The organism is Roseivirga sp. YIW32 (genome assembly GCF_057219245.1).
The window spans coordinates 1724031-1781368 of the sequence record NZ_JBXVVG010000001.1; the positions used below are offsets into that span (position 1 = coordinate 1724031).

Genomic DNA, 57338 nt, shown 5'->3' on the forward strand with positions numbered 1-57338 from the left:
CGGTATTATCGATCAACTCATTTTCTTCCCCGATTTTCAGGAAAGAAGTAGCGATAATGTGGTCTACTTTGACAACATCCCCTTCGGAAATTAAGAGGCATTGACCTTGCGTTAGCGCTACTTTTCAAGGAGCCAAAACGTTCATGGATGGTCCCTTTTAGCAGACAGTAGATCCTTATCTTTAAGCTAAATTTCTACGTTTTAGACTGATTTCGCAGCTTGTGCATGTTATGCTATTTGCTCCGGCGCTTCCTCTGCGCATCGCGAAGCGGACAGCGGAAGTAGACCATAAAAAGGGATCGCTAACTCCTTCTGTTTCAAAAGATGATCAAAAAGCGAAAGATCGATCTACTGAATGCACTGATGAAAGCCTCTGAAAATGGACGGCAAAAAGAATATCATCAATTGAATCATTTGCTAACAGAAAATTCTTATCCTGCTTAAAAGATATCGTCTATGCCAGCAAAAAACATTTTCGGAACAGACTTAGCCACTTGCAGTACAGATCCCCTCACCGGATTCACGCGCAGCGGCTGTTGTGAAACAGGTCCTGAAGACTTGGGCACCCACACGGTCTGCGCCGTGGTGACCGAAGAATTCTTGGCTTACACCAAAGCGAAGGGCAATGACCTCTCCAGCCCAAATCCGATGTATGGTTTTCCGGGACTCAAACCCGGCGATCAATGGTGTTTATGCGTCAGCAGATGGTACGAGGCCTACCAGGCCGGTTGTGCGCCCCAAATCGACCCGGTGGCATGTCATGAAAAGACCCTGGACTACGTCTCCATGGACATCCTCAAGGACTACTTCATCAAGCCAGCGGAACAAGCCCGCTAGCGATCATTTCTGGAATACGCGCACGTAGTCAATGACCATCTCAGACTCCGTAAAGTCAGGATCTACCGCCCCGGCAACGCCCCCCATGGCGATGTTCAGCAGAAGGTATTGCGGTGCCGTGAATGGCCAGGTATCGTTATTCTTGCTGGTTGGCGCATAGCTGTAATACAGCTCATCATCGTAGTAAAAATCGATCTTTTCGGCTGTCCATTCCATGGCATAGACATGGAAGGTATTGCTCACGTCCTCGCCAACAATACTGCCCTTATTTTGCGTATCGCCATGGCTTGAAGGGGTATGCAAAGCCGCTTGGATGCGATTCTGATCAAAGCCCCAATGCTCCATGATGTCGATCTCGCCACAGGCCGGCCAACTGGTGGTACCGAATTCCTCCGCCCAATAGCCGCCATTCTCGGTGATGTTTCTTCCCAAGGTCCACATGGCAGGCCAGGTGCCTAAACCTGTGGGTAATTTGGCCTTGATCTCTACTCGGCCGTAGGTAAAGGCAAATTTAGAGTTCAAGCGAGCGGAGGTATACTCCTTCTCTTGCCCCTGATCCGTAAAGCGCTCGCGCTTGGCGACAATGTGCAAAAAGCCATCCGCTACATAGCTGTTCTCTGTTCGGTTGGTGTAATGTTGCAACTCCCCATTGAACCAGCTGCTGCCATTCGGTAGCCGCGTTTGGTGAAACCAATTCTCGCCATTGATGGCACCAGCTCCGTCGAATTCATCTGACCACACCAGCTCATAATCGGCTGGTGGTACAATTTCGGGTTCTTCAGGACTTTCTGACTCTTGATCGGAACAACCAAGGACACCCAAGAGGAGAAAGGGCATCAGGAGGTAAGGAAATATCTTTTGCATGCCTCTAATATAAGCATGGAATCATCAAATGGTGCAATGCGAGCGTTTGCGAATGACAGAAATTAGCTAAGTTAGTTGACCTAAGACTAGCCCTGCGCCATGAAAAAAGAAACAACCCCATCCAAAAAAAGAACCGTATCGCTTGTCCTGGGTAGCGGAGGAGCCAGGGGCTTGGCACACATTGGGGTGATCAAGTGGTTAGAAGAACATGCCTTCGACATCAAATCCATCTCGGGCTGCTCCATTGGCTCATTGATCGGTGGTGCCTATGCGGCGGGTAAGCTCGAAGAGCTAGAACAATGGATGCTCTCCCTAAGCAAGACCGATATCGCGGCACTACTCAATTTCTCCTGGCGCAGTGGCGGTTTGTTCAAAGGCGATAAGATCATCAATACCCTGACCGAATTTTTGGGCGATCTGCAGATCGAAGCACTGGACATCCCCTTTACGGCAGTGGCCACAGATATTATCACCGAAAAAGAGGTCTGGATCAACTCCGGCTCCTTGTTCGATGCCATTCGGGCCTCGGTCTCACTCCCCTTGTTCTTCACTCCGGTGCAAAAAGACGATGCCCTCCTGATCGATGGTTGCGTGCTCAACCCGGTACCCATTGCCCCTACCTTCAATGAGAACAACGACTTGACCATTGCCGTGAACCTGGGCGGACCTTTGGCCCATGAGGAAAGCGAAACGGTAAATCAGCTAGAAGAGAACAGCACCTTTAAACACATCCAGCAGAAGATCGCCTCCTTTGTCGACTCCATCAAGGGGGAAGAAGCCGAAGAAGAAGCGGTGAAGAACTGGAGCATGTACGAGATCGCCGACCGATCCTTCGACACCATGCAAAGTACCATTGCGCGACTGAAGATCGCCCAATACACCATTTCATTGGTTTTGGGCACCACCTTGAAATTCTCGGCGCCACGCCAGAACATCACGGTCACCTTATTGTCATCTGTGGTGGTGGTCGATTGTACCGCCCCATTGATCGTTACATCATCGGGAGACCGACCAAGCCCCAAGGCCTGCACATAATAATCGACGGTGACATCCAGATCATAAGTACCGGGTTTAAAAAGCAAGGCATAGCGTTCGCTACCGAATTGATTGTGCATCTGCTGTTCGTGTAAGGCCTGAAGCGTTTGCTTGATCTCCTCCACATCCATGGTCTCGTCAAAGACCAATACATTTTTGCCGAAGATGGACGTATAAGGAGAGGTATCGAGTCCTTGTTGCGCGGTCTGGGGTTCGGAACAGGCCGTAATCCACAGGAGAACGAATGCGAGGACCTTGATCAAGGGCTTGGAAAAGGCATTCATGGGCATGGTCAAATGGATTTAGTCAAACATCAACTCAATAGTTCAATGATACGATTTATGTTCTGAGAAAACGAATGGGCAGCGCAGCAGACCCGCCGCTACCCTCCCTTTAGCACATGCCGTTGAACAACAATTCCATTACAGTTTTTATAGCGTTGGCGAAAATATATCTTTGCCATTGTAGCGGGGCAAGAGCTGCTCCGCGCAGACAAGCAACACCTATGGAACAACAGCAGATCATCCGCTTTCTTCACGATGTATTGGACCAAATGCCACAGGATTGGTTACGGCTCACCACCCATCGCCTGGACATCTACAACGAAGCAGAAGCCAAAACGGAATTTTTAACCCAATTCGACGCCCTTTTTCAAATCAATAGTGTCAATTCGAGCGCATTAGCCGCCTTACCCACGGCATTTGATTACATCCGTTTGGGTCATCCCCTTTCTTGCGTCTTAGAATGGGCCTTGGGACAGCTGCACGGGCTGGCACCGGAACAGGTGATCAGCTTTTCTTCTGCGAGCATGCCCCTTCTGGCAGTATTGCGTAAGAACTTATTGGAGCAGCGCACCACGTACCTCTTTTACAAAGATGAATTGCCTGTTCATCTTGATATGGACACCTTGCGCAGGGTCTATGGTTACTCGGTCGAGCTGCATCAGGTGGAAGGCCCGGCAGCAGTTCCGGCAGTAGACGGCAGCAGCATTTATCTTTCCAGCTCGGGCGATCTCTTCGATGCCCAGCTCACAGCCAACATCGACTTTTTCGTCAGCACGCATCCCAAATTGGGTAGTCTGATCTTAGTGAATGGAGCAGCCAATGCCGGTTATGTCGGCGAGATCCAACACGTCAGACGAAGAGAATCCATCGCCATGACACCGGCTAACTGTCATTTGGCCCTGCAGCTGCTCTGTGGTCAGATCAAAGAAGCTTGCTTTACGGATGTCTCTGAACAAAAGACGGCCGTACTCCGGTCGATCCACCAAATCACTGGCTCCGCCACCCAAGCCGTGTTAGGCTCCAGTGGTCTGTCGGTGCAATATGCCATCATGATGGGACTGGTGGACGATGCGCTGACGCACCATCCGGGCAAAGCCATCAAATTCATCGTACCGCCGAACTGCTATGGCGGCACCAACGACCAGGCCCGCCGCGTCGCCGCCTGCCTTGACCATGTAGAGATCGTTGACCTGTTGGTCGATAGCGGCCATAACATGGTCGATAGCCTGGATACCGTACTCGAGCAGATCGCTCAAGAAGATGCGGTTCCTTTGATCATTGTCGAGATCCCGACCAATCCACGGGTAGAAGTGCCCGACCTCGACCGATTGCAGCAGGTACTCAGCAAAGCAAGAACTACCAAAGCAGGACAAGCAGCTGTCGATCCGGTCTTTATCCTCGATCAAACCTTCTGTCCGAATGTGCCATTCTTAGGTGAGGAGGACATCCTCTCCGGCATTCGTACCATCTCCTATGTCAGTGGCTCGAAATTTCCCAGTGGCGGACTCTGCACGGCTGGTTATGGCTTAGCGAATCAAAAAGGCGCTGCCTTGATGGAAAGGATCGCTAGGCATATCCAACTCTGCGACAACGAGGCCACGGACTTGCAGATCGCCATCCTGGCGGAGCAGATGCCTTCCATGCTGCAGCGCATCAAAGACGCTTATGCCAACACTCGAAAATTAGTCAACTTCATTCAAGCCAGCCTGCCAGAAGCCAAGATCAATTTTGTCTCGGAGGCATTGGCCGCACAGCACTTCACCCCTTCCGTCTTTTCTTTAGACCTACCGACCAAAGGCGAGACGCCCGAAGAACGGGAGGAGTACAAACGCGCCTTGAACCTGAAATTGATCCATCAGATGATCGACCAGATCCCGGAATCGAAGTACTGCGTCAGCTATGGCCAACTGAAAGGCTGTTACTGGACCATTCCGGCCACCTCTACCCAAGGCACCACCAAAGAGGAGGACAAGGACTACATCGCCAGGGTATCCTGCGCCCCGGACATGGACCTGGCCAAGCATCAGGCCGTTTTTCAAGCCTTTGTTGAGGAGATCCATCAGGAATAACCCCAAGCGTGGAGACGAATGGCCAAGACATAGCGCACAACAGCATCAGTCACCTGGTGCCTGAACAAGCCGAACCGCAGCGTCTGGCCGATTATGCCAAAGGCGTATTTGTCCACTACCCCACCAAGACCTCGATCAAAAAGGCCATCAAAAAGCAGCAGATTTGGGTCAATGAAGCAGTAGGCAGCACGGCCACTTGGATCAAAGGTGGCGAAACCCTCCGAATCCAGCTGCCGGAGAGGCCGCAGGCCAAAGAGATGCCCACTCTCGACTTTAACATACTGCATGAAGATGAGCAGCTGGCCATCATTGAAAAACCCGCTGGCGTGCAGGTCAGCGGCAACCGCTTTGTCACCATCGCCAATGCCTTGCCCCTGCACATCAGCCCAAGCAAAGCGCCAGATGCCTGTACCCCATGGCCCGTGCATCGCTTGGATTATGGCACCACGGGTGTGCTCGTCGTCGCCAAGACAAGCAGTAGTCTGAGAAGCCTAAGCGAGCAATTTCAGCAGCACAGCATCCAAAAGGTCTATTATGCCATCAGCATCGGCAGAATGGAAAAATCCGGCAGCATCGATCTCCCCATTGATGACAAGCCCGCCTTTACGACCTTCCAAGTAGAACAGAGCGTGCCATCGAAACGCTTTGGGCAGCTCAACCTGGTCAAGCTGCAGCCTAAAACGGGTAGAAGGCATCAATTGCGCAAGCACCTGGCTGCACTCGGGCACCCGATCCTGGGCGATCAGGCCTACGGAAAAGAAGGACTTGTGCTTAACGGAAAAGGAATCTACCTGCATGCCCATGCCATCACCTGCCACCATCCGGAAAAGAAACAAGAGGTAACCTACTGCAGTCCCTTACCGAAGAAATTCCTGAAGATCTTCAATGACATTGTCCCATGCTGAAAGAACAAGCAAAATTCTACTTGGGTGCTCTGCTTGCCTTGCCCTTTATGCCCTTCCTCTACCTGCAAGCGAAATGGGTCAAGAAGCATTTCCCCAGCCTACCCGAGGCAAAAGGTGCTGAGGGTACTGTTGGTGAGGCGCAAGAAGACACCTTCCAAGTCGTGGGTTTAGGCGAGAGCACCATGGCCGGTGTGGGCATCGATCACCAACGCAATGGCTTCATCGGACAGTTTAGCAAGGCAATGGCGAACAAACTCCACAAGCAGGTCCATTGGAAGGTCTATGCAAGAAGTGGCTTTACCGCTGCCATGACCACCCAAACCTTCGTGCCTTTGATCAAGGAAAAGCAGATTGACTTGTTCCTGATCTCCTTAGGCGGCAACGACACCTTTCAACTGAACAGCCCCGCCAAGTGGACCGAAGACATCAAGGCGCTCATCCATTCCCTACGGGCGACTCATCCCAACACGCCCATTTTATTCACCACCATGCCGCCGGTGCATACCTTTCCTGCCTTTACCTGGCCCATGCGTTTGGTGCTGGGAGGCCTGGTGCGCTTGCATAGTGCTGCCTTGGAGCGGTTGATACAAACCTATGATCAGGTGTACTACGATGCCCAAAAGATCGACTTGAATGCCTGGTTGGAACGCTTGCCCGAACACCGCAAGGAAGATTTTTATAGCGATGGTGTGCACCCCTCGAAACTCACCTTCCGCATCTGGGGAAAAGAGATGGCCGAATTGATCTACACCGCTCATTTTGCCCAGGTGGCGGGATAATACTTCTGATCCATCTGCCCTGTTTGTGAAAGATTAGGTGTATCTTATTGGAAATCAACCAAAACAATGAATCTATGGTAAAACTAGTCGTCACGTATGGACACCCGGAGAGTCCGGAAGCTTTTGAGAAATATTACTTCGAAACGCATCTCCCCATTGCTGCCAAGATCAAGGCACAAAAAGTAGAACTCAGCAAGATGGTTGGTACGCCGGACGGTCAACCCGCCAGCAATTACCGCATGGCAGAACTCTACTTCAATTCACTGGAAGACCTGCAACAGCACATGGGCTCTGCCGAGGGGCAAGCGGCAGTCAATGACATTCCGAATTTTGCCACCGGCGGTGTAGATGTGAGCGTTGCGGAAGTCGCTTAAGACAATCCGAAACCTACTAATTTTGAAAGCGTCTGAAAAGACGCTTTTTTTATGCCATGACAAGACTCCAACAGCAACTTGAGTTCATCCTAGAGATTGACAAACTCAAAAAGGTCTTTCGCAAAACCTGCCTGTTCCACTCCGATCGACATGAGAACGATGCCGAGCACAGCTGGCACCTGGCCATGATGGCGATCGTCTTGGCAGAGCATGCCAATGAGCCCGTCGACATCAGCAAAGTGGTGAAGATGCTATTGATCCATGACATCGTCGAGATCGATGCTGGTGATACCTTTCTCTTCGACACCAAGAAAAGCCACGACAATACAGAAGAAGAGCTCGCCGCGGCAGAACGCATCTTCGGCCTTTTGCCCGATGAGCAGGCCCAGGAACTGATCGCCTTATGGCACGAGTTTGAGCTGGCCAAGACCGCAGAGGCCCGCTTTGCCAAAGCCATTGATCGCTTGGCACCCATGATGCAGAATGCCACCAATGGAGGCGGTACCTGGAAGGAATTTGATGTACCAAAACTCACGGTGATCGAAAAGAAAAAACGCATTGGAGATGGTTCTGATGCCCTGTGGCGCTATGCCCAAGAACTGATCGCCTCTTACTACACAGACTAATGGCCGGTTTTTACCATGCATTGACCCCGGAAGAAAAGGAACGGCTCGAGGAGCTGATTCAGCACATCCGCACTTTGGAACCTCAACTCAAGGTCAAGGAAGGAAAATACATGTCGGTTGACAATGCCTTGCTATTCGAAGAAGAGGGCTTTAGCAAGTATGCACTGTCCAAGAACAAAAACGATTTCTCCGTTCACAGCATGGTGATGTATGCCTTCCCCGAAGTGGCCGCCTTCATCCAAGCGAAGGGTGAAGGTTTGAAGATCCAAAAAGGTTGCTTCAACTATGCCTCACCCCTAACGGCCAACATGGAAGTCTTTAAGGAATTCTTCACCCTTTCTGCGGCGCAGGATTTCGTTGCTGTGATGCGTAAATACGCAAAAAAGAAATCGTGATGCCGATAGTTTTGTTAATTTCATCCGCAAGATGATCAAGAAAACGATCAAAGGACTTTGCCTGCTTCTACTGATGCTTTTGGTCATCCAAATAAAGGCTCAAGAAGATGCATCCCCTTTTCGAAAGGGGCTATGGCTCACCACATTGGATGGCAGCATCAGCTCGGCCAGTAGTACCACGAATGCCATCGCGAACCAAAACAGCTTCAACACGGCTTATGGCCTGAACATCTCCTCCAACAAACTCTTCAAGGCGCGTTGGGCGGCAGGTCTGCGCTTGAATGCCATTCGTTCATCGGCCGGTGGTATTTTGGAGCGCGAATCAGAATCCATTTTTGTTGGTCCAAGCATTAGCCACTTCTTTTCTCCGGCCACCACCGGCTCCTTGTTTCTTGAGTTTTCACCGGGCTACGTTCGTTTTTTTGAGGCGAGCAGTGTCCGCTCTGGAACTACCCAATTGAAAGAAAGTGTGGACGGCAATGGATTCGGTACTACCCTACGCTTTGGGTATGCCCATTTAGTGAGTGACAAGATCCTCTTCAATTTCGGCATGAACCTGACCAACTTTTGGATTGTCGCCGACCGCAAAGTAGAGCCGGGGCTAAACCGCAGCAATGAAAACTTGAGCCTCAGTAGCGTGGCCTTTAATTTTGGTTTTAGCCTCTTATTGGAAAAATTCTTCTTCTAGCCATGAAACGGATGCTACTGACTTTTCTGCTTTGCTCTTCCTTCTCTCTCATGGCGCAGGACAAGGCCCTTATTCGATCAGATACCTTGGGCAAAACAAAGTCGCTGCAGGCAGTGATCGTGCCCATCCTTTTCAGTACGCCGGAAACCGGATTTGGGGGCGGAGCGGGCGCGCAGTTGTTCTTTTTGCGTCAATCCAATATCTACAATGCCCGGCTGTCCAATGTATTCACCAATGTGATCTACACGGTCAATAATCAGTTCATTCTCGACATTAAACCGCAGCTCTACTTCAACAAGGGGGATTTCTTTTTGGACGGGGCCTACAAATACAAGGTATACCCTAACCTGTTCTGGGGAATAGGCAACAAGACGCTCGATAGTAGCGAGGAGGTCTATGACATGACCTCCACTGAGTTCAGGGTGGCCTTATTGAAAAGATTGCCTCCCTCCCTGAATTTTGGCTTCGAGTTCGTTTATCAGAATCACGATGTCACGGAAGTGGAAGAAGGCGGTTTATTGGCCTCTGGAAACATCGACGGGAGCAATAAAGCCATTATTTCAGGCTTGGGTGTGATCTTTAACTTGGATAGCCGCGACCAATTGGAGTCGCCCAAGAGCGGCTATTTGGTGCAGATGAACGCCCGCTTTTCGAGCGAGGTATGGGGCGCCACCTCCAGCTTCAACAAATACATCGCCGACCTACGGGCTTATTTCCCGGTATCGGATAAGGGTACCTTTGCTGCTCAGTTTTACAACGAAAGCACCTTCGGCAACATTCCTTTTCAAGGGTTGGCTTGGTATGGCGGTGGCGACAGGGCAAGAGGCTATTTCAAAGGACGTTTCATTGACAACCACATGTACGTGTTGCAGGCCGAGTATCGACATCAATTGGCCGCCCGATGGGCAGTAGCCGGTTTTGGTCTTTTGGGTGAAGTAAGCAACGAACGACGCGACTTTTTTGATGCGATCCGCCCGAGTTTCGGTGGTGGGATTCGTTTCAAGATCATCAAAAACCAAAACACCCTGGTCCGCTTAGACATGGCTTTTGGCACCAATGGAAACCGAGGCTTTTACTTTGGGGTGAACGAGGCTTTTTGAACAACCAATTGCTCAATTGTGGGATCAGGTCTTCCAAACCGAAATGCCATTGCCCCTTTCCTCAAAGTTCTTTTTAAGCAAGATTCATTCATCAGAACTACTTAGCTGGCTTAGGTTTATCGCCGCAGGCCTACCTTTCTTAAAGAACAGCCAGAGAATCACGAGTGAAGGTGCTACGTAATTCCTCTTTTAAATTCCACAACTTAGACCTAATTTCAGATGAACTTCAAACCAAAAACAATGAATAAGAGCGCATTCTTCCTATCCCTTCTTTTATCCATCTTCTTTCTCAATGACATCTTGGGGCAGAAAAAAAGGAGCAATAAAAAGGCACTAGTTCAACAAGAAAGTCCGATCACATCAGACCTTTTCAATGGACTTGAATTTAGAAACATCGGCCCTGCTTTTATGTCGGGTCGAATTGCAGATCTCGCCATACACCCGGAAAATGATAACATCCGTTATGTAGCTGTCGCTTCCGGTGGGGTATGGAAAACTTCGAATGCGGGCGTTACGTGGGAACCCATTTTTGATAACGAAGGATCTTATTCTATCGGTAGCCTAGCCATAGATCCCAATAACCCGCACGTAGTTTGGGTGGGAACGGGTGAGAATGATGGCGGTCGCCATATTGGTTTTGGTGATGGAATCTATAAAACGGAAGACGGAGGAAAGACCTGGACCAACATGGGCCTCAAAGAGTCTGAACACTTAGGGACGATTTATGTCCATCCAAAAAACTCAGATGTGGTCTATGCCGCAGCGCAAGGTCCTTTGTGGAGTAAAGGAGGTCAGCGCGGATTTTACAAAACAACCGACGGTGGTCAAACCTGGAAACGCACTTTAGGAGACAATGAATGGACCGGGGTTGCAGAATTTGCAGTAGACCCAAGAAATGCCAATAGGCTATATGCTGCCACTTGGGAGAGGCATCGTACAGTGGCTGCTTACATGGGCGGAGGACCTAATACAGGCATTTATCGTAGTGAGGATGGCGGTGAGACCTGGCAAAAACTGACAAACGGATTACCCAGCGGAAAAATGGGTAAAATTGGCTTAGCGATCTCCCATCAAGATCCTGATATCCTTTATGCGGCGATTGAGCTCAACAGAAGAACGGGCGGATTGTACAAATCTCTCGACCGCGGAGCCACGTGGACCAAACAATCTGATGCTGTATCGGGCGCAACAGGGCCACATTATTACCAGGAACTTTACACCTCTCCACACCATTTTGACTGGCTTTACCTGATGGACACCGATGTTCAGGTCTCTAAAGATGGAGGCAAGACCTTCACCCTATTGAACACAGCACATAAGCACGTGGACAATCATGCCCTGGCATTCAAGAAGGACGATCCCAATTACCTGATGATAGGCACTGATGGAGGCGTTTATGAAAGCTTCGATCTTGGCGACAACTGGCGATACTTTTCTAATATTCCAGTCACGCAATTCTATAAAGTCGCTCTGGATGATGCAGAGCCTTTTTATAACATCTATGGAGGCACACAGGATAACAGCACCCAGGGTGGCCCATCCAGAACGGATAACATTCACGGCATCCAAAATTCAGATTGGCGCATGGTACTCAATTGGGACGGGCATCAACCGGCAACAGAACCCGGAAACCCTGATATCGTCTACGCAGAGAGACAAGAAGGACAGCTCTCCAGAATCGATATGACCACGGGTGAGATCACAGACATTCAACCACAACCTGATGCTGGAGAAGACTATGAGAGGTTCAACTGGGATGCGCCTATCTTGGTAAGTCCGCACAAACCGACAAGGCTTTACTTTGCGTCGCAGCGGGTCTGGAAATCTGATAACAGAGGCGATAGCTGGACCGCCATTTCAGGAGATCTCACAAAAAACGAAGAGCGTTTAGCACTTCCGATCATGGGCGGTCAGCAGAGCTGGGATTCTCCCTGGGATGTTTTGGCCATGTCAAATTACAATACCATCACGTCATTAGCAGAATCGCCCGTTCAGGAAAATTTAATTTATGCCGGAACAGATGATGGCATCCTCCAGGTCACAGAAGATGGGGGACAAAACTGGAAAAAAATCGAGGTTGGCAGCATGCCCGGTGTTCCCGCTACTGCTTTCATCAATGATGTGAAAGCCGATCTATTCGATGCCAATACAGTCTATGTCACACTCGACAATCACAAATATGGAGATTACTCTCCCTATTTGGTGATGAGCAATGACAAAGGGAATACATGGACATCGATCAAAGGAAATTTACCGGATCGCACCTTGCTCTGGAGGTTAGTTCAAGATCATGTCAAAAAAGAATTGATGTTCTTGGCTACCGAGTGGGGTATCTATTTCACCATTGATGCAGGTTCGCATTGGACAAAACTTACAGGAGGAATGCCAACCATTTCATTCAGGGACCTTGCCATTCAGAAAAGAGAGAATGACCTGGTAGGAGCTTCCTTTGGTAGGGGATTCTTTGTTTTAGACGACTATTCTGCACTTCGGGAGGTCTCTGCTGAGCAATTGGAACAAGAAGCCACCCTCTTCACTCCTCGTAAGGCTTGGTGGTATATCCCTCGAGGACACATAGACCTCGATACTCAGAAAGGGTCTATGGGGGCTCAGCATTATGTAGCAGATAACCCGGCATTTGGCGCCACATTCACTTATTATCTAAAAGAAAGCCTCCATTCTCAAGCAGCCATTCGGCAGAAAACAGAATCAGAATCAGGAAGCGCGACATTCCCCGGATGGGATGCGGTAGAAGCAGAAGCCAATGAACAAGGCCCCAGTGTGTACTTGGCCATTACCGGATCGGATGGCAAGGTGATTAGAAGAGTGCCCGCCGCTACTGCCAAAGGATTTCATCGCGTCACTTGGGACTTAAAGTACCCAAATCCTGGAATTGTGAGCCTCCATGGAGACGGCATGGAGGGAAGTGGCTTTATGGTAGCGCCCGGAACATACATGGCCACTTTGTATAAAGAGGTTGATGGTACGGTGAGTAAATTGACTGAGCCCGTTTCATTTGATGTTGTCCAAATGAGAAAAGGTGCACTAGATGCAGCCGACCCTTCCGAAGTAGCGGCGTTCTGGAGAACGTTCGAAAACACGTCTAAAGGCATTGCAAAATTGAGTGTAGAGTTAAACAATGCCATTGCCAAAACTCATGCCATGCAGAAGGCACTCAAGGCATCCTCCGCAGTACCGGGAGAACTAGATAAGCAGATCAGTGAATTGAGAAACGAATTATTAAAGATCAATTCACAAGTGAACGGGAACCCGGCAAAGAATGAAATGGGTGCTAAAAACCACCCAATCATTAGCGACCGACTCTTTAAAGTGCAACTCGGAGTCGGCACTTCGACTTATGGACCGACAGCTACCAATCGCAGTTCGCTTGACCTTATCAACAGTGAACTTAATGAGTTGAATAACGCATTAGACAAGGCAACCACTAACATGCAGCGTCTATTAAATGAGCTGAAAGAAAGCGGAGCTCCTTGGGTTGAAGGAACAAAAAACTAAGCAAGGAAAGATTATCTTGAAATAAGCTACTCCTCCGCCCTGCGGGCACCCTGCCTTTGCCGAAACGGCTCTGTGCAGGCAGGCACCTCTTCAAGGAGAAGGACAGAATGCAGTCCCTAGGAGGGCAATGCGTTTAGAAAAGCTCCAGTGGAGCTTTTTAGCATTGAGCCAGCCTGCAGCGCGGACCCCTAGGGACAAAAAAAGCACCGCCTCGTAGAAGCGGTGCTTTTTGCAGTCCCTAGGGGAATCGAACCCCTGTTTCCAGGATGAAAACCTGGCGTCCTAACCCCTAGACGAAGGGACCGTTTCCGGTCGAATTTCTTTCTTTCCCTACCTGATGCGAAGCAATTCAGCAGGGTCGGTGATTTTCGAGCTGCAAATATGTCGGAGAGTTTCTAAATATCAAAAACTTTTGTGGATAAAAATTTCAATCGTTTCCGCTGGAACCGACATGAGCTTATCCGCATTTATATTTGAAAAGGTGTCTGGCTTTCTTAGCTTTACGCCTCATTTGAACTGAATATTAACCATTACGGATAAACTTATGACTAAAGTTGCCATCAATGGATTTGGAAGAATCGGACGATTGACTTTCAAAGCCTTATTAAAAAAAGAAAACATCGAAATCGTAGCCATCAACGACTTAACCGATACCGCTACACTAGCCCATTTACTAAAGTATGATTCTGTTCACGGTCGTTTCGACGGAACTGTATCTGCTACTGACAATGGTATTGTTGTCAATGGAAAAGAAATTAAGGTAACGGCTGAAAGAGAGCCACGTAACCTTCCTTGGGGCGACCTTGGTGTAGATGTAGTGTTGGAATCAACAGGATTCTTCCTGGATGAAGCTGGCGCTGGTCAACACCTCGAAGCAGGTGCTAAAAAAGTAGTGATCTCTGCTCCTGCAAAAGGCGGAATTCCTACCGTGGTATTGGGCGTGAACGACGACACCATGACAGGCAACGAAACCATTCTTTCTAATGCCTCTTGTACTACCAACTGCTTGGCGCCAATGGCAAAAGTATTGGACGATGCCTTTGGTATTGAAAAAGGATACATCACTACCGTACACGCGTACACTTCAGATCAGCGTCTTCAGGATGCCCCTCACAGGGACCTAAGAAGAGCTAGAGCAGGAGCGTATTCAATCATACCAACTTCTACTGGTGCTGCTAAGGCTGTAGGCTTGGTATTGCCTCACCTGGCAGGAAAACTCGACGGTATCGCCATGAGAGTGCCAATTCCTGATGGTTCATTGACGGATTTGACGGTAGTCTTGAAAAAAGAAACCACAAAAGAAGAGATCAACGCGGCCATGAAAGCGGCAGCTGAAGGTCCAATGAAAGGAATCCTTGAGTACACGGAAGATCCAATCGTTTCGATCGATATTGTGGGCAACCCGCATTCAAACATTTTCGATTCAAACCTAACTGCGGTTCAAGGTACCTTGGCCAAAGTGGTCGGTTGGTATGATAACGAAGCCGGTTACTCAAACAGAGCGGCTGACTTGATCGAGAGAATCGGTTAAGCCTTCTTGCTTCAAAAAATCAAAAGCCTCCAATTTGGAGGCTTTTTTTATGGCCTAGACCTTAAAGACATTACGGGAATGATCAGAGAGGATCCAAAGCAGTGGTACTCGATGCCCACGCCTTTTTGACTGCATTGGCGCGTTTGGCAAAATCAACGGCCTGCAAGATCTTCATCTTCAATTGGGCGTTGTAATCCGGGTGTTCCGACAAAAAGGTTTCTACCATTTTAATGGCCTCATCGCTCGAATGGTTATTTAGTGTCTGATCAAGCCAGCGCTTAGGAAAGAAAATATCTCCGGTCACCTGAATCTCTTGCAGCAACTCCAGACTAGGTCGAATGTAGGCTACTGAACTTTCCAAACGTAAGGGATGATGCAAATACCCCAAGGCAGAAAGCACCCAAGATTCGATCTCTCTGTTCTCAGCTTTCTGAAAGGAAGCGAACTTCGCATCGCGCGTAGCCTGATCGCTGCTGAGTGCAGCAGACAAAAATGCAAAGCGCTTCTTGGCATCCGGGTTTTGAATTTGGGCCATTTGCTCGGCAATGAGCTCCTTGCTTTTTTCCGGAAGCTTGATGGCCAACTGTGCCGCTAAGCTAATGCGGTCATTTTCTGACAAGCGTAATCCGTTCACCTTCTCTTCTCCCTTCCAAATCCGATAAAGCCTTTCGGTATTGACGGACGTGATCGCAATGCCTCTAAATGCATTGAAATAGGTTTTCTTAATGGCAGGATCATCGTGCTTATCATTCATCACATGATAAAGTGTTCGCTCCAGGTCCGGCGCCATACGTGCTCTTTGGTCTTTGGTCAGTAAATCCCAAAAAACCGTTTGTGCTTGCCCCAATACCTGACCGATCAATAGCGGGTTGGTCTCCATGAGCATCAACCGCTTCAGCGTCCCTAAATAGGCTTCCGGACTATACGATTGCGCGTTCGGCTCGATCAATTGCTCAAAGGCATTGATCAGCAAACTCCCCTTTTCTAAGTCCTTTAATTGGGTCCATTGTCCATTGAACAGCTCAAAATCAACCGGAAATAACCCATAGCCAATTCCATCGGTATTGATCAGTGCGGCGGCCTCAGACCAACCTGCCCCAAGAGCGGTCTCAAAAGCTCCCTCTGCAGAGGCCAACTGAAATTCTTTGATGCCTTGGTCTTCAAACAATTTCATGCTCAAGAGTTGTGGCCACACCTTCTCCCCTTGTGGGTCGAATTGCGTCAATCGACCCGTATCGGTTGCATCGACTTCCCAAGCAAACTGAGGACGACCGGGTGCATTCACCCAAACGGCAGACCATTCAACCAGATCGATGGGCGTCAATTGATCGAGGATATCGATCAGATTCGGCCAGGTAGCATTCTTATTAGCATAAGTGGTCAAGTAGCGTTGCATGCCCGCTCGAAACGTGTCTTCCCCCAGCATGATCTCCAACTGCCGCATCATAATGGGCGCCTTGTTGTAAATGATGGCTCCATACATCTGGCCGGCTTCGTTGAGGTTTTGCAGTTCCTGTCGAATGGCGTTTGCACCAGCGGTTCGATCCACGCTGTAGGCAGCTGGATAGTGCCTCATCAAGAAATTCAATTGATGGTCGATCTCAGGAAAACTCGGGTTGACCATTTTCGCTGCCATAAAGTTGGCAAATACCTCTTTCGTCCACACATCATTGAACCAATCCATGGTCACCAGGTCACCGAACCACATGTGGGCGGTTTCATGACCGATCAAACTCGCCCTCGACAGCAATTGGTTTTGGCTTGGGTCTTCGTCGAGGAACAGTGAATTTGCCCGATACTGTATGGCACCTACGTGTTCCATCCCCCCGTACTGAAAGCCCGGGATCAAGGCAAAGTCGAATTTCTGAAAGGGATACTTGATGCCCGTGTAGGCCTCCATCCATTGCAGGGCAACAGCATGCAGCCTAAAGATCTCCTCCTTGTTTCGCTCGACCTTTTCCCGATCCGTTTCGCGATGCAGCATGGTCATGTTCCGTCCGTTTACCTGCGCAGTAATGGCCTCAAACTGACCTGCCACAAAAGAGAACAGGTAGGAACTCATGAGATCAGAGGTTTTAAAGGTGATGTTTTTTCTACCTTCTTTGATCGACATCAACTCAACCGGGGCATTGCTGATGGCATTCCAATTGGCAGGGATATCCAGTAGAAGCCGGTACTTGGCCTTCAAGTTGGGTTGATCAAAGACAGGGAAGGCCGTGCGCGCTCTGTCCGGGACAAAAAGCGTGTATAGAAACTCTTCCTGTCGGTTCAATGAGCTTTCCCCAACAAAAAAGTTCACTTCAATGGTATTGAAACCTTGTTGTAAGAAGGTTTTGTCGATGACAATGTGCTCCTCTCGATGATCGATGGCATGCGAACGAGCGTTGACAATGATGGCCTTGATGTTTTCCGTAGGCGCATTGAAATCGAGCTGCAGGTCTTGCTCAACCGACAACAAATTAAAGGTCAGCACCTCGTAGCCTTGTATCGCCTGTGCCTTATTCTCCGGGATCCTAATGTCAAGAGCATATTCGATGGTATTGATCGTTTCCTTGCGATAGTCTGCAAGGGCCAGGTCAATGCCTTTCATCACCGGCAATTCTTGCTGGTTTGAACAAGCCAAACAGATGAAGCCAAGAAAGAGCAGGATAAAATTTCTCATATTAACACAAGATCCTTTCTCAACTCCGGGGGTACACCAAAATGATCGCCAATAAAACCGTCCATTTCGTCTTTCGTCTCTTTGGAGAGCACCTGACTCATTTCTTCCATGGCCAATTCACCCACCATGAATGGCGGCAAATAATTGGTCATTAAACGATCGCCCTTGAAAAAGGCGCCCATTTGGTACTCATTAAGAGCCGTGATGGGGGTTCCTTTGATCATGCATTGATCCAACCAAGCCTCAGGATTCTCGGGTTGCTCGTTGATTCGTGCATGCAATGCGTCAAAGTCTGTGTTGTTCATCATGTACTGTGACAGATTCTGCATGCTTTCAGCACTCATTTTCTCTTTCATTTGATCATAGCACAAATGGCAGATGGCGTATTCGAAAAGCACCTCCACCTTGTCGATGGCAGGATATCGTTTGAAAACCTTTTCGACCACATAATAGCGATCGCCTTTCATCAGGTCATGATCGCAATCGATGCAACGACTGATGGGTGATTTGGTATCCGAAGAAAGAAAGATCTCCGGTATGGGTAGCCCCTCTTGTTCTTTCGCTTGTTCGTCCATTTATTTCTTATCGACTAAAGTTGAGGCCACTTGCGCGGTTGGAAAAATCAAGGTGTCGGCGATATTGACATGTGCCGGGCGAGTGACCACAAACTGAATGACATCTGCGATGTCCTCCGCTTTCAGGGCCTCATAGCCGGTATACACGGCGTTGGCTTTGTCCTCGTCTCCTTTGAAACGAACCAGTGAGAACTCCGTCTCGACAAGGCCCGGACAGATCTGGCTCACCTTCACACCCGTACCCATCAAATCCAGTCGCATGCCGTTATTGATCGCATCGACTGCATGCTTCGAACCGCAATACACATTGCCATTAGGGTAAACCTCTTTTCCCGCAACGGAGCCAATGTTCACGACATGTCCCTTTCCGCGTTCCACCATCCCCGGCACAATGGTCTTGGTAACATACAAAAGCCCTTTGACATTGATGTCGATCATGGCATCCCAATCCTCCACACTTCCTTCATGGATCTTGCCTAAACCATGCGCATTACCTGCATTGTTGACCAATATATCGATGCTGCGCCACTCCGTAGGAAGTCCTTGGATAGCCTCCTGAACCGCCTCTTTATCCCTTACATCAAAAAACAATTGATGAGTTTTTACCGCAACTTGCTGACTTAAGGCATCCAGTCGCTCTTTTCTTCTTCCACAGATGATCAGGTCGTAGCCGGAAGCTGCTAATGTGATGGCCGTAGCCCAACCGATACCTGAGCTTGCACCTGTAACCAATGCTATTTTTGACATACCTTTTGCTTTTGGCTCAATTTAAGTGTTTTTGCCATTCAGCAATAAAAATGTTTGACTGAAGGCTAGTCAGAGAAGTGAAAATACAAGCTGAAACTGTGGGTAACGAGGCGACTGATGCCATTGTGGTAAATGTTATTCTCATCGGCCATCACATTGCCAATTCCTCTTGCATAGCGCAATTCCGGTGCGAACTTAAAGAACTCGAAGTACCGCTCAAGCCCGATACCAATTTCAATCTTAACATTCGATCGGCCGATCTCGAGTCGATCGCTTGTGGTGGCCAGGTCTTCTTTACCCGCCCGCCAGGAACCACTTACCCCGGCGATCAGATACATGCGAGAATTGTATCTCCTGATGGATCGGTACTTTAGAAAAATACCCGGTTCCAGTCGAGTACTTTCAATGAGCTGCTGGTTAACAGTGCCATCGATAAAATTATAATCTACCCGATGCTGGTACAGTCCGATCTTGACCGGTACCACACGAAGAGTGAATTGATCGGCCAAACGAAAATTGACCATGAAACCCAGATTAAAGCCTAAGCTCGTGTTGGGGGTAATGGAACTTACATTGGCATACTCGGGCGTACTGAAGGCATCGGCATATTGGAGACCGTAATAATTTTGATGTCCGCCTAAAAAGAATCCGTATTTGATCTGTTTGTCGTCGCTCCCCGGACGATGTATGGTTAAGCCTGCCTTTCGCCTTTGTTGCGCATTCAACTGAAAAGCGGTGAGCAACAGCAAGAGGACAATTATTTTTGTCCGATGTAAATAGAGCTTATGCCAAAGGTTAGGGGTACGCATTTCGTGTTTTTATAGCCTACTTCTTCCAAGATATTCAAAAATTGCTGACCATCAGGAAAGGCATCAACAGATTCGGGCAAATAAGTATAGGCCGAACTATCTTTTGACACCAGTCGACCAATGATCGGCAGGATAGATTTAAAGTAAAAATTGTAAAGTTGCTTCATTGGAAAATGCTTGGGACGCGAAAACTCAATGATCACGGTTTTCCCTCCAGGCCTTACCACCCGATGCATGTCTTTGAGTCCTTTCTTCAGGTTCTCAAAGTTCCTTACACCAAAAGCAACGATGGTGGCATCAAAAGTATTGTCGTCGAAGAGCAGCTTCTCACTATCCCCCATTTGCATGTCAATGATATGATCGACCCCTTTCTTCTTCATTTTGATCTTTCCCATCTCGAGCATACCTGAAGATATGTCGACTCCGACAATGCGGTCGGGGTTTAATTTGAGGGCTTCCAGGGCAAAATCCCCCGTGCCGGTCGCTACATCCAAAATTTGTTTTGGTACATCCGGTTTCATTAGTCGAACGGCCTTTTTACGCCAAAGAATGTCGATACCAAGGCTTAAAAAGTGATTAAGGAAATCATAGCGGTGGCTGATGTTGTTGAACATCTCGGCTACTTGCTCTTTTTTACCGCTCTCTTTGTCTTTATAGGGTACTACTGCCATGCTGATCTTTTGGGCTTGCAATGATACGAAGGAAACCCCGTGTTTAATGCTTTGTTCAATAAAAAAGGCCGATTGTACATCGGCCTTTTAATCCTTTATGAAGGATGAACTCAATTGATCGATACCAATTCAATATCGAACACGAGGTCCTTACCTGCCAGATCGTGATTTGCATCGATCACGACAGACTCTTCTTTTACTTCTTTCACCTTGACAGGTACTTGCTGACCGTTTGGCTGACTCATGGCCAATTGTTGCCCAACTGCTGGATTCAGATCAGGTGGGAAATTGGATTTAGGAATATCAAAGATCAATTCTTCGTTGGCTTCACCATAAGCTTCAGCAGCAGGAATCTTCGCTGTTACTTTCTCACCGATCGCCATGCCATCAACTGCCGTATCAAACCCTTTGATCATCATACCCGCTCCTAATTCAAAGGCTAAAGGGTCTCTTCCTTCAGATGAATCAAAAACAGTTCCGTCAGTTAATTTTCCCGTGTAGTGTACAGCTACTTGGTCTCCTTTTTTCGCTTTAGACATAAATTATAATGTTTGTATTGCCCTCAAAATCGAGGACTTCAAAGTTAAGGGTTATATCACGCAATCAAAAATGGCATCAATCAGCAGAATCACTAGCTTTGCATCATGTTTGAACAAGCCACGTTCGTGATCAGCAATACAGATATTGCGAAATGCCCAAAACCCGACCGACCTGAGATCGCTTTTATTGGGCGTTCCAATGTGGGCAAGTCTTCGCTCATCAATATGCTGGCCTCTAAGAAAGGACTCGCGAAAACTTCAGGCAGACCCGGCAAGACCCAATTGATCAATCATTTCAGCATCGATGAGCAATGGTACTTGGTCGATCTTCCCGGCTATGGCTATGCAAAAGTGAGCAAGAAGAGCCGAGCGGAATGGGAGCAGATGATATCTGATTACATTTTACTACGTGAAAACCTGCGTGTAGTCTGTGTTTTGATCGACTCACGACTTGATCCCCAAAAGATCGATCTTGAATTCATCAATTGGCTGGGAGAAAACGAAATTCCTTTGGCGCTCGTCTTTACCAAAGCCGACAAACAATCCATCAATAAAGGGCAGCAGAACATTGCCAAATTCAAACGCGCCATGCGTGACACCTGGGATGCCTTCCCTCCGATCATGTTGAGCTCGGCAGAGTCCGGGTTTGGTAAAGAGATAATTACCAAGTTTCTTCATGAAGTGGTAAATAATATGTCTCATGAAGTCTGAATGACTGAAAAAGGCAATGATTAAATCGAATCATTGCCTTTTATATTTTTCATTATAAAAATTCTATCACAATAAATTTTAAACTCTTTTTTTAATATTAAAAAAAAGAAAATCAGACCAATAAATTAAAAATCCTAATATAGGAATCACCCAAATAATTATGACGTTAAACAGGATTTTCATTGGAGAACTGGTAACTCTCAGTACATGTAAGGTTGTAAGTATATTCACAGTTAGAATTGTAAAAGTAATTACCAAATAGGTTCTTTCGGATAAAATAAACTCCATAACAGGTATAGTTAGTTTTCACAAGTTGCTCCATTGCAAACAATTGCGACACCAGCTATACATAGGTTATCGCCAAAAGCACAAGTCACATCAATTTCATCCTCTTCACTAACCTTTTTACAGTCAGGATGCTCTTTTAAGAACGTATCTGCGAACTCTCTTGCTTTAAATTCAGCATTTGTTCTTGACCATCTTATACTTGAAGCATTAAACAAACAGCTTTCAGAAACTCCTTCCGGTAGGACTGAATTTTGAATAATACTCCTTTGTAAATCTTTATTGGTTAATTCGATTAGCATAGCAAACAATGAAATGAACCCTTCATCAGAATTTAATTCTCCAATATCTGTATGGTCGTAGCTTTTACCATTATAAGTAAGAGCATTAGGTCCAACAACCAATGTATTCTGATTATTTTCAATTTTGATTTGATTATTCGCAACATTCAAATCAAGATAGAACTTGTCAGAAAAAAGATTCATCTCTTCCCCATTAATCATTGCCTTTACTCCAAAACTCTCAATGAAATAGTTGAAACTACCTTCTTCAACTATGTAGACACTCCTTAATCCAAGTTTTCTTATCTCGTTAGATATTTCAAACTTATCTTTTCTCAGGACAACTTCAGCGAGCGGTTCACTTTTTTCGATAACTTCGTCGCATCCTACAATTAGTAAGAGTACCAAAAACATAATAGTTTTAATTTTTTTCATATTGCATGTGGTTTTTTGTTCAATAAATGATAATAATATATTAATTAAGTTTTAAATACAACTATAAAATGAAATTTGACGAATTAGCTTCAGTAGCAGGAAAAGGTGGACTTTTTAAAGTAGTAAAACCCTCTAAAGCGGGGGTCATCCTGGAGTCGCTTGATGCCAAAAAGCAAAAATTGGTAGTGGGTGCAGATGCGCGTGTTTCCATTTTAAGTGAGATCTCCATTTACACCAATACTGCAGAAGGGGCTACGCCACTCATCGATGTCATGCGCACGATTCGATCCGAATTTGCAAATGACACGGGGCTAGACAAAAACTCTGACGGAGATGAGCTGAAATCGTTCTTGAAACATGTGCTGCCTGAGTACGACGAAAGCCGTGTCTATGTATCCGACATTAAAAAACTCGTGACTTGGTACAACCTGATCGCCTCTACTTGCCCGGATGTGTTGGATGAAACCGAGGAAAAATCGGAGGAGTAAATGGATCTCGAAGACCCTAAAGCGCTTAAAGAGGGTCTTGTTCTCTTTGAAAAAGACTTTCAGCTTGCCCCCAACGAGCTTCAACTCGATGAGCAGGAAGCTTATGGATACGACCAAACTTACGCCAAGATACACCGTGTTGTCGCATCCTTGATCGATACCGATTTCCCACGTTTGGTCAATATCCTCTACCGCATTGATGTCCCCGAAGCAGAGCTAAAAAAAGCCTTGGCCACGCATGAAGAAACACCTGCTCAGGTCATCACTCAAATGATCTTAGCACGAGAGCTTCAAAAAGTGGCTACACGAAAAAAATACAGCTAAGCTTTAGTAGCCTCATCGACCATCTGACTACTGCCCACATAAAATGGAACACGCTGATGAAGCGACTCCGGCTGAATGTCCATGATCCGACCTTGACCGTCCGTTGCCTTCCCTCCTGCCTGCTCGGCAATAAAGGCCAAGGCATTACACTCATACATCAAGCGCAATTTTCCTTTGGGCGATTTCGCCGTTGAAGGATAAATATAGATTCCCCCCTTCAACAAATTTCGATGAAAATCAGCCACCAGTGAACCAATGTAGCGTGCAGAGTATCCTCTCTCCTTGCAACTTTCAATGTACTCCTTGGTGGTTTCATTGAACGAATGATACGCGCCTTCATTCACCGAGTAGATCGTTCCCTTTTTTGGCATCTTCATGTTCTGATGAGAAAGGATGTACTCACCTAAGGAAGGCTCATAAGTAAAGCCATTGACCCCTTTGCCTGTGGTGTAGACAAACATGGTAGATGAACCGTACAGAATATAACCCGAAGCCACTTGATCCCTCCCCGGTTGGAGGACATCTTCATTTTGAACAGGGCTGCCTTGCGGCGAAATTCTTCTGTAGATAGAAAAGATCGTACCGACCGACACGTTCACATCAATATTGGATGAGCCATCAAGGGGATCTATCGCCACGATGTATTTTGATCGGGCATTGCCCAATTCGATGATATCCTCTTCCTCTTCAGAAATGACGGCAGCAACCTCTCCTCCTTTTTGGAGTGCCCGGGAAAAACGGATATGCGCCGCCACATCAAGGTTTTGTTGCTCTTCGCCCTGCACATTTTCCTGGCCGTAAGCGCCCGTAATGTCGGCGAGTCCTGCTCGGTTAATTTCTCTATTGACTACTTTGCCTGCATAGGCCAGATCTCTAATGAGCTGCGAAAGCTCACCGGAAGCATACGGAAAAGCCTCCTGATGCTTCATGATGAAGCGGTCCAAATTTGACCCAACAGGTAAGGCAATTCTCGATTTTTCCGCTTTTCCCATAGGTGATAAAATTTGTAAGTCGGAAATCGTTAATAACTTGCATCAAAGTTACTAAAATTTAACCACGTACATTGAAAGTTTTCAAATTTGGAGGAGCGTCTGTAAAGGATGCGGATGCTGTTCGAAACATGGCGCAGATCATTCGAAATCATGCGAATGAACCCTTGGTTGTGATCATTTCGGCCATGGGAAAAATGACCAACGCGTTTGAAAACCTGCTGGCAAAACGAATCGCCGAAGAAGATGCCGAAGAGGAACTTCAGCACATCAAATCTTTTCACCAGCAGATCATCAATGAGTTGGGCCTGCAGGACGATGCTGACTTAAGGAATATCGTTGAACAGATCTACGAAGAAATCGACAATGCTTTGGATAAGATCAGCAGTTCCATGAGCTACGATTACATTTACGATCAATCCGTGTCGAATGGCGAGTTGCTCTCTACGCAGATCGTTAGTCATTTCCTCAACAAAGAAGGGCTCAATAATACCTGGTTAGATGCGCGTAAAGTGGTGAAAACAGACAGCACGCACCGTGCGGCGCTAGTGGATTGGGGTGCATCACAAGCCATGATCAAATCTCAGACAACACCATTGCTCAAACAGGGCCTTGTGATCTCGCAGGGATTCATTGGCAGTAATGCAGAATACAATACTACCACCTTAGGACGTGAAGGCAGTGACTTTAGTGGGGCCATCTTCGCCACCAGCTTAGATGCCGATTCACTCACCATTTGGAAGGATGTGGACGGCGTACTCAATGCCGATCCCAAAAAATTCGAGAATTACCGACTCTACGAAAAGCTTCCTTATAAAGAGGCTGCCGAAATGACGTATTACGGAGCCTCAGTGATCCACCCGAAAACGATTAAACCGCTTGCGCAAAAGGGCATTCCTTTGTTTGTACGTTCCTTTGCGCACCCTGAAAAGGAAGGTACGATGATCGAAGAATGTGTGGTACCCAATTTACCCCCTGCCATCATTCATAAGGCCAATCAAACGGTCATCTCATTCAAGATCAGTGATTTTTCATTCATCAACGAACACCACATCCACTTGATCTTTGACCACATCAAAAGGCAGCAGCTCACCATCAATTTGATGCAAAATTCTGCCATTTCCTTTACGATCTGCATGGACGACAATCCGAAAAAGCGCGAACAGCTCATGACCGCCTTGAAGGATGAGTTCCTTATCTATTACAACGAAGGACTTGACATGATCACCGTCAAGAACTACAATGAACCTACCATTGCAGAGATCATGGCCGACAAAGAGATCATTATCGAACAGCGTTCCAGGAATAACTTCCAGGTGGTGTATAAAACTACAAGTAACGGTCGATGATGCGTTTGACTTTGCTCAGGTAACCCGCATGGGCTCCAAACAGGTTCACGTGTACCATTAAGGGATAAAGGTTATAGACATCGATCAGTTCATCAAAGTGAGGTGAGAGTGGATAGGTAGCGTTGTAGGCTTCATAGAACCTGGTATCGAACCCCCCAAATAACTTGGTCATTGCCAGGTCCATTTCTCGCGCACCATAATGCACGGCAGGGTCAAAAAGTGCGGGTCCTTTGTCCGTAAACAAGACATTGCCATTCCAAAGATCACCATGTACCAGGCTTGGAGGACTCGACGGCATGAAGGTGTTGAGTTGTTCAAAGAACTGCTTCATTCGGTCTACAAAGGCCTGATCGACCTCCTCTTGATAAAAGGCCAAGCCCAGCTGAACATTGAGCCTGTTCTCAATGAAAAAGGTCACCCAATCCGGTTTCGGTTCATTGTTCTGATGCAGCTTGCCAATGAAGTTCGATTGGTGGAATCCATACTCCTCGCCTTCCATACGATGTATGGCGGCCAATAATTCACCTAGCCTTGCTTGGTCTTGTGGCGTTGAAGGACGCTGCTCCAAGAACTCCTGTACCATGAAGGCCTTCTCCTCTACTTGCCCCACACCCAACACTTCGGGAATTATGCATGTCTTGCTCTTGCGCAATTCCGCCAGACCACTCGCCTCTTTGGCGAACATATCCTCAAATTCAAGTTCATTCCACTTGATGAAAAAATCTCCTTTCGTGGTCACTGCCTTGACAGACATGTTAATGCAGCCTCCGCTTTGCATGTCGACGCGGTGCACCCTAAGCTCCAACCCCAGCACCTGAAAAAGGATTCGCTCCGCCAGAAAATTGTAATCTTCCATTAACCTAGTTTATGGTCACTCACCAACTGATCAATGAGATTGTTTACGGCATCATCCAAGATATCGAAGACCTGTTGAAAACCATCGGCTCCGCCATAATACGGATCAGGAACGTCTTGGGCAGACTGCGCGGAGTCAAATGCACGCATCATGAGCAATTGGGCCCTTGGCGAACTGGGCTGAAGGGCAGACAAATCGCTGAAATTTGAGGCATCCATGGCCAAGATGTAATCAAAGGACATAAAATCATGACGTTTGATCTGTCGCCCCCTGTGGGTGTAGTAGACACCGTTCTTTTCTGCATTGGCCACGGATCGCTCATCAGGCGTTTCGCCAATATGATAAGCTGCCGTTCCGCAAGAATCCACGATAAAATGATCGGCTAAGTTCCGTTCTTCAATGCGTTGCCTGAAAATGCCTTCCGCTAAAGGAGAGCGGCAAATGTTTCCCAGACAGACAAATAATACCTTGATCTTGGCCATGGATATGCTATGAATGATAAATTAGCGGTTCAAAGACAAACCTATGGAATTCATTAAAGTAAATAAAGCACATGCCCAACATGTTGCCTTAATTCAACTGAATAGACCAAAAGAACTCAATGCACTCAACTTACAATTGATGGGTGAGGTCCGTGATGCCTTAAAGGAATTGGACCAGGACGATGATGTGCGGGTGATCTTGATTACCGGCAATGAACGTGCCTTTGCCGCCGGTGCGGACATCAAGCAAATGGCCGGAAAAGGCACAGTCGATATGTGGAAGACCGATCAGTTCAGCACCTGGGATCAGATCAACAAGACGAGAAAACCCATCATTGCTGCGGTAAGCGGTTTTGCCTTGGGGGGCGGTTGCGAGTTGGCCATGACCTGCGACATGATCGTAGCCTCAGAAACTGCTCAATTCGGACAACCCGAAATCAAGATCGGGGTGATGCCCGGTGCGGGAGGAACTCAAAGACTAACAAAAGCATTGGGAAAGGCCAAAGCCATGGAATTGGTCCTGACCGGCAGATTCATTTCAGCGGAAGAGGCACTACGGTATCAGTTGATCAATCAAATTGTACCCGTAGAGTTGTACTTGGAGGAAGCCACCAAACTCGCTCTGGAGATTGCCAGCATGTCTCCTATTGCCGTGCAAATGGCCAAGGAATCGGTGAAACGATCCTTTGAAGCACACTTAGAGGAAGGCTTACACTTTGAGCGAAAGAATTTTTACATGCTCTTCTCTGCAGAAGATCAAAAGGAAGGCATGAACGCCTTTATCGAAAAACGAAAACCTAATTTTAAAGGACAATAAAAAAAGCCCTCGATGAGGGCTTTTTTTATGCTGTAGTTCTCTTTCTATTAACGGATAGAAATACCAAAACCAACCGTCAAGGTGTTGTATTCTTGGAATGCATATTCTGCATTTAACCTGATCACTGCTAACTCTAACGTAATCCCGGCATTCGCCCTAAGCCCACTATTTTGCACATCAAATGAAATAGGATCAACTAGAGTGGTTGTTTCGGTTTCATAGCTACCTTTTAAACTCACAGTAGAATTAGCCGTGGCGTAACCCAATCCAACATAAGGTGTTACAAAGAGTAATTTCTTAGAGATGATCGCTTGTGCTAGGAATGAATTAGCCTCTAATTCCATGCTTTGAGATTGATCGTCATTCAAATAGATGGCGGTATTCAATTGTGTGAAACCTGCAACGACCGAAAGTGAAAAAGGAATGATCTTTTCTCCTGGTATCCATTGGGTCACATCGTGCATCAAACCAAAACCAATCAAACTAATCGATGCATCGTCTTCTACATTCTGTTCTGGAATAAACCTCACCTTAAGATCTGTCCCTCTGATCAAGCCAACACCCAATTGCACCATTGGCACAGGCACGGCATTAAAAGGCAGAAGGTCACCAATTTCACTTTCTTCTAGCCCAAGGCCGGTTGGTGCAGAAAGACGAATGAGTTCTTCCATAGTATCACCATCATTATCCTCGTCACTAAAATCACGCACTGAAAGCTGTGGCAAATCGTCAGCGCCTAAGTTAGGGCCAAACATAGTGGGCACTTGGGTACTATTTCCTCCCGCGAAGTAGAAGTTTTCAAAATCGCTATTGTTAAAGGTGAAAAATTCATCTACATCAGGCACTTGCGATGCCATCAAAGATATGGTCAAATCGAAGCCCAATGTTTTGTGCGGTTTGGCCGTTTGATACCATCCACCATTCATTCCGAAGCCTAATCCTCGGAAAGCGGGTGACATGTAACCTTCTAGATATTTAGAAGCATCGTTTGCACCTGCTTCGAGTAAGAGACCTAAATCGAGTTGCGCCTTTGCATTGAAGCCAAAAAACATGGCAAAGGCTGTGGTTAATATAATTTTATATAATTTTTTCATTGCGTAGCAGTTGGAGATTAATTGAGTTGTATTCTGGCAGTAACATCAAATTTGAAGATAAGATCAAAGTCTACATCAGTTGTTTGTAAGGTAACGTCTCTTCCAACTACTTCTATCTGCATTTCGAACGACTGACCATTCAATAAGGCTTGTTCAAATTGAGCAATTGTATTGGAATTGGCGTTGCCCGGGCTTTCAGAAGAGTACAGAACGATATCATTAGGGTTATTCTGAACACCGTTGATAGTTGCTGTTAATAAAGGCTGAAAACTACCTCCAGCGATGGCAAGCGATACATCTACATCAAGAATTGCCGAACTATTTGCTGGGAAGTTCTCCACCGTATAGCTCAGTTGATTCAAAGTGAACAGTTCAGCATCACTTAAAAAGTCCTCAAAATCATCTCCTGTAATATCAATAGTTCCTGTACTTACTGAGTTTGCCGGAGTCTGTCCAACAACCTGACCAACTAATGCATCTGGTACACTAAGGGTTAATGATATAGGATCAATTTCGATATTCTTCGAAATATCTGATTCGAAACCTGCTTCTCCACATCCAGACAAAATGAGAGAACCAGTCAAAAAAAGTAAAAGGTATTTTTTCATACGTGTTAGTTTTAGTGCTTCAAGAAATAGATTTATGCAACAAATTAAAATGCATAAACAAAAAATCCTGGAGATACATCTATCCAAAAGATCAATCCAATTCCACCAGGGCCACCATGCCGAAGTAAAAAGTGATGGTGAAGTCCGAGTTCAAGCCCCCTTCAAATATGGCCACGAAGCTGAATTCAACCGGTCGTTGTTCTAACACATCATTGGCAATTCTTTTCAGCGTAGCAATTTGGGTTTCATTGAGAATGTTGACAGGGTTCACCTCATAAAGCAATACCCTCTCCGTGTTCTCCAATCGCAAATTATCTGCACGCAAAAAGTCATAGGTGATGTCGTCCACATTCAACACGATCTCCAAATCATTGATCCTTGCAATGGGAAAGGTCTCGTCTACGCCAGTTATTTCAAATTGTAGCTTTTCTATACGAAAGGACTTGGTGTCATTGATGTATTGCTGAAAATCGTCGGCGGCAAAATCGATCAGCTGCACCAACTGAAAGGACCCGTCAGGATTGGCATTGACCGCATCCTTTGAGATATCGAAAGTAACCGTCGTGGTCTTTGAAATATCAGTTTCAACACCCGTTTCCCCACAACTCCAAAGAAAGGGTATCGACAAGAGGAGAAATAGTAAAGGTCTTTTCATAGGAATCATCCACCAATGCACACCAACCAATGATACGCATTATTTTCTAGTTTCAGTACCCTCATCTGCGATTGTACCCTATGCCCTAGCGCAAATTTGTCGCTTTGGTTATGGCATGGTTTTCCTACTTTTGTGCACATGGTCTTTTTCTACCGGATCTTCCTATTTTTTTACCGCTTGCTGATCACTTTGGCCAGTCCATTCCATGCCAAAGCCAAACAGGCTCGAGAAGGAAGAAAAAAGACATTAGATGTGCTCTTCAACACACTTGAAGGACATCAGAATCCACTCGCCTGGTTTCATGCCGCTTCCCTGGGCGAATTTGAGCAAGGCCTGCCCATCATGAAGGCCTACCGCTCTTCATATCCTGACCATAAGATCTTAGTGACCTTCTTTTCTCCTTCAGGATTTAACCACAGAAAAGATCATCCTATTGCGGATTATACGGCTTATTTGCCCTGGGATAGTCCACGTCAAGCCAAACAATTCGTGCAATACGTCAACCCGAAACATGTTTTCTTTATCAAGTATGAGTTCTGGTATTTTCTATTGAAGGCGATCCATCGCCAACGCATTCCGCTCTACAGCATTGCCGCACGATTCGTCCCAAAACAGGTGTTTTTTAAGGGATACGGTGGCTTGCATCGCCGCATGTTGACTTTTTTCGACCATATTTTTGTGCAAGACAAAAACTCTTATGACCTGCTCCATTCGATTGGGATTGACAAGGCATCAGTGTCGGGCGATCCCCGCTTCGATAATGTGATGGAACAAGCCCAAGCAGTATCGCCTATTCCCACCATCGCGTCGTTTAAAGGCAATCAAAAACTTCTTATCATAGGAAGTGCCTGGATGGAAGACATCGCCGTATTGCAACACACGCTCAACAGCTTACCTGAAGGGGTAAAGGTCTTGATCGCTCCTCATGATGTTTCCAGCACCAATTGCAAGCGAATTGCCGATGCCATCAATCAGCCCCATTGCTTGTTTAGTTCTTCAAAAGAGACCGATGCGCAGGTGATGATCCTCGACACTATTGGTCATCTGGCAAAAGCATACCAATACGCAGACCTTGCCTACATTGGGGGGGCCTTTGGCGATGGCCTGCACAACCTCTTGGAAGCAACGGCCTTTGGCGCTCCAGCAGTATTTGGAAGCAAAGGTCTGGAAAAATTCCCTGAAGCCCTTGAGCTAATCGATAGACAGGGAGCCTATGCCATAGCCGATGCTGCAGAAGCGAAAAGCATCCTCAACAAATTTTTGGAGGAAAAGCAGTTCTTGGACAGAACCAAACAAATTTGCCTAGCTTTCATGAAAGAAAAGCAAGGAGCTACGGAAACCATCATGCAATACCTTGAAAAATCACGATGAAAGGAAGGGTCTTTAAGTCAACCGGAAGCTGGTATGGAGTGGAAACCGAAGCGGGTGATATCTTTCAATGTCGCCTACGGGGTAAATTCAAGCAAGACGGGCTTAAGGTGAATAACCCGATTGCCGTTGGTGACTATGTCATCATTGATGAAGCCTCAGAAGAAAAAGGTTCGGCCGTTGTGACTGATATACTGCCCAGAGAGAACTACATCATTCGCAAATCAACTCGGAAAACAGGTTTTTCACATATCCTGGCGAGCAATATCGATCAGGCGGCGGTTATCGCCACCATTACCTTCCCACGAACTTCCCAAGGATTTATCGATCGCTTTTTAGTCAGTGCAGAATCCTTTAGAATTCCGGCAAAGGTCCTCATCAACAAGAAAGACCTCTACAAGCCAAAGGACATCGAAAAAGCCGAAGAGCTGATGCAACTTTACAATGGCCTAGGCTATGAATGCTTGCTGATATCAGCCCAAGACGAAAAAGATATCGACTTGATTCGCCAGCTTTTCAAGGGCAAAACCACGCTACTTTCAGGCCACTCAGGTGTAGGCAAATCAACACTCATGAATGCCCTATCGCCCAACCTGGGATTAAAAACTGGCGAAGTTTCTACTTTTGCGAACAAAGGAACGCATACCACGACCTTTGCCGAAATGTTTCATATCGGTGACCACACTTACCTCATCGATACGCCGGGTATTAAAGAGCTTGGTTTGGTTGAAATGTCAGAAACGGAGATCAGCCATTATTTCCCTGAAATGCGCGCTTACCTAGGCCAATGCAAATTCAATAACTGCAAACACCTGAACGAGCCGGGCTGCCAGGTGCTAGACGCCATAGAGGACGGGAAGATCGAAGTTTCCCGCTACCTCAGTTACTTGAGCATTTTAGAAGACCACGACAGTCACCGCTAACCTACTGATCAGCATGAATTGCCTTGATCGAGTCGGTTTTTGACGTACTCGATCTGGCTTTTTCCATGTGGCTTGGGCTTTCCCTCTTCATCGAGGTTCACCATCACGATCTTTTCAATACTCAAAATGTCGTGATGGGTTTGCTTGTTTCTTACCTCACACCGTAAAGTGATGGAGGACTTACCAAAATCTACCGCTTCGATTCCGATCTCAATGATATCCCCTTGTACAGGTGCGCTGATGAAGTTGATCTCAGAAATGAATTTGGTCACCACATGCGGATTCTCCAATTGCACCACTGTGTACAAGGCCGCTTCTTCATCGATCCAAGCCAATAGCGTTCCTCCGAAGAGTGTTCCATTTGGATTCAGATCCTCTGGTTTTACCCACTTACGTGTATGAAAGTTCATTATTTCAAATACGATTTAAACATCCAATTTTGCTTTTCTAGCTCTTGAATATAACTCGTAAATAGATCAACAGTCCCTTCGTCATTGGCTTTTGTCGCTGCCTCGAGCACACTTTGTAAGTTCACGATCAGCTTTTTGTTCCCTGTGATGATGGCTTTGACCATGTCATTGGCCTCCACCTCTTCGGCATGCGATTCGATGTCTGCATTGGCAACGATATTCTTCAATGAGCCTTTCGGTGTTCCTTCAAGCGACAACACACGCTCCGCTACCTCATCGATCTTTTCTGCCGCGTCTCGGTACAGTTCCTCAAATTTGTCGTGCAAGACAAAAAAGAAAGGTCCTTTTACGTTCCAGTGGAATAATCGTAGGTTCTGATAGTGCACTTGGTAGTTGATCAACAATTGATTCAATCGGTCTACCGTAATTTTATTTAATTTTTCCATGATCTCTCCTTTATAATTTTCGTTAAGTACTGTAGGAACATTATTAATGATGTCAATGTTCCTTCCTTGTATATTAGTAATATCTATACCTATTGGTTTCTTAAATATGACTCTACAACAACTCGAATACATAGTGGCCCTTGACACCCATCGACACTTTGTTACTGCTGCGGAACATTGTTTTGTCACTCAACCTACGCTTACCTTACAGATCAAGAAGCTGGAGAACGAAATGAGCACGACCATCTTCGATCGATCCAAACATCCCATTGTTCCAACCGAAACAGGTAAGGTCATCATTAGCAAAGCACGCCAGATCCTTCGAGAGGCCAATCAACTAAAGGCCATGGTAAACGAGGAAAAAGACAGCGTTTCAGGTACGTTTCGCGTCGGTGTCATTCCCACCATAGCTCCTTATTTAGTGCCGCTTTTCTTAAACGATTTCATGGCACATAACCCCAGGACCAAACTGGCCATCCGCGAGATCGAATCGTCGCAGATCATTCAGGAACTCAACAACGACACCATCGATATTGGGCTGATGGCTACACCGCTCAACGAACCATCACTGCGTGAGATCCCACTTTTCCACGAACCCTTTTTATTGTACACGTCCATGCATCACCCCTATTACATGAAGGATGAGATCGACGTATCGGAGATCTCAGAGAAAGGGCTATGGTTATTGACGGAAGGACACTGCCTCCGAAATCAGGTGCTCAACATCTGCGACAAAAAGAACGCCCAAAGCGCCAACTTCAACTATGAAAGTGGTAGCATTGAAACACTTAAAAACCTGGTAAAACACAATATGGGGTATACACTAGTGCCAGAACTCTCGGTTACCAATGAAATGGCGGACCAACGCATCAAGCGATTCAAATCGCCAGAGCCGGTCAGGGAGGTGAGCCTCGTGGTACACAAAAGTTTCAACAAGGAATTGATTTTAGAAAAGCTCAGAGAAAGCCTGATGAAGGATATTCCGGAGCACTTTTCCAAGGCGAAAAAATTCAACAGGATCAAATGGCGTTAAATGCTATTCTTTCCAAAATGGAATGATGACCCAGGTTTCCATTTCAAAATCGTCGAGTGTAATTGTATTGAAAACATTCGGATCTATTTGAGACAAATTCTTTACTTCCAATTCATGCCGTCCAGGTGGTGTATCGTTAATATCCACAATGATCAAGAAGCCTCTTTCACCTTTGTTTTGGTGTTGTGTAAAACTCAGGTCATAATTAAGCAATGGCTCACCGTCAAGGTAAAATTCATAAACCTGAGTGATGCACTCGAGCCCGGCCTCTACCTCACTTCTGTATTGATCGATGGGGTAAATAAGATCCTTGATGCGTTTAGTCGTATCCAGCTGAGATTGCATCCCTGCATTGAAGGCTCTGACTAAGGATTCATCCAGTTCAAGGTCTTTCGCTTCCGGACATAGCAATTCAAGTACACCATTCAGGTTTGGGTCGTACCTCACAAAAAATTCTAAGTACCTGCCGTTAACAAATTTGGAGGGAAGGCTCACCGTACGGATGAAATTGTCCGCTCGTTGGTCGTCATAGTGCTGGTTTTGAACGACTCTGGATAGCTCCCCTTTCGTTTCAGGATAAAATTGATAGGGATTGATCCCTTCAATGCGATTGACAATAAGAAACACGATCAACAGACCAAGAGACACTAAAGCGATGTGCTTCTTTTTGAAATTAGTGATCAGGTGATAATAGATCGATCGGTACAGGAAAGAGATTGAAATAATGCTGTAAAATCGATAGATCGGATAATAGAGTACAGAAAACCATTTCGACTTTTTGAAGGCACTAAACAACAAGGTATCCAGAAAAAAGATCAACGCTGAAATGGCAAAAACCAACCAAGCCAAGAATAGGACAAAATTCATGAGAGCCACAGCGGTTGAATCACCAAATACTCTTGGAAAGAATACGGTTAAACCAATGATCGAAAACAAAAAGGCACCCACCAAGACAACAGATATCAGCGAGAAGGCCACCAAATAGGTATAAGCAAAGATCACACTCGCGATCTTATCTAGAAAAAGGATCAGTTCATCTAGTGTGCGTACATTCTCAGGCAAAAACTTCTTGAACGGTTTTTGCAACTTGACATTGTCAAAATCGATTCGATTCGACACTGAGCTCAACCCCACGATCCCAATCCAGAAGCCTCGCAAGAGCAAGTGCACCAGTAAACTGATCAGGAAGAACCTTAGCGCCAGTGGAATAGTAGAAATGATCAAGCGGACAGAAATGGCAAAGATGGGGTTATCCCGCTGGCCACTTATCTTATTAAAGGTGAACGACGATTCAAACGCATCGTATTGTTCTAAACTCGTGGCAAGAAGAAAAATGGAAAAACCAGTGATCAGCAATTCAAGCTACCAGCTTTCCAGTTGTAAATTGGCTACCCATCGCCTTAACTCGCCGTCGTCTTTCTTATCTGAATCACTCATCATCTTAATTCATGACAAGATTCTGAAAGAATAATTATAAATCAACAGTCTAATCGAAATTATCCGAAGATTATTCCTCTTGCTGTAGCTGACCAAAAGGTCATTGCCAGCTAAGCACTTACGTAGTGAGGCACATTGGTCTTCTGAACACTGAGAAGACCAGATCAGATGGCCTATGCGTCACATAGCATTCAACTCGTCGTTGTTCAGCGGCTTCCTTATCTTAAATCGTCGGGCTAGCTGCCCCCTGTTTTTGATCAAATGGTTGTTCCTCCACAACTAGACCCTGCACCAGCTGTGCAACCAAAGCAATGTTGATTGATGATGATGTCTCGATCCAGTGTTTTCGCTAAATCGAAGTCTCTAATATGATCCGGCACGCCATTGGTCAGCTTTAAGTCGAGCATTTGGTTGAAATCGCAATCGTACAAATAACCATCCCAACCGATCGAGATCATGTTTCGACACATTACCCCTTCCGCTGCCATGGGATTGTAGGCATTGGCCAATTCATTCATATACTCTTCGTAGTTCTTTGAATTGAGCAAATAATCCAGGAATCTACTAACGGGTAGGTTGGTAATGGCAAAAAGTTGGTTGAACACAATACCATATTCTTTCAACAACTTGCGTTTAAACTCACTCTCCAAGATTTCCTGGTCATCCGGCAGATAAGCGCCAGATGGATTGTACACCAGATCAAGTTTTAAGGAGGAGTCATCTTTGCCATAGCCCACAGCATTCAGCATCTTAAGGGCTTTGACCGACTTCTCAAACACACCGTCCCCACGTTGGGCATCGGTTCTTTTGGCATTGAACGACGGCAAGGAGGACACCACATTGATCTGATGAGAAGCAAAAAAATCAGGCAGATCGGCATATTTTGGATTTGCCAAAATGATCGTCAGATTGCACCGCACGATGATCTGCTTGCCCATTTTGGACAGCTGCTCCACAAACCAACGAAAATCAGGATTCATTTCAGGAGCCCCACCGGTAAGATCTACAGTTGACGCATCCGATTTAGATAAGGCCACCAGGATCTCCTCCATGGTTTCGCGCGTCATGATCTCTTTGCGATCTGGCCCGGCATCGACATGGCAATGCTTACAGACCTGATTGCACATTTTTCCCACGTTGACCTGAAAAACGTCAACACCAACGGGTTTCAAAGTGCCTGATCCCGACTCTTCGAGCTTCTCTTCAAAGCTCGGAATACCGATTTCGGCATGATTGGACAAGATGTTAACTTGTTCTTCGGTAGAGGATAACCAATGTTTTGCTCGCTTAAGTGTTTTCAAAGACGACATATTACATCATTTTCTCTTCGAGCTGATTTTTCATTTGCACGCTATTCACCAAAGTCGCTCCCCCTTTGATCGCAGCGGCAACATGCACAGCTTCCATCATTTCTTGTTCGTCTGCGCCTTTTTTGAGGCAAGCATCCGTGTAGGCATCGATACAATACGGGCAAGATTCTGCATGGGCCACAGCCAGGGCGATCAATGCCTTTTCTCGTGCGGTTAATGCGCCTGGTTTAAATACTTCTCCGTACCACTCGAAAAATTTCTCACCAAGTGTGGGTTGCAGTTCTGTAATGGTTGGAAACTTTTTTAAGTCCGCTGGGTCGTAATATTTCTTTGCCATGATGCTTTTTTCTCTTTTTAGGTTAAGTAATGAAACGAAAAGGTAATGCGTATGCAATTCAATCCAATACGATTAAGACTAACTTCTCATGCTTTTGGTTCCATGAATGTGTAGAATCTGGCGCATGAACAAATTCAAACTAATGGATATGCGGAATAAACCATGCGTTCAGATCGTGCTACCTTGTAAAAAATGCTGCCCTTGAATGAAGTGATTAATGCTTGACCAATGACGGCTCATTTTATTCAACGCATAACCGGGTTGCTGCGCGATCCTCCCTTATCACTCCTGAAAATACAAAAGCTACCCAACTGCCTTGGGTGCTTTTTTCATTTGCTTGAATGCCAGAGCTAGCCTCCTACTCGGCGATTGTTGGTGTTGTCGCCAACAATTAACCGGATTGCTGCGCATCCTTTCTTATCACCTTTGAAAATACAAAAGCTACCCAACTGCCTTGGGTGCTTTTTTCATTTGCTTGAATTCTGGAGCAAGCTCCGAATTCCGCAAATGAAAAAAGCCTACCGCGCTGCGGTAGGCTTTTGTGAGTTAAGTGACCTCGGCAGGATTCAAACCTGCAACCTCTTGAGCCGTAATCAAGTGCACTATTCAGTTATGCTACGAGGCCATTCCAATCGGAGGTTAAACTCCGTTAAATAGGGCTGCAAAGATAATTAATTCTTTTTCTTTGCAAAAGACGCCTATGTATACTTTTAAAAAACATTATCTTTGCCACCGCTTCACAAAGCGCAGTCTTATGAAACGAATCCTTACGCTATTTTCCCTCATTACACTTACCTTTTCTGCCTACGGACAAAAGCCAGATCTTCCTGGTCAACTTTTGGTTGATTTTGGCTTCAACACTTGGACAGAAAAGCCGACTGGAACAGATCTTAATTGGTTTCAGTCCAATACTTTCAACATGGCTTACTATTACGACCTGCCAATTGGCGATGGTGGCTTTACCATTACCCCTGGCCTAGGGATGAGTTGGGAGAAATATGCCTTTGACAATAATTCTACACTTATTTCCAACGTCAACAATGGGCAGCGTTTTATTCAAGTGGTTGACCTGAATGATGAATTTGGTCAGAACCTCAGTTTTGACAAATCAAAACTAGGCCTCTATTACATTGATCTACCATTAGAGGTGAGATGGTACGCCAAAAGAGATGAATACAGCCAAGGCTTTCGCGTGGCGCTTGGGGCAAAGATCAGTTACCTCTACTCTTCCTTCACCAAGATCAAGTTTGAAGATGTCTTGACAGATCCACGCATGCTAAAGGATCGCCAAGATCTCGGTTTCAACCGTTTCAGGTATGGCGTTCAGCTGCGCGCTGGATGGGGAGGCTTCGGATTCTTTGGTTTTTATGAGCTCTCAGACAAATTTGATAATGCCCCTATCGGCGGCATGAATACCAGCACGCTTACCTGGGGCATTTCCTTGACAGGGTTCTAGCTCATTCTCCTTTAAATTCAGGCTTGCGTTTTTCGAGGAAGGCCGTCACCCCTTCTTTATGATCCTTGGAGGACCCGGCAATGTCTTGGCAATAGGCTTCATAATCGAGCATTTCGCTCAAAGTAGCATGTTGCGATTTGTTGAGCATCTTCTTCATTAAGCCGATCGCTTTAGTTGGCGCAGCAGCATAATAACTCGCGTACTGAGCGACTGCATTGTCCAACTCTTCATCAGGGACAGCGGCATTCACTAATCCTAAATCCAATGCTTCTTTGGCGGAAACCCTAGTTCCCATAGTCGCTAGTTCAAAGGCCTTTGCCGAGCCTACTAAACGAGGTAAAAAGTAGGAAGATCCTGAATCAAGCACTAAACCAATATTGACAAACACTTCGATGAGCTTGGCCGACTCTGCTGCCACGATCAAGTCGCACGCCAAGGCAAAGCTACACCCTGCTCCTGCTGCCACACCATTCAAGCGACAGATCACCGGCTTGGGTAGGTTGCGAATGGCTTTAATGATCGGATTGTATCGTTTATGTATCGAATCTGAGAAAGATCGATCGGGCTCTTTAGAAGAAGCTTTCAGGTCTTGCCCCGAGCAAAAGGCCTTGCCCTCTCCGGTAAGCACCACAACACGCACTTCAGGGTCACGTTTGACTTGTTTAAAGGCATCTTGCAATTCGAACGTGATCTCGTTGTTCAGTGCATTATATACCTCCGGTCGATTGAGTGTAATGGTCGCAACGCCATTAGCCAGCTCGTACTTCAAGAATTCATACATGCCTCAAAGAAAAAAAGAAATGGCGCCATAGCAAACGGAAAAACCAAGTAAAGCTCCCGCCCATAGTTCTGCTGGTTTGTGCGCGTTGAGGTAAAGACGGGCCCAGAAGACAAGCCCATTGAGTACAATAGCGCCGAGTAAGGGCAGGAAAAGGGTACTTGTTCCCGGAAATTCAATGGCAAAAGCGACAATAAAACCTAACCAGCCGGCTACTCCTGCCGCATGTGCGCTGATCTTCCAGAAAAAAGTGATCAAATTGGTGGCCACAACCACAGCGGTAATCGCTTTAAATGAGAGCTGCATTGTCGTATTCATCCAATCTTGGCCTAAGATCAGGTAGGCCACCACTAAATAGAAGACCGTAATGAAGACAAAAGGAATGAAACGGTCCTTCCTGTCCTTCATTTGCAGGTCATGGATCACCTTGGTCAGCCGGAACATGATGACCGTGAGCATGGGCACCAAGCAGGTGGTAAAAAAGATTAGACCGACCACCGTCCACTTGCCGTTTTGCGTTAGGTTCGAACTGTTGCCTACATGAAATAAAATGGTAAAGAATACCAGGGTAGGCATTAACAAGGGCTGAAAGATATACGAAAGTAACTTGGCAGAAGCCTTCAAATCAAAGCTCCTTTCTTAATCGCGCCACAGGAATATTCAACTGCTCTCGGTACTTAGCAACCGTCCTTCTAGCAATATGATAGCCTTTTGCTTTCAACAACTTTTCGAGCTTGTCATCGGAGAGCGGCTTCTTTTTATCTTCTTTTTCGATCAATTGCGCCAACACATTTTTGACCTCTCTCGAACTCACATCCTCACCGCTTACGGTCGAAATGCCCTCACTAAAGAAATACTTGAGTGGAAAAATACCAAAATCGGTTTGAATGGACTTGGAATTGGCTACACGCGAAATCGTTGAAATATCCATCTGAATCTCATTGGCAATGTCTTTCAAGATCATGGGACGAAGTTTGCTTTCGTCTCCCTCCAGGAAGAATTCATATTGATACTTTACAATGGCCTCCATTGTTCGCAATAACGTATTTTGCCGCTGTTTGATGGCATCGATGAACCATTTGGCCGCATCGAGCTTTTGCTTGACAAAACTGACCGTCTCTTTCAGCTTCTTATCTTTTTTATCGCTTTTGTCGTAGGCGCTGAACATGTCCGAATAGGAGTGGCTTACGCGTAATTCCGGCGCATTTCTTGAATTTAGGGTAAGGTCCAATTTGCCGTTGGTGTTCGAAAGTAGAAAATCCGGTATCAAGTATTGTGTTTTGACCAAGCCGCCAGAAACTCCTCCAGGCTTCGGATTGAGACGAATAATGGCTGCTACAGCATCCTTCAGCAAATCATCTTCCTCGATGTTCAGCTTGCGAATGATCTTGTCGTAGTGCTTTTTGGTGAACTCATCAAAACAGAAGTCGATGATCGCAAGGGCCGTTTGCAATACACGGTCGTCTTCAAATTGCTCTAATTTTCGAAGCAATTGTATGCGCAAGCATTCTTGTAAATTACGGGCACCAATACCAGCAGGATCAAATTGCTGAATTTGAAAAAGCAATTCCTCCAATTCTTCTGTATCGGTTTCAATGCCTTGAGCAAAAGCCAGGTCGTTCACAATGGCATCTAGTTCTCGACGGATGTAGCCATCGGACTCGATACTACCAATGAGTTGTTTCGCCACCGTTTCCTGATGTTCATCTAAGCCCAAATAGCCGAGCTGTGCTTCGAGCTGGTCATTGAGAGAGGCCTGCATCGCCACAGGGATTTCTTTATCATCCTCTTCGCTGTAATTGCCGTCACCCTGCATCTTATAACCCGAGTAATCGTCATCCCCTAGGTAGTCTTCAATGTTCAAGTCGTCGCCAGTATCGAAGTCTTCTGCTGAATCGTCACTCTCTGATTGTACCTCAGGCTCTTCACGCCCCTCTTCCAATGCCGGATTGAGCTCCAATTCCTCTTCCACCCGGGCGTCTAGTTCCGCCGTAGGGACTTGTAGCAGTTTGATGAACTGTATCTGTTGAGGAGATAACTTCTGACCTAATGTTTGACTTAAACTGAGTTTTTGCATTGTTGAAGATGCCCTTGTCTTTAATCAAATTTAAAGAAAGAAGAATGAAAAACGTGGGCTTGTGACACTTATTAACAAAAACCGTGCAAATTTTTCAAAATGCACTCAAACGGGCTAAAACGTATTCTATTTCGCCCACTGGAATGAATGAGCTTTCCATGATATTGACTTTCAAATTGTTGTTATTGACTTAGAAAAATTATTGCTTTGTGTTCTGTTATTAAGTAGTGGACAATGGAATTGAGAAGAACAAAAATTTCGACCCTTTTACAAACGGATTCATTTGATCGAGAAGTGCTCGTGAAGGGATGGGTCAGAACCAAAAGAGGCAATAAACATGTCAATTTCATCGCATTGAACGATGGTTCGTCAATCAATTCCATGCAGGTGGTGGCAGACCCGACTGTCATTTCAGAAGACATCCTTAAGCGAGTGACCACAGGAGCCTCGATTGGTGTTAAAGGAAAGCTTGTCGCCTCTCAAGGAGGTGGTCAATCCATGGAAGTGCAAGCAACAGAACTCGTGGTTTATGGAGAAGCTGATCCAGAAAAATATCCGCTTCAGCCTAAAAAACACTCCATGGAATTCCTGCGTGAGATCGCCCACCTTAGGCCTCGAACGAACACCTTTGGTGCCGTATTCCGTGTACGTCATGCCATGTCATACGCAGTCCACCAATTCTTTCATGAAAAAGGTTTTTACTACTGGCACAGCCCCATTATTACCGGTTCAGATGCCGAAGGAGCAGGTGAAATGTTTGCTGTAAGCGCCCTTGACCTCAACAACCCTCCACGAACAGAGGATGGCCAAGTGGATTACAAAAAGGACTTCTTCGGTCAGGCAACCAACTTGACCGTTTCTGGTCAGCTAGAGGGTGAATTGGGTGCACTGGCACTGGGTGAGATCTACACCTTTGGCCCCACCTTTCGAGCAGAAAACTCCAACACCACCAGGCATTTGGCGGAATTCTGGATGATCGAGCCGGAAATGGCCTTTTATGATTTAAAGGACAACATGGACCTGGCTGAAGAATTTCTTAAATATTTGGTCAATCATGCCCTGAATCATTGTGCTGATGACCTGGCCTTTTTTGAGAATCGTTTGCTCGAAGAGGAAAAGAACAAACCCACTGCTGAACGAAGCGAAATGACCTTAACCGAGAAACTGCGCTTTGTGGCCGAGAACGATTTTGTGCGCCTAACCTACGCTGAGGCCATTGACATCCTGCGGAATTCCAAACCGAATAAAAAGAAGAAATTTCAGTTTCCCGTCGAAGGCTGGGGCACTGACCTTCAGTCGGAGCACGAGCGCTACCTGGTCGAAAAGCATTTTAAGAAACCCGTGATCTTGATCGATTACCCAAAAGAGATCAAATCATTCTACATGCGGATGAATGAAGACCAACGAACGGTCGCTGCCATGGACATTCTATTCCCTGGGATCGGTGAGATCGTTGGTGGCTCCCAACGAGAAGAACGACTGGACATGTTGGTTAAGCGAATGGGAGAAATGAGCATTCCTATGGAGGAGATGGATTGGTTCCTGGACACGAGAAGGTTCGGTACAGTTCCTCATTCGGGTTTTGGGCTTGGGTTTGAACGCCTCATGCTTTTTGTGACCGGCTTAGGGAACATTCGCGATGTCATTCCTTTTCCAAGAACCCCTGGAAACGCAGCATTTTAACCGATAAGAAAACGGATTACTATTTCTTTGAGAACCTAACGGTTTGTTGGAATTTCTCTCTATCCTCTCTCACGAGCACAAGATAATAGCCTCTAGGGAAGCGGCTTACATCCACTTTGTATTTTTGTAGACCTAACTTTTCTACCGTGACTTGCATCTTAGAACCAATGATCGAACGGATCTCAATGATCGGCTGCTTTACCTCGGTTTTACTTAGGTCAATAGTGATTTGGTCCGTCGTTGGATTGGGGAAAACATCCACCTTGATCTTGTCATTGGTCACTTTTGAGCGCTCAGTCGTCACCTGAGCCGAAAGGTTTAGGCACAGGCACATCACCGCCAAAAGGCAGAATGAACGTAATGGCGATATGGTAGCGAGTAAAGGATTCAAAACAACAATTCTTCTAGCTTACGATAGAATTCAGATAAAGATAAGTTTTTTCAAATAAAACAAACAAACTATGCGTTACATATTACTTGTGGTAAGCTATGTAGCAAATCTGATGCCATGATTGAATGTTCTCCTAATGCCTTCTTTGCATGATCTCCGGCGGCGCCATGATAATACACGGCCTGTCTAGTGGCCGATTCTCTACTGAACCCTTGTGCTAAAAAGCCAGCGATCAATCCTGCCAATACATCCCCGCTTCCTCCTTTGGCCATTCCAGGGTTTCCGGTGCTGTTGAAATAAACATTCCCATCGGGTGCAATAACACTTGAATGAGCGCCTTTGATCACAACAACCACGTCATGCTTAGCCGCCAATAGCAAAGATTTTTCGATTCGTTCTAATCCATTGGCTGTGGGTCCGATCAACCTGGCCAATTCACCAAGGTGAGGTGTTAAAATGGCCTTACCAGCGATGAAATCAAAAAGTTCATGATGCTCCGAAAGGATATTGAGGGCATCAGCATCAAGCACTAAGGGCTGTGAGTTCTTTTCTAAAAAACGACACAGCCACTGCACCGTCCGTTCATCTTGACCAAGCCCTGGCCCAATGCAAAGCGCATTAATGGAAGGCGGAACCACCCCACTTGTTACCACATCAGCAGAATCGTCTAGGCTAACCATAGCTTCTGGGACAGCGATCTGCATGATCGACTCTCCTCTTGCCGGTATGTGTGCGGTAGCTAAGCCTACCCCAGCAAGCAAGGCCGCACGAGTGCAAAGCACTGCCGCACCCATTTTGCCTTTGCTCCCCGCTACGACCTGAACATGCCCATAGCGACCTTTATGAGCAAATTTTTCACGTGCGGGTAAAATCACGTCCTCTCGTTCAATGAAGAAATGTTGAGAGGGAACTCGGTCGATAAACTCTTGGGCTAAGCCAATATCCAGCACCTTGACATCTCCACAGAATTCACCGGTTTCAGGAATTAAAAAGGTGAGCTTTGGACATTGAAATGTTAAGGTGTAATTGGCTCTAACCACTGCGGTATCCTCAATCACTTGATCCGCCATCAGACCAGAAGGCAGATCAACCGCGACCACCGATTGATTCGAAGCATTGACCCCATCGATTAAGTCTTTGTAAGTGCCCTCGACCGGACGACTCAATCCGCTACCAAATAAGGCATCGATGATCACCTCATAAGCTGAAAGTGATGCTCCTTTAGCAAGCGAACGAATGGGCAAATTGAATCGACGTTCATTGACCTGCGCGTCCTTAGACAAGCTATTGCCAGCAACACTACCTACTTCAACTGCATAGCCTTTCTCCAGAAGCAGCCGAGCAATGGCCAAGCCATCTCCCCCGTTATTTCCTGGACCTACCAGAACCAGTATGTTGCATGGACGGGGAAACAATTCCAAAAATTCCCTTACAAAACACTGAGAAGCACGCTCCATGAGGTCGATGGAGGTAATGGGTTCGTGGGTAATGGTATATTCGTCGGTCGCTTGAAGCTGTGAGGCGGTCAGTATTTTTCTCATTTGAAATCTAGGTATGGCAGTAGCTTGTACACTTGTGCAGAATCAAATGTCTTTAAATTAAATAAATCCGTTGCACTGCGATACTTTCCTAGCTTACTTTTCTGATGGAAGACCTCTTTGGTCTGTTCAAAACTAATGTATGGATGTGCATTCAACTCTTTAAATGTCGCCAGATTGATGGGTATTTTGTATACGCTTGAATCTCCAATGGTCAAAAATGGCGCGATTTGATTAAGGAGACTGTCGCTGAGCCCATAGACCTCTGCCAATTGTTGGGTCGAGACATAGCCACCAAGAAGCTTACGGTACTTGATGATACGGCTAGCATAAACACTGCCTATGCCGTACAGCTGCTTGAACGCCGTTGTATCCGCAGAGTTGATGTCAACGATCAACGGTTTGGGTGCTGCCTTCGTTGATACCGAGTCGGTAAAAACTCGCTTTATAGCCTCATTGACTTCCTTTTTCTTGCTCACTACACGACTATGTGGTGGCGAGCTATTCATTGTCGAGACCTGAATAAAAGGACGCAATTGAACAAAGAGACTGTCTGGAAAACCATAGATCTTCTTTAGGTCTTCAGGTCTTCTGAAACGACCACCTGCCTTTCGGTAATTGACGATGCGCTTTGATAAGAAGCCAGGGATTCCTAACCGCATCAAACTATCAGCGGAGATCACGTTGGGATCAAAAAGAAAAAATTCAGTGAGTTCCTCATGGTCATTTCCTTCTGCTGGATCGGGGAACAAGCTGACCAAACTATCCAGCAGTTGTTGATCTACCGTGTTGTCGTAGTCGGGCGGAAAGAAATACCCGTACAAGCTTGGCAAAAAGAGGAAAAATAAGATCAGGGGAATAAGAAGCAATACCCCATTCATCTCTCGCTTAGAAAAGCCCAAAATTCCTCTTAGATTCTTGCGCATTGGTGATTGTGTGTGTTCTATTTGGCTAAAGTGGCCAGAACTAAAATAATGTATTATGATTCAATTTCAGCGGAAAATATCATTTTTAGCCTATTTATTAAGAACCATTCTAAATAACTTAGACGTGATTTAAATCACTTTTTTACCGAAACACTTAGGTTTATTTTTGCTTCTCATTAAAGCAAAGGACCATCTGTGCAAGGAAACTTTAAATACATAGGACTCTCATTCAAGAATACTCCGGTTGCCATCCGTGAGCTCATTGCCTTGGATGAGGACCTGGTGAAGGGCCTGATCCGTTCGCTCAACGAGCTTCTTGACCTATCGGATGTTTTAGTCCTTTCCACTTGCAACAGAACAGAGGTCTATTATTCGGCAGAAAAAGACCTCAGTGTTGAGATCATCAAAGTGTTAGGCATAAAGAAAGGCCTACCGAACATGATCGATTACAAGGATTATTTTCATGTGATCAATGACGCCTCTCAAGCGTCTCTTCAGTTATTCAGGGTTTCGCTTGGTTTAGAGGCACAAGTCATCGGCGACTTACAGATCATCAATCAAGTGAAGCGTGCTTATCAGATCTCTGCAGATGAAAACGTGGTGAGTCCTTTTTTGCATCGATTGCTTCACACGATCTTCTTTGCGAACAAAAGGGTTTTTCAAGAAACCAATTTTAGAAACGGCGCAGCGAGTGTCTCTTATGCATCGGCAGAATTGGTTCGATCGATCACACAAAATATTCAAGATCCCAAAATCTTAATTCTGGGTTTGGGTGAAATTGGAGAAGACGTCGCCCGCCATTTAGCGGATGAACAAGCTGAAGTGATGCTTGCTAATCGCTCGTTCGATAAAGCCATTGAATTGGCCACTGAATTGTCATTGAATGCACGGAGCCTTGAGCAAAGTCTTCAACAGGTGCATACCTACGATGTGATCATTTCAAGTGTTCCTGTTAAGAACCTTATCGCTCAATCACACATTTCTAACAAAGAAACACATAGCCTTCAGTTCTTTATTGACCTGTCCATACCGCGCTCAATCGATCCTCAAATTGAGGACATTAATGGTGTGGCCTTGTATAACATTGATGAAATTCAGAGTAACGCTTCGGCAACACTCGACAAACGCTTGGCTTCCATACCGAAAGTTGAATCCATCATTGATGAAGCGTTGAACGATCTAAAAGATTGGTCATTAGAAATGGAAGTGTCACCAACCATTCAAAAGCTGAAAGGGGCACTTGAAGAAATTCGACAAGAAGAACTCAAAAAGCACCTCAAAAATGCTTCTCCTGAAATGGAAGATTTTGCCGAGCGCTTATCGAAATCGTTGACTCAAAAGATCATTAAATTGCCTGTCTTGCAGCTCAAAGCGGCCTGCAAAAGAGGCGAGGCGGAAACACTGATCGATATTCTGAACGACCTTTTCGATTTAGAAAAACAACCGGCCAAAAAATAAGCAGTACGCTGACCGGCCTTTTGTGTAATTAACTTTCCTTTTTTTCGTAAGCTTAACGAGTATTCGACACCATTCATGTTGATAAAGCGTTTGATCATTTCTTTAATCTTTTGTTTAGCAGGGTTTTCAGCCCATGCTTTTCAATTGGCTTTAATCAATGGAGGCGAACGCTTTGGCCTTGTCAACAAAACCAGTAACGACACCATCCTACGCAAAGAATTCGAAAAAATTGGCTGGGCAAACGATGGACTCAGTTTCAACGGGGTCATTCGGGCAAGAAAGAATGAAAAATGGGGCCTCTACAATGAAAATGGCAAAGCCATTACCGGGCATGAGTACACCACCCTAATCCCACATGATGCCAACCATTTCATCGCCAGCAAGCGATCGAGCCAAAGCATTCTGCAGCAGTTTGGTCTGATCGACACAAAGGGTAAAACGGTCATCCCATTCAATTTCCTACGACTGGCCAGCAGCGGCGATCATTTCATCGCTACCGAAAAAGTCAATGATCAATTAACACAATCCTTATACGATGCAAAAGGCAGGTCCTTGATCCGTGAAACAGCAAAACGCATTGAACCACTGAACGACGACCATTATGCTGTTCAATATCCTGAGGGCCTTTATGCGCTGCACGACGGGCAAGGAAAGGCCATCACCGCTGCAGAATTTCAAGCCATCAACTCGCTTCGTTCTTCGTTCTTTTTAATTACCTACTTTAATAGACTAGGTGTTGTCGATGCACAAGGCCGCGTTGTGGTGCCTCCCATCCACCGACGTATATTTCTTAGTGATCAGGAGATCAAAGCAGAAGGATATCCTCAATGGACCTTCTTCTCAACAGATGACCAACCAAATTTCTTTTTCGATAAGATCCTACCACTTGGAGATTCCTTATTCGCCATACAGACCGACAAACATGTGGGAGTGATCAATCCCAAAGAAGCTTATCTATCTTATTTGACTGATCATGTGCTCATTAAAACGACGGCAAACCTGGCCTTGGTCCAACATAACGACACCAAACGCTATGGCTTATTGAATGCGCGTGGAGAGCAAGTATTGAATTCGACCTACGACAGCCTAATGCTCTTCGATCAATTCGCTCTTGGCAAAATCCAGCGACCATCTGGAGAAAACTGGTTCGCTTTCTCTACTGAGGGACAAGCGTTGAATTCCATAGGATACCAAGACATTGCAGACACCACTGCCTATGGACAGGTTATTGCCAAAAGAAATGATAAGCTTGGCTTGCTCTCGGCTGAGGGCAAGGAACGCACTTCATTTGAGTTCGACTCCATCCACGCCGTGTTGCCCAACCGATTGATCGTTCAACATGCACGAGGGGTTGGGTTGATCGATGATTCAGGCAACTGGATGATCACTCCATACAATGACCAGCTCAGCTTCCACACCGACCATTATCAATTTTCTCAAGGAAGCGCTTCGGGTCTTACCGATCTCAATGGCAAGCAACTGACCAAAGGGTATGAGGAGACCTTCTTCCTACCCGGTGGGTACTTCAAGCGCTCAGAGAAAGGCTATCAAGCCTATTTCTTCAATGATAGTCTCGTATTTGATAATCATTACGATACCATTTACGCACTCAATTCTGCCTCTTGGTACCTAAAGAGAGGGGATAAACAATTCTTCTTCCGATACGAAGACCAATTCGTAACGAATTTGAGTTCCGGTCTTCAGGAGCTTGGTCAATTTCAAGAAAACTACATTGCCTTTAAGGAGGATGATCAGTGGGGTTTCCTTGACGAAATCGGTCAGTTGCGCATTGCCAACCGCTACGACAGTGTAAAGAATTTTTCAGAAGGCATTGCCCTGGTCAAATTGATCGGTAAATGGGGAGCGATCAATCGAAATGAAGAGTTGGTCCTTCAGCCGATCTATGACAGTATCGGGAGTTTCTACAATGCGCTTACCGTTGTGAAAACGAGCAAGAAATATGGACTAGTGGACCGAACAGGAAGAGAAGTGCTGGCTGTAAAATATGATCTGATCACCCGACATCAAGGATGGATCGAATTGGAAATCGGAGGTTTGAAAGGAATCTCAGACATTCGTGGAAGAATCATCAAGTCGCCGCAATACGATGCCGTTCAGCCACTCGACCCCTTGCATTTTTTAGTGCGCAAAGGATCCAAGTATGGGGTCGTTAATCGAAATGGACGGGACGTTATTCCTTTGGCTTATGAACAAGTGAAAGCAAGTCCGCTCGGATTTTTGGCATTAAAAAAGGGTAAGCTCACCACCTACCCTATTCTATAAATACCTGAGTACTTACTTTTTCTTACTGTCCTCGCGTCTTTTTCCTGAAGAACTGCTTTCAGGTTTTGCAATGGATTCGCGCATGTCCGTATCGGCTTGAATGTTTTCTAACTTATAGTAATCCATCACCCCAAGGTTTCCGGAACGGAAGGCTTCTGCAACGGCCAATGGTATCTCGGCCTCTGCTTGAATTACCTTTGCCCTTGCTTCTTGTGACTTGGCTTTCATTTCTTGTTCTTCGGCAACCGCCATGGCTCTTCTTTCCTCTGCCTTAGCTTCTGCTACTTTCAGATCGGCTTGTGCTTGATCTGTTTGTAGTTGCGCACCAATGTTCGCACCTACATCAACATCTGCGATATCGATGGAAAGGATCTCGAATGCTGTGCCGGCATCGAGGCCTCGCTGCAACACCAACTTGGAGATCTTGTCTGGATTCTCAAGCACTTCTTTGTGGGTGCCTGCCGAACCGATAGAGGTAACGATACCTTCACCCACCCTGGCTAAAATGGTGTCTTCGCCGGCACCACCCACCAATTGCTGGATGTTGGCCCTAACCGTTACTCTCGCAACGGCAATCAACTGAATACCATCGGCTGCCACTGCGGCAACTTTAGGTGTCGTGATCACTTTAGGATTCACGGAGATCTGTACCGCCTCGAACACATCTCTACCTGCGAGGTCAATGGCTGTTGCTTGCTGGAAACCCAAGTTGATATTGGCTTTATCTGCTGAAATAAGTGCCTTGATCACGGTAGGTACATTTCCACCTGCCAAATAGTGTGTTTCCAAATCGGTTGTAGTCAATTCCAAACCTGCCTTGGTTGCCGTGATCATCGCGTCGACAACAATGCGCGGTGGCACTTTTCTGATCCGCATGAAGACCAACTCGAGCAGGCCTACTTTGACCGCTGAAAAACGAGCAGTGATCCAAAGGTTAACCGGTACGAAGTACAGAAAAACGAAAAGGAGGATAATCCCTCCGACTACGGCTATAATTAAGCCTATATCTTGCATAATCTATGGATTTATTGATTCAACGATAATTTTATTTCCTGATATTTTAATGATCTTCACCTGCTCACCTGAATCGATCAAGTGACCGTGAGAGGTTACCTCATATACTTTATTATTGAATTCTGCTTTACCAATTGGCTTGAGGTCAGACACGGCTTCACCTCGCATTTCAATTTGTAAACCCTCGGTATAGCTCTCGTTTACCTTTGACTTATTCGTTGTCTTTAACGAAAACTTATCCCATGAGTTCTTCCTGAAACTCCACACAAGCGCAATGATAGAGGTTACAAAAGAACCTGCCAACACCAGCGCCCCGGCTCTTGTCCCGTAGGCCTCGAAGGTTATGTAAATCCCAATACCTGTCAGGGCTAAGCCGATCAAACCCAAAATGGTTGTACCAGGCACAAAAACAAGTTCCAGATAGATCAAAATCAGCCCGACAACCACGAGCAAAATGATGGACACCCAATCACCCATAATGAATAATTTCAGTCCATAATATACGTACAAAAAGGCTAGTATTTAATAGGCCTTGGCAAAAAGCACACGTCTTTTTGAGGGCTTACCCGAGTAAATGCACGTTCCTTCTTCTTCCTCCTGATCAATGGGAATGCAGCGAATAGTGGCTTTTGTTTCTTCTTTGATCTTTTCTTCGGTCTCAGGGGTACCATCCCAATGGGCCGACACAAAACCACCTTTTCCCTCCAACACTTCCTTCAATTCATCATAGCTATCGACTGGAGTCGTATGAGCAGCTCGATAATCAAAGGCTTTTTGGTAAATGGCCGCTTGAATTTCATCCATCAAAGACTGAACTTTTTCGACGAGGTCGTTTGACAAGTCGAAAGTCTCCTTCTCCCCTGTATCTCTTCTCGCCAATTCGATGGTATTGTTCTCCATATCTCGTGGACCCATAGCGAGTCTTAAGGGCACACCTTTCAATTCCCATTCGGCAAATTTAAACCCGGGTTTATGGGTGTCACGATCATCAAGTTTAACCGAAATTCCTGCTTTCCTCAACGAATCGATGTGTGGCGCTAGGGTTTCACGGAGTCCATTTAACTGCTCTTCCCCTTTGTAAATCGGTACGATCACCACTTGAACAGGTGCCAATTTCGGAGGCAAAACAAGTCCTTGATCGTCGGAATGTGCCATGATCAGAGCACCGACAAGTCGGGTTGAAACGCCCCATGAGGTACCCCAAACGTACTCCTGTTTTCCTTCCTTGGAAGTGAATTTCACATCAAAAGCCTTTGCAAAATTCTGTCCTAGAAAATGTGAAGTCCCTGCTTGAAGGGCCTTGCCATCCTGCATTAAGGCCTCAATGCAATAGGTTTCTAAGGCACCTGCAAAACGTTCGGATTCCGACTTAATTCCTTTGACCACAGGCATGGCCATGAACTCCTCTGCAAATTGGGCATAGACATTCATCATTTGAACGGACTCGTCAATGGCTTCTTCTTTGGTAGCGTGAGCCGTATGTCCTTCTTGCCATAAAAACTCGGCGGTTCTCAGGAACAAGCGTGTTCTCATTTCCCAACGCACCACATTTGCCCATTGGTTCACCAATAAAGGCAAGTCACGGTACGACTGTACCCAATTCTTGTAGGTACTCCAAATCACCGTCTCAGAGGTTGGACGTACGATCAGCTCCTCTTCCAACTTCGCGTCCGGATCAACCACCACGCCGCCACCATTCTCGTCATTCTTTAAACGATAGTGGGTAACCACCGCACACTCCTTCGCAAAACCCTCGACGTGGTCAGCCTCTTTGCTTAAATATGACTTGGGTATGAACAAAGGAAAGTACGCGTTCGTGTGACCGGTCTCCTTGAACATGCGATCGATCTCAGCTTGCATTTTCTCCCAAATGGAAAAGCCGTAGGGTTTAATGACCATGCACCCACGAACAGCAGAATTCTCAGCCAAGTCCGCTTTTTTGACGAGTTCATTGTACCACAACGAATAATCTTCACTTCTTTTTGGTATTCCTTTGCTCATTGCTTTTTTGGTATGATACTTGCTCAACTATCGTTGAAAATACTCCGACAAATATATGCTTTTCGGGGCTTTTCTTAAGTGAAAATGAGAAATAGACATTAACTTTAAACAGCCAATAAGGTAAGCTTATGAAAATCAAATTCTACTTCAGATCCTTTGTGGCACCACTCAGCATGCTAATGGTCTTTGCATGCGCACCAGATCAATACCATCAACAAGGTGAGTACGATGACATCTACTTCACCAGAAACGATAGAAAGCAACAACCCAAAGTGGTACCTTCCGTGACGGAAGACCCTACTGTTGTTGCACAAAGTCGTTCACAGGCAAGCATTCCTGCCGAACTACAAGAACGATATACGAACCAATCCTCCGTAGTTTATTACGAAGAGCAAGGTCCAAGAGTCAAATCAGCAAATGAGCTGAATTACGATGACTTTGTTTACGATTACGAAAATGAACAGCTGGCTTATTATGAACTCCCCTTAGATTGGGAAACCGATTGGTCCAGGGCCTCTTTCGATGAATTGATGGCCAACGATTATCAATTCAAGCTGGCTTGGTATGATCAGTATTATCAAGGCAATAGTTACCGTATGGACGCCTATTTAGGGCAGCAAAATAACGTAAGCCGTGCAAGAAACTCATTCTATGGAAACAACGTTGGGGGCGGTACTGCACTACCTGTGTACGGCAACCTGATGGTAGGCAATATCATGTACGGCGCGATGATGCCAATGACACCAATGAACATGGCGTTCTATGATCCTTTCTGGAATAACCGTTTCTCGGTAAATGTCGGTCTTGGTTGGAGTAACTTTGGCTGGGGAGGCGGATGGATGAATCCTTGGTACGACCCATTCTTTGTAGGCTTTAATCGCTGGAACAGTCCATTTTGGGGTGGAAACGTTTGGGGTGGCAATGCTTGGGGCAACACGATCATCGTCAACAATAATGGTGATGGCAACTACAGACCCGGTATCACAAGAAGTGGTCGATTACAATCGACAGCGGTGAGTACGGTGGCCAGAGATTCTCAAAATGGTGCGCGCATCAGAACACGTTCGCAACGGGCAACTCTTGGCGAATCAGGGGTAAGAAGCGCTGCAGTGGTTAGGTCAGGAAGATCATCAGTCAATGCACAAGGCGTTTCTTCAGGTCGCACCATCGGAAGAAGCAATCAAACCAGAAGTGACTTAACAGCAGGTCGTATCAATCGCGTTAGCACAGATCAAAACAGGGTAAGCTCAAGTTCAAGCTCCTCTAGAATTACGCAAAGCAGAGTAAATGCGAGTCGTATTTCTTCCGGTAGAAGTTCCAGCGGCATTACGAACAGCAGCCGTAGTTCGAGCATCACAAGAGCTGATGTTGGCCGAATAAGCAGCAGTCGCTCGGCAAGCAGATCAGGGGCCTTGACCTTCGATCGCACTTCTTCAAGCAGCATCACTCGATCTGTTCAAAGCAGGAATAGCAACAGCGGATATTCAAGAAGTTCGAGTTCAAGAAGTGTATCGGGATATCCTAGCCGTTCATACAATTCGAATTCGAGCCGTTCAAGTAGTTCGCGTTCAAGCGGTGTGAGTCGTTCAAGTGGGTCTTCAAGTAGGTCAAGCGGTGTGAGTCGTTCAAGTGGCTCATCGGGAAGATCCAGCAGTAGCGGTAGCAGCAGTAGTGATAGCAGCCGATCAGGAGGCAGTTCAAGAAGCGGTAGAAACTAAAAATATCTGAATCATGAAGAAGTTATTTCAGCTTATCCTCGTAAGCCTAGTAGCCCTTTGTCTAAACAATTCGCTACAAGCACAGATCTCACCCAATGCTTTTGGGTATTACCAAGACGCCCTCCGCTTTACCCAATGGGGGCAATACGGCAGTGGACGTGTCTTTGGCTTGGCAGGTGCCGGTTCAACACTTGGTGGCGACATGAGTGCTACCTTTCTGAACCCGGCCGGTCTTGGACTTTACAATAGAAATCAATTCGTCCTGACCCCAGGCATCTCCATGAATAGTTATGCAACGAACTTCAATGGAGAATCCATCAACGCGACGCAAGATCTTTGGAACTTCACCAATGCAGGCGCAGTGATCAACTTTAACAAAAGTGACCTGATTCCTGGCGGATGGAGAGGTGGTACGTTGGGCATTACCTATAATCGTTTGAACAGCTTCGACGAAACGATCTCCTACAGTGCCTTCAATCCGAATAGCAGCATCATCGATGCCATGATCGATAACGCAACGGGCCTCCCTCCCAACCAGTTAGGAGGAATCGAACAAGTGGGCTATGATCATTACTTGATCAATCCCGACCCCTTGAACAACCTGGTGTATCTTTCTTTTGTAGACGGCTTCCCGCAGCAAACTGAACGCATTCAGCGCAAGGGGTTTATTGATCAGGTCAATGTGGCCGTGGGTGGGAATTATGATGACAAAATCTATGTCGGAGCAGGAATTGGTTTTGTGACGGGAAGATATTCCTTCAATAGAATTTACAATGAAGAATTCCAAAACTCAGCCCTTTCCACATTCAACATTGACGAATATTTATCGGTGAGAGGCAATGGATTCAATGCAAATCTAGGCGTGATCTTAAGACCAACACAGTTCTTTAGAATTGGAGCGTCCGTGACCACACCAACCTGGTATACCTTTAGCGAAGAGGGCGATGCATTCTACACTTCCGAATACAACAATTACGACGTAGCCGACTTTGTGGATGGAAATGGTGATCGCTTGATCTTGGAAGATACCGTATTGAACACCCTCTCAACCAATACCGACCTCTTCATTTCGGATTACGAGCTGACAACGCCAATGAGGTATAATTTAGGAGCTTCCGTCCTCATAGGAAAGATCGGATTCATTACCGCAGACGTTGAATTCTTAGATTACTCTGCCGCTTCCGTTTCTTCGGTGGATTTTAACGAGACTGCTGATAACGAAACCATTGGGAACATTTATCAATCGACCATGAATGCACGATTAGGTGCCGAAATGAGGTTATCGGTCTTAAGATTAAGAGCAGGCGTCGCCTTAATAGGTGATCCATATGACGACAGCTTTGATGGAATTGATCGGAGTCAACGCATCTATTCCGCCGGACTTGGAGTTTATTCGAGAGGTTTTTTTGCTGACTTAGGTGTTAGCAGCACAACTTCTGATCGCTTCTTTCAATCCTACAGTTTCTTTGATGGAACGGGGCCAGCTGCTACGACAGAGGTCACACAAGTTCAAGCAAGGCTTACCTTAGGGTTCAATTTTTAAGAAATCCATTTGATCTTAACTCAGAGATGATCAGGTCGCTAGTGATCTGATTATCTCTGATGATCAATTGGGCTTGCTCGTAAAAAGCAGCTCGCTGTTCCTTCATTTCACGAACCTCCTGAATCAAATCTTGATGGTCGTAGCTTATGAATAGCGGCCGATGTTCGATTCCCGCATCCATTATCCTCAAAGCGAGGTCTCCGACGCCAACATCCAAATAGATCGTAACCCCATGTTCATTCATGGTATCCATGTTAAAATGAAAACAAGGAGTACCTCCTCCTGTTGCCATCACAAAGCTATCTTGCTCGCCAACCAGTTCATGTAATGTCTCTCGTTCAAGGATTCGAAAATTTCCTTCGCCTTGGCTATTAAAAATCTCTGGTATTGTCTTGCCTGCTTTTTCTTCGATGGCGGCATCGAGGTCGATGAATTTCAAGTGAAGTAATTTCGCTAGTTCCTTGCCGAGCGTCGTTTTCCCACTTCCGGCTAGCCCTACCAAAAAAATTCCCTCTTTTACATTCATCAGTCAAGTTCGCTAATTACCTCTGCTGCCGATGGAATATCATTGAAATGCCACTTGGCCATCACCACACCGTCTTGCAGTAAAACCAAGCCGGGATTAGACCGTATCATGGTCTTCAAAAGTGTTTTGTCTGAGTAGAAATAAGGAATTGCCAATTGCACATCATGCCGTAGTACTTCAAAATCGGGTCCTGCTGATGCCGTGATGGCAACAGATTCAACATCCCGTCCCAGCGCGCTGATCAAACTGGTGAGCGGTAGGTAGGCGTCCATATCCGTTTTCTCTACATCGTGTACAATGAT

58 protein-coding genes and 2 tRNA genes (2 of these 60 cut by a window edge) are annotated in these 57338 nt (G+C 46.0%); 28 read left to right on the forward strand and 32 right to left on the reverse strand.

Annotation, left to right across the window (positions count from 1 at the left end):
* A protein-coding gene (locus AC2D6U_RS08265) for a hypothetical protein (RefSeq protein WP_484720483.1) crosses the window boundary here: on the forward strand, positions 1-94 show its 3' portion. The gene continues 548 nt to the left of window position 1, outside the view; only the last 94 of its 642 coding nucleotides appear in the window; its start codon lies beyond the left edge, outside the window; it ends in the stop codon at positions 92-94.
* A gap of 362 nt (positions 95-456) precedes the next feature.
* Complete coding sequence (locus tag AC2D6U_RS08270; RefSeq protein ID WP_484720484.1) at positions 457-837, forward strand: DUF2237 family protein; 381 nt, start codon at positions 457-459, stop codon at positions 835-837.
* 3 nt (positions 838-840) lie between these two features.
* Here the strand turns inward: AC2D6U_RS08270 and AC2D6U_RS08275 are convergent, their stop codons facing one another.
* On the reverse strand, positions 841-1701 hold the full coding sequence (locus AC2D6U_RS08275; protein WP_484720485.1) for a glycoside hydrolase family 16 protein: 861 nt from the start codon (positions 1699-1701) through the stop codon (positions 841-843).
* Between the two features lie 99 nt (positions 1702-1800).
* Between AC2D6U_RS08275 and AC2D6U_RS08280 the strand changes: the two genes are divergently transcribed.
* The 11 genes from AC2D6U_RS08280 to AC2D6U_RS08330 all read left to right on the forward strand — a co-directional run bounded on the left by AC2D6U_RS08280 (position 1801) and on the right by AC2D6U_RS08330 (position 13472).
* Positions 1801-2736 (forward strand): patatin-like phospholipase family protein, encoded by a 936-nt coding sequence (locus AC2D6U_RS08280; RefSeq protein WP_484720486.1) that lies wholly within the window; start codon positions 1801-1803, stop codon positions 2734-2736.
* A 107-nt stretch (positions 2737-2843) separates the two neighbouring features.
* A complete protein-coding gene (locus AC2D6U_RS08285) occupies positions 2844-3086 on the forward strand; it encodes a hypothetical protein (RefSeq protein ID WP_484720487.1) in 243 nt (80 codons plus the stop codon).
* Between the two features lie 155 nt (positions 3087-3241).
* Positions 3242-5089 (forward strand): cystathionine beta-synthase, encoded by a 1848-nt coding sequence (locus tag AC2D6U_RS08290; RefSeq protein WP_484720488.1) that lies wholly within the window; start codon positions 3242-3244, stop codon positions 5087-5089.
* Between the two features lie 8 nt (positions 5090-5097).
* Positions 5098-5994 (forward strand): RluA family pseudouridine synthase, encoded by an 897-nt coding sequence (locus AC2D6U_RS08295; protein ID WP_484720489.1) that lies wholly within the window; start codon positions 5098-5100, stop codon positions 5992-5994.
* Positions 5988-6773, forward strand: a complete 786-nt coding sequence (locus tag AC2D6U_RS08300; protein ID WP_484720490.1) for an SGNH/GDSL hydrolase family protein — start codon at positions 5988-5990, stop codon at positions 6771-6773. Before AC2D6U_RS08295 ends, AC2D6U_RS08300 begins: the two co-directional genes overlap by 7 nt.
* A gap of 74 nt (positions 6774-6847) precedes the next feature.
* Positions 6848-7147, forward strand: coding sequence for an EthD family reductase (locus AC2D6U_RS08305; protein WP_484720491.1), 300 nt, complete (start codon positions 6848-6850; stop codon positions 7145-7147).
* 56 nt (positions 7148-7203) lie between these two features.
* Positions 7204-7773, forward strand: a complete 570-nt coding sequence (locus AC2D6U_RS08310) for an HD domain-containing protein (protein WP_484720492.1) — start codon at positions 7204-7206, stop codon at positions 7771-7773.
* A complete protein-coding gene (locus AC2D6U_RS08315) occupies positions 7773-8168 on the forward strand; it encodes a hypothetical protein (RefSeq protein ID WP_484720493.1) in 396 nt (131 codons plus the stop codon). The genes AC2D6U_RS08310 and AC2D6U_RS08315 overlap by 1 nt, the downstream gene beginning before the upstream one ends.
* Before the next feature lie 31 nt (positions 8169-8199).
* A complete protein-coding gene (locus AC2D6U_RS08320; RefSeq protein WP_484720494.1) occupies positions 8200-8856 on the forward strand; it encodes a hypothetical protein in 657 nt (218 codons plus the stop codon).
* Positions 8857-8858: 2 nt separating this feature from the next.
* Positions 8859-9956, forward strand: a complete 1098-nt coding sequence (locus AC2D6U_RS08325) for a BamA/TamA family outer membrane protein (protein WP_484720495.1) — start codon at positions 8859-8861, stop codon at positions 9954-9956.
* A 240-nt stretch (positions 9957-10196) separates the two neighbouring features.
* Positions 10197-13472 (forward strand): VPS10 domain-containing protein, encoded by a 3276-nt coding sequence (locus AC2D6U_RS08330; RefSeq protein WP_484720496.1) that lies wholly within the window; start codon positions 10197-10199, stop codon positions 13470-13472.
* Positions 13473-13704: 232 nt separating this feature from the next.
* Here the strand turns inward: AC2D6U_RS08330 and AC2D6U_RS08335 are convergent.
* Positions 13705-13776 (reverse strand) — tRNA-Glu (locus AC2D6U_RS08335).
* A gap of 240 nt (positions 13777-14016) precedes the next feature.
* On the opposite strand from AC2D6U_RS08335, the gene gap reads away from it, so the two are divergent.
* Positions 14017-15003, forward strand: coding sequence for a type I glyceraldehyde-3-phosphate dehydrogenase (gene gap / locus AC2D6U_RS08340; protein ID WP_484720497.1), 987 nt, complete (start codon positions 14017-14019; stop codon positions 15001-15003).
* 82 nt (positions 15004-15085) lie between these two features.
* Here gap and AC2D6U_RS08345 read toward each other — a convergent pair whose 3' ends face one another.
* From AC2D6U_RS08345 to AC2D6U_RS08370, 6 genes are all read right to left on the reverse strand, one after another.
* Positions 15086-17665, reverse strand: a complete 2580-nt coding sequence (locus AC2D6U_RS08345) for a M1 family metallopeptidase (protein ID WP_484720498.1) — start codon at positions 17663-17665, stop codon at positions 15086-15088.
* A complete protein-coding gene (locus AC2D6U_RS08350; RefSeq protein ID WP_484720499.1) occupies positions 17662-18240 on the reverse strand; it encodes a hypothetical protein in 579 nt (192 codons plus the stop codon). Before AC2D6U_RS08350 ends, AC2D6U_RS08345 begins: the two co-directional genes overlap by 4 nt.
* Positions 18241-18987 carry an SDR family NAD(P)-dependent oxidoreductase gene (locus tag AC2D6U_RS08355; protein WP_484720500.1) on the reverse strand — a complete coding sequence of 249 codons (747 nt, stop codon included), beginning with the start codon at positions 18985-18987 and terminating at the stop codon, positions 18241-18243. It lies immediately after the preceding gene.
* A gap of 65 nt (positions 18988-19052) precedes the next feature.
* Positions 19053-19796: a type IX secretion/gliding motility protein PorT/SprT gene (gene porT, locus AC2D6U_RS08360; protein WP_484720501.1), complete on the reverse strand. Its 744-nt coding sequence runs from the start codon at positions 19794-19796 to the stop codon at positions 19053-19055.
* On the reverse strand, positions 19745-20467 hold the full coding sequence (gene ubiE, locus AC2D6U_RS08365; RefSeq protein ID WP_484720502.1) for a bifunctional demethylmenaquinone methyltransferase/2-methoxy-6-polyprenyl-1,4-benzoquinol methylase UbiE: 723 nt from the start codon (positions 20465-20467) through the stop codon (positions 19745-19747). Before ubiE ends, porT begins: the two co-directional genes overlap by 52 nt.
* Before the next feature lie 110 nt (positions 20468-20577).
* Positions 20578-21006, reverse strand: a complete 429-nt coding sequence (locus AC2D6U_RS08370) for an FKBP-type peptidyl-prolyl cis-trans isomerase (protein ID WP_484720503.1) — start codon at positions 21004-21006, stop codon at positions 20578-20580.
* Between the two features lie 105 nt (positions 21007-21111).
* On the opposite strand from AC2D6U_RS08370, the gene yihA reads away from it, so the two are divergent.
* The gene (gene yihA, locus AC2D6U_RS08375) at positions 21112-21717 is read left to right on the forward strand and encodes a ribosome biogenesis GTP-binding protein YihA/YsxC (protein ID WP_484720504.1); all 606 of its coding nucleotides are present in this window, start codon (positions 21112-21114) and stop codon (positions 21715-21717) included.
* Positions 21718-22016: 299 nt separating this feature from the next.
* On the opposite strand, the gene AC2D6U_RS08380 is transcribed toward yihA, so the two are convergent.
* Positions 22017-22718, reverse strand: coding sequence for a hypothetical protein (locus AC2D6U_RS08380; protein WP_484720505.1), 702 nt, complete (start codon positions 22716-22718; stop codon positions 22017-22019).
* A gap of 68 nt (positions 22719-22786) precedes the next feature.
* Here AC2D6U_RS08380 and AC2D6U_RS08385 point away from each other — a divergent pair, with 68 nt between their 5' ends.
* A complete protein-coding gene (locus AC2D6U_RS08385) occupies positions 22787-23206 on the forward strand; it encodes a DUF5606 family protein (RefSeq protein ID WP_484720506.1) in 420 nt (139 codons plus the stop codon).
* Positions 23207-23530, forward strand: a complete 324-nt coding sequence (locus tag AC2D6U_RS08390) for a hypothetical protein (protein ID WP_484720507.1) — start codon at positions 23207-23209, stop codon at positions 23528-23530. It begins immediately after the preceding gene.
* On the opposite strand, the gene fbp is transcribed toward AC2D6U_RS08390, so the two are convergent.
* Positions 23527-24522 (reverse strand): class 1 fructose-bisphosphatase, encoded by a 996-nt coding sequence (gene fbp, locus AC2D6U_RS08395; protein ID WP_484720508.1) that lies wholly within the window; start codon positions 24520-24522, stop codon positions 23527-23529. The genes AC2D6U_RS08390 and fbp overlap by 4 nt on opposite strands.
* Before the next feature lie 71 nt (positions 24523-24593).
* Between fbp and AC2D6U_RS08400 the strand changes: the two genes are divergently transcribed.
* Entirely contained in the window at positions 24594-25868 is a 1275-nt protein-coding gene (locus AC2D6U_RS08400) for an aspartate kinase (protein ID WP_484720509.1), read from the forward strand.
* Here AC2D6U_RS08400 and AC2D6U_RS08405 read toward each other — a convergent pair.
* The gene (locus AC2D6U_RS08405; protein WP_484720510.1) at positions 25849-26724 is read right to left on the reverse strand and encodes a fructosamine kinase family protein; all 876 of its coding nucleotides are present in this window, start codon (positions 26722-26724) and stop codon (positions 25849-25851) included. The genes AC2D6U_RS08400 and AC2D6U_RS08405 overlap by 20 nt on opposite strands.
* A complete protein-coding gene (locus AC2D6U_RS08410; protein ID WP_484720511.1) occupies positions 26724-27206 on the reverse strand; it encodes a low molecular weight protein-tyrosine-phosphatase in 483 nt (160 codons plus the stop codon). The genes AC2D6U_RS08405 and AC2D6U_RS08410 overlap by 1 nt, the downstream gene beginning before the upstream one ends.
* Before the next feature lie 43 nt (positions 27207-27249).
* Here AC2D6U_RS08410 and AC2D6U_RS08415 point away from each other — a divergent pair, with 43 nt between their 5' ends.
* On the forward strand, positions 27250-28023 hold the full coding sequence (locus AC2D6U_RS08415; RefSeq protein ID WP_484720512.1) for an enoyl-CoA hydratase-related protein: 774 nt from the start codon (positions 27250-27252) through the stop codon (positions 28021-28023).
* A gap of 47 nt (positions 28024-28070) precedes the next feature.
* Here the strand turns inward: AC2D6U_RS08415 and AC2D6U_RS08420 are convergent, their stop codons facing one another.
* The 3 genes from AC2D6U_RS08420 to AC2D6U_RS08430 all read right to left on the reverse strand — a co-directional run bounded on the left by AC2D6U_RS08420 (position 28071) and on the right by AC2D6U_RS08430 (position 30380).
* The gene (locus tag AC2D6U_RS08420; protein WP_484720513.1) at positions 28071-29117 is read right to left on the reverse strand and encodes a DUF6588 family protein; all 1047 of its coding nucleotides are present in this window, start codon (positions 29115-29117) and stop codon (positions 28071-28073) included.
* 17 nt (positions 29118-29134) lie between these two features.
* The gene (locus AC2D6U_RS08425; protein WP_484720514.1) at positions 29135-29725 is read right to left on the reverse strand and encodes a hypothetical protein; all 591 of its coding nucleotides are present in this window, start codon (positions 29723-29725) and stop codon (positions 29135-29137) included.
* A 91-nt stretch (positions 29726-29816) separates the two neighbouring features.
* Entirely contained in the window at positions 29817-30380 is a 564-nt protein-coding gene (locus tag AC2D6U_RS08430; protein WP_484720515.1) for a hypothetical protein, read from the reverse strand.
* Positions 30381-30518: 138 nt separating this feature from the next.
* Here AC2D6U_RS08430 and AC2D6U_RS08435 point away from each other — a divergent pair, with 138 nt between their 5' ends.
* Together AC2D6U_RS08435 and rsgA are read left to right on the forward strand one after the other, a co-directional pair.
* Complete coding sequence (locus AC2D6U_RS08435; protein ID WP_484720516.1) at positions 30519-31751, forward strand: 3-deoxy-D-manno-octulosonic acid transferase; 1233 nt, start codon at positions 30519-30521, stop codon at positions 31749-31751.
* Positions 31748-32671, forward strand: a complete 924-nt coding sequence (gene rsgA / locus AC2D6U_RS08440) for a ribosome small subunit-dependent GTPase A (protein ID WP_484720517.1) — start codon at positions 31748-31750, stop codon at positions 32669-32671. The genes AC2D6U_RS08435 and rsgA overlap by 4 nt, the downstream gene beginning before the upstream one ends.
* 8 nt (positions 32672-32679) lie before the next feature.
* On the opposite strand, the gene AC2D6U_RS08445 is transcribed toward rsgA, so the two are convergent.
* Together AC2D6U_RS08445 and AC2D6U_RS08450 are read right to left on the reverse strand one after the other, a co-directional pair.
* Positions 32680-33081, reverse strand: coding sequence for an acyl-CoA thioesterase (locus tag AC2D6U_RS08445; RefSeq protein WP_484720518.1), 402 nt, complete (start codon positions 33079-33081; stop codon positions 32680-32682).
* Positions 33081-33527, reverse strand: a complete 447-nt coding sequence (locus tag AC2D6U_RS08450; RefSeq protein ID WP_484720519.1) for a Dps family protein — start codon at positions 33525-33527, stop codon at positions 33081-33083. The genes AC2D6U_RS08445 and AC2D6U_RS08450 overlap by 1 nt, the downstream gene beginning before the upstream one ends.
* Before the next feature lie 106 nt (positions 33528-33633).
* Between AC2D6U_RS08450 and AC2D6U_RS08455 the strand changes: the two genes are divergently transcribed.
* Positions 33634-34560, forward strand: a complete 927-nt coding sequence (locus tag AC2D6U_RS08455; RefSeq protein WP_484720520.1) for a LysR substrate-binding domain-containing protein — start codon at positions 33634-33636, stop codon at positions 34558-34560.
* Between the two features lie 3 nt (positions 34561-34563).
* Here AC2D6U_RS08455 and AC2D6U_RS08460 read toward each other — a convergent pair whose 3' ends face one another.
* The 4 genes from AC2D6U_RS08460 to AC2D6U_RS08475 form a co-directional block, all read right to left on the reverse strand.
* Positions 34564-35916, reverse strand: coding sequence for a hypothetical protein (locus AC2D6U_RS08460; protein WP_484720521.1), 1353 nt, complete (start codon positions 35914-35916; stop codon positions 34564-34566).
* A 338-nt stretch (positions 35917-36254) separates the two neighbouring features.
* On the reverse strand, positions 36255-37298 hold the full coding sequence (gene arsS / locus AC2D6U_RS08465) for an arsenosugar biosynthesis radical SAM (seleno)protein ArsS (protein ID WP_484720522.1): 1044 nt from the start codon (positions 37296-37298) through the stop codon (positions 36255-36257).
* A gap of 10 nt (positions 37299-37308) precedes the next feature.
* Positions 37309-37644: an arsenosugar biosynthesis-associated peroxidase-like protein gene (locus AC2D6U_RS08470; protein WP_484720523.1), complete on the reverse strand. Its 336-nt coding sequence runs from the start codon at positions 37642-37644 to the stop codon at positions 37309-37311.
* Between the two features lie 551 nt (positions 37645-38195).
* Positions 38196-38269 (reverse strand) — tRNA-Arg (locus AC2D6U_RS08475).
* A 129-nt stretch (positions 38270-38398) separates the two neighbouring features.
* On the opposite strand from AC2D6U_RS08475, the gene AC2D6U_RS08480 reads away from it, so the two are divergent.
* Entirely contained in the window at positions 38399-39100 is a 702-nt protein-coding gene (locus AC2D6U_RS08480; protein ID WP_484720524.1) for an outer membrane beta-barrel protein, read from the forward strand.
* Between the two features lies 1 nt (position 39101).
* Here the strand turns inward: AC2D6U_RS08480 and AC2D6U_RS08485 are convergent, their stop codons facing one another.
* The 3 genes from AC2D6U_RS08485 to rpoN are packed head-to-tail and all read right to left on the reverse strand — an operon-like array spanning position 39102 to position 41955.
* Entirely contained in the window at positions 39102-39881 is a 780-nt protein-coding gene (locus tag AC2D6U_RS08485) for an enoyl-CoA hydratase-related protein (RefSeq protein WP_484720525.1), read from the reverse strand.
* Between the two features lie 3 nt (positions 39882-39884).
* Complete coding sequence (locus AC2D6U_RS08490) at positions 39885-40454, reverse strand: phosphatase PAP2 family protein (RefSeq protein ID WP_484720526.1); 570 nt, start codon at positions 40452-40454, stop codon at positions 39885-39887.
* 49 nt (positions 40455-40503) lie between these two features.
* Positions 40504-41955 carry an RNA polymerase factor sigma-54 gene (gene rpoN, locus AC2D6U_RS08495; RefSeq protein ID WP_484720527.1) on the reverse strand — a complete coding sequence of 484 codons (1452 nt, stop codon included), beginning with the start codon at positions 41953-41955 and terminating at the stop codon, positions 40504-40506.
* A 234-nt stretch (positions 41956-42189) separates the two neighbouring features.
* On the opposite strand from rpoN, the gene asnS reads away from it, so the two are divergent.
* Complete coding sequence (gene asnS / locus AC2D6U_RS08500; protein WP_484720528.1) at positions 42190-43638, forward strand: asparagine--tRNA ligase; 1449 nt, start codon at positions 42190-42192, stop codon at positions 43636-43638.
* Between the two features lie 19 nt (positions 43639-43657).
* Here the strand turns inward: asnS and AC2D6U_RS08505 are convergent, their stop codons facing one another.
* The 3 genes from AC2D6U_RS08505 to AC2D6U_RS08515 form a co-directional block, all read right to left on the reverse strand.
* Positions 43658-44029: a T9SS type A sorting domain-containing protein gene (locus AC2D6U_RS08505; protein WP_484720529.1), complete on the reverse strand. Its 372-nt coding sequence runs from the start codon at positions 44027-44029 to the stop codon at positions 43658-43660.
* Between the two features lie 68 nt (positions 44030-44097).
* Positions 44098-45570, reverse strand: coding sequence for an NAD(P)H-hydrate dehydratase (locus AC2D6U_RS08510; RefSeq protein ID WP_484720530.1), 1473 nt, complete (start codon positions 45568-45570; stop codon positions 44098-44100).
* Complete coding sequence (locus tag AC2D6U_RS08515; RefSeq protein WP_484720531.1) at positions 45567-46493, reverse strand: ComEA family DNA-binding protein; 927 nt, start codon at positions 46491-46493, stop codon at positions 45567-45569. The genes AC2D6U_RS08510 and AC2D6U_RS08515 overlap by 4 nt, the downstream gene beginning before the upstream one ends.
* Positions 46494-46688: 195 nt before the next feature.
* On the opposite strand from AC2D6U_RS08515, the gene hemA reads away from it, so the two are divergent.
* Positions 46689-47951, forward strand: a complete 1263-nt coding sequence (gene hemA, locus AC2D6U_RS08520) for a glutamyl-tRNA reductase (RefSeq protein WP_484720532.1) — start codon at positions 46689-46691, stop codon at positions 47949-47951.
* A 90-nt stretch (positions 47952-48041) separates the two neighbouring features.
* Positions 48042-50234 carry a WG repeat-containing protein gene (locus AC2D6U_RS08525; protein ID WP_484720533.1) on the forward strand — a complete coding sequence of 731 codons (2193 nt, stop codon included), beginning with the start codon at positions 48042-48044 and terminating at the stop codon, positions 50232-50234.
* 12 nt (positions 50235-50246) lie between these two features.
* On the opposite strand, the gene floA is transcribed toward AC2D6U_RS08525, so the two are convergent.
* The 3 genes from floA to proS are packed head-to-tail and all read right to left on the reverse strand — an operon-like array spanning position 50247 to position 53249.
* Positions 50247-51248: a flotillin-like protein FloA gene (gene floA / locus AC2D6U_RS08530; protein WP_484720534.1), complete on the reverse strand. Its 1002-nt coding sequence runs from the start codon at positions 51246-51248 to the stop codon at positions 50247-50249.
* A 3-nt stretch (positions 51249-51251) separates the two neighbouring features.
* Positions 51252-51758 carry an NfeD family protein gene (locus tag AC2D6U_RS08535; RefSeq protein ID WP_484720535.1) on the reverse strand — a complete coding sequence of 169 codons (507 nt, stop codon included), beginning with the start codon at positions 51756-51758 and terminating at the stop codon, positions 51252-51254.
* Between the two features lie 12 nt (positions 51759-51770).
* The gene (proS, locus tag AC2D6U_RS08540) at positions 51771-53249 is read right to left on the reverse strand and encodes a proline--tRNA ligase (RefSeq protein WP_484720536.1); all 1479 of its coding nucleotides are present in this window, start codon (positions 53247-53249) and stop codon (positions 51771-51773) included.
* A 128-nt stretch (positions 53250-53377) separates the two neighbouring features.
* Here proS and AC2D6U_RS08545 point away from each other — a divergent pair, with 128 nt between their 5' ends.
* Both AC2D6U_RS08545 and AC2D6U_RS08550 read left to right on the forward strand, forming a co-directional pair.
* Positions 53378-54967, forward strand: a complete 1590-nt coding sequence (locus tag AC2D6U_RS08545; RefSeq protein ID WP_484720537.1) for a hypothetical protein — start codon at positions 53378-53380, stop codon at positions 54965-54967.
* A 13-nt stretch (positions 54968-54980) separates the two neighbouring features.
* Positions 54981-56510 (forward strand): OmpP1/FadL family transporter, encoded by a 1530-nt coding sequence (locus AC2D6U_RS08550; protein WP_484720538.1) that lies wholly within the window; start codon positions 54981-54983, stop codon positions 56508-56510.
* Here AC2D6U_RS08550 and AC2D6U_RS08555 read toward each other — a convergent pair.
* Positions 56500-57036 (reverse strand): shikimate kinase, encoded by a 537-nt coding sequence (locus AC2D6U_RS08555; protein WP_484720539.1) that lies wholly within the window; start codon positions 57034-57036, stop codon positions 56500-56502. The genes AC2D6U_RS08550 and AC2D6U_RS08555 overlap by 11 nt on opposite strands.
* Positions 57036-57338, reverse strand: partial view of a MauE/DoxX family redox-associated membrane protein gene (locus AC2D6U_RS08560; protein WP_484720540.1) — the end only. It continues 687 nt past the right edge of the window; only the last 303 of its 990 coding nucleotides appear in the window; its start codon lies beyond the right edge, outside the window; it ends in the stop codon at positions 57036-57038. The genes AC2D6U_RS08555 and AC2D6U_RS08560 overlap by 1 nt, the downstream gene beginning before the upstream one ends.

Bases quoted from the DNA above. Each gene is read 5' to 3' on its own strand.
- AC2D6U_RS08390 (WP_484720507.1), top strand. From the start codon at position 23,207: ATGGATCTCGAAGACCCTAAAGCGCTTAAAGAGGGTCTTGTTCTCTTT.
- AC2D6U_RS08510 (WP_484720530.1), bottom strand. From the start codon at position 45,570: ATGAGAAAAATACTGACCGCCTCACAGCTTCAAGCGACCGACGAATAT.
- yihA (WP_484720504.1), top strand. From the start codon at position 21,112: ATGTTTGAACAAGCCACGTTCGTGATCAGCAATACAGATATTGCGAAA.
- AC2D6U_RS08455 (WP_484720520.1), top strand. From the start codon at position 33,634: ATGACTCTACAACAACTCGAATACATAGTGGCCCTTGACACCCATCGA.
- porT (WP_484720501.1), bottom strand. From the start codon at position 19,796: ATGCGTACCCCTAACCTTTGGCATAAGCTCTATTTACATCGGACAAAA.
- floA (WP_484720534.1), bottom strand. From the start codon at position 51,248: ATGCAAGATATAGGCTTAATTATAGCCGTAGTCGGAGGGATTATCCTC.
- AC2D6U_RS08425 (WP_484720514.1), bottom strand. From the start codon at position 29,725: ATGAAAAAATACCTTTTACTTTTTTTGACTGGTTCTCTCATTTTGTCT.
- AC2D6U_RS08490 (WP_484720526.1), bottom strand. From the start codon at position 40,454: ATGCCTACCCTGGTATTCTTTACCATTTTATTTCATGTAGGCAACAGT.
- AC2D6U_RS08385 (WP_484720506.1), top strand. From the start codon at position 22,787: ATGAAATTTGACGAATTAGCTTCAGTAGCAGGAAAAGGTGGACTTTTT.
- AC2D6U_RS08355 (WP_484720500.1), bottom strand. From the start codon at position 18,987: ATGTCAAAAATAGCATTGGTTACAGGTGCAAGCTCAGGTATCGGTTGG.
- AC2D6U_RS08445 (WP_484720518.1), bottom strand. From the start codon at position 33,081: ATGAACTTTCATACACGTAAGTGGGTAAAACCAGAGGATCTGAATCCA.
- AC2D6U_RS08550 (WP_484720538.1), top strand. From the start codon at position 54,981: ATGAAGAAGTTATTTCAGCTTATCCTCGTAAGCCTAGTAGCCCTTTGT.
- AC2D6U_RS08315 (WP_484720493.1), top strand. From the start codon at position 7,773: ATGGCCGGTTTTTACCATGCATTGACCCCGGAAGAAAAGGAACGGCTC.
- AC2D6U_RS08290 (WP_484720488.1), top strand. From the start codon at position 3,242: ATGGAACAACAGCAGATCATCCGCTTTCTTCACGATGTATTGGACCAA.
- proS (WP_484720536.1), bottom strand. From the start codon at position 53,249: ATGAGCAAAGGAATACCAAAAAGAAGTGAAGATTATTCGTTGTGGTAC.
- AC2D6U_RS08370 (WP_484720503.1), bottom strand. From the start codon at position 21,006: ATGTCTAAAGCGAAAAAAGGAGACCAAGTAGCTGTACACTACACGGGA.
- AC2D6U_RS08350 (WP_484720499.1), bottom strand. From the start codon at position 18,240: ATGGACGAACAAGCGAAAGAACAAGAGGGGCTACCCATACCGGAGATC.
- rsgA (WP_484720517.1), top strand. From the start codon at position 31,748: ATGAAAGGAAGGGTCTTTAAGTCAACCGGAAGCTGGTATGGAGTGGAA.
- AC2D6U_RS08555 (WP_484720539.1), bottom strand. From the start codon at position 57,036: ATGAATGTAAAAGAGGGAATTTTTTTGGTAGGGCTAGCCGGAAGTGGG.
- AC2D6U_RS08305 (WP_484720491.1), top strand. From the start codon at position 6,848: ATGGTAAAACTAGTCGTCACGTATGGACACCCGGAGAGTCCGGAAGCT.
- AC2D6U_RS08420 (WP_484720513.1), bottom strand. From the start codon at position 29,117: ATGAAAAAATTATATAAAATTATATTAACCACAGCCTTTGCCATGTTT.
- AC2D6U_RS08410 (WP_484720511.1), bottom strand. From the start codon at position 27,206: ATGGCCAAGATCAAGGTATTATTTGTCTGTCTGGGAAACATTTGCCGC.
- fbp (WP_484720508.1), bottom strand. From the start codon at position 24,522: ATGGGAAAAGCGGAAAAATCGAGAATTGCCTTACCTGTTGGGTCAAAT.
- AC2D6U_RS08515 (WP_484720531.1), bottom strand. From the start codon at position 46,493: ATGCGCAAGAATCTAAGAGGAATTTTGGGCTTTTCTAAGCGAGAGATG.
- AC2D6U_RS08405 (WP_484720510.1), bottom strand. From the start codon at position 26,724: ATGGAAGATTACAATTTTCTGGCGGAGCGAATCCTTTTTCAGGTGCTG.
- AC2D6U_RS08300 (WP_484720490.1), top strand. From the start codon at position 5,988: ATGCTGAAAGAACAAGCAAAATTCTACTTGGGTGCTCTGCTTGCCTTG.
- gap (WP_484720497.1), top strand. From the start codon at position 14,017: ATGACTAAAGTTGCCATCAATGGATTTGGAAGAATCGGACGATTGACT.
- AC2D6U_RS08310 (WP_484720492.1), top strand. From the start codon at position 7,204: ATGACAAGACTCCAACAGCAACTTGAGTTCATCCTAGAGATTGACAAA.
- AC2D6U_RS08435 (WP_484720516.1), top strand. From the start codon at position 30,519: ATGGTCTTTTTCTACCGGATCTTCCTATTTTTTTACCGCTTGCTGATC.
- AC2D6U_RS08470 (WP_484720523.1), bottom strand. From the start codon at position 37,644: ATGGCAAAGAAATATTACGACCCAGCGGACTTAAAAAAGTTTCCAACC.
- AC2D6U_RS08545 (WP_484720537.1), top strand. From the start codon at position 53,378: ATGAAAATCAAATTCTACTTCAGATCCTTTGTGGCACCACTCAGCATG.
- AC2D6U_RS08485 (WP_484720525.1), bottom strand. From the start codon at position 39,881: ATGTATGAATTCTTGAAGTACGAGCTGGCTAATGGCGTTGCGACCATT.
- AC2D6U_RS08320 (WP_484720494.1), top strand. From the start codon at position 8,200: ATGATCAAGAAAACGATCAAAGGACTTTGCCTGCTTCTACTGATGCTT.
- AC2D6U_RS08275 (WP_484720485.1), bottom strand. From the start codon at position 1,701: ATGCAAAAGATATTTCCTTACCTCCTGATGCCCTTTCTCCTCTTGGGT.
- AC2D6U_RS08415 (WP_484720512.1), top strand. From the start codon at position 27,250: ATGGAATTCATTAAAGTAAATAAAGCACATGCCCAACATGTTGCCTTA.
- AC2D6U_RS08330 (WP_484720496.1), top strand. From the start codon at position 10,197: ATGAATAAGAGCGCATTCTTCCTATCCCTTCTTTTATCCATCTTCTTT.
- asnS (WP_484720528.1), top strand. From the start codon at position 42,190: ATGGAATTGAGAAGAACAAAAATTTCGACCCTTTTACAAACGGATTCA.
- rpoN (WP_484720527.1), bottom strand. From the start codon at position 41,955: ATGCAAAAACTCAGTTTAAGTCAAACATTAGGTCAGAAGTTATCTCCT.
- AC2D6U_RS08480 (WP_484720524.1), top strand. From the start codon at position 38,399: ATGAAACGAATCCTTACGCTATTTTCCCTCATTACACTTACCTTTTCT.
- AC2D6U_RS08380 (WP_484720505.1), bottom strand. From the start codon at position 22,718: ATGAAAAAAATTAAAACTATTATGTTTTTGGTACTCTTACTAATTGTA.
- AC2D6U_RS08280 (WP_484720486.1), top strand. From the start codon at position 1,801: ATGAAAAAAGAAACAACCCCATCCAAAAAAAGAACCGTATCGCTTGTC.
- AC2D6U_RS08270 (WP_484720484.1), top strand. From the start codon at position 457: ATGCCAGCAAAAAACATTTTCGGAACAGACTTAGCCACTTGCAGTACA.
- AC2D6U_RS08325 (WP_484720495.1), top strand. From the start codon at position 8,859: ATGAAACGGATGCTACTGACTTTTCTGCTTTGCTCTTCCTTCTCTCTC.
- AC2D6U_RS08430 (WP_484720515.1), bottom strand. From the start codon at position 30,380: ATGAAAAGACCTTTACTATTTCTCCTCTTGTCGATACCCTTTCTTTGG.
- AC2D6U_RS08450 (WP_484720519.1), bottom strand. From the start codon at position 33,527: ATGGAAAAATTAAATAAAATTACGGTAGACCGATTGAATCAATTGTTG.
- ubiE (WP_484720502.1), bottom strand. From the start codon at position 20,467: ATGGCAGTAGTACCCTATAAAGACAAAGAGAGCGGTAAAAAAGAGCAA.
- AC2D6U_RS08345 (WP_484720498.1), bottom strand. From the start codon at position 17,665: ATGAGAAATTTTATCCTGCTCTTTCTTGGCTTCATCTGTTTGGCTTGT.